This window comes from Pseudomonas siliginis, from assembly GCF_019145195.1.
Lineage (GTDB): Bacteria > Pseudomonadota > Gammaproteobacteria > Pseudomonadales > Pseudomonadaceae > Aquipseudomonas > Aquipseudomonas siliginis.
Window position 1 is genome coordinate 115,344 of record NZ_JAHSTW010000010.1, and the last position, 57,086, is coordinate 172,429.

The window sequence follows — 57,086 nt, forward strand, 5'->3', positions numbered from 1 at the left end:
TCTGTTGGCCGACGTGAGTCAGCTCGCGCAAATTGCCGCCGGCGTCATAACGATAATTCTGGCTGTAGTTGGCAACAGCGGTCGGCCCGCCGCCGCCAACGCCGGCCTCCCAGCCAGTGGCATGGGACAACTGATAAAGGCTGTCATAGCGGTAACGACTGACCGGTTCGATGCGCTGGTTGGCGAACCAGCGCACGGGCAATGCCTGGTCTTCGATACTCGTTACATTGCCCATCGGGTCGTAGGCGTAGATCAGATGCTGCAGCACATTGCCCAGATTGTCCCGAGCATGGCGAGTGAGCAGACGGCCGTCTTCGGGACGGTAGCTCAGCGTAGTCAGCACGCCGTTGCCTGCCAGTTCATGAGTGACTTGTCCGTAAGCGTCGTAGCGAATATCACTGACGACCGAATGGTTCTGCGTCTGAAGTTTGAGCCGTATTTCAACTGCACGTAACTGGCCGTGGAGAGTCAGTGCGAAGGCCTGCCGATTGCCACCGGCATCGAACTGTTCGAGCACAGGTCCCAGCGGGGCGTAGCGCCATTGTGTGGTTGCCCCTTGGGGTTCGAGCAACTTCTGTCGATCGGCGATCGCCTCTGGCCAATCCGCGGCAACCGGCTCAAGCGTGAAGTGACGGATGTTTTCACTGCACTGCCCGGTGATTGCAAACTGCGAGAACAGAACACTGCCACCGGGATCGTCATGACGAATCACTTGACCGAGCTGATTGCGCAGCGGATCGCCCGCGCCGGGGCGGCCATAGGCAAGTCGCTCGGAACAACGGCGAGGTACGCCGGTGCCTTCCTCGAACACCGCGACAGGTCGCAACAAGTCATCGTATGCAATTTCACGGCATGTGCCACGGCTGTCCCAGTTGCACAGCGTCTGGCCGGCCAAACCCGGCAACTGGACCTGGACTCCCGCATCGGTACTGTCCGAGCGCAGCGCGATATCGGTCAAGGCATGGACAGTGGTGAGGCTGGCGGGCGCCTGTGGATCAATCGCCTGCAACGCCCACAATCGCGCATCCCATTGTTTGACTGCACGGCCGGCGTTGTCGCGCAACGTCCGCTCGATCCGGGGCTCGCTTGCCAGCGCCGCATCGGCGCGCCAGTAGTTGACGTTGAGGATGGCCAACCCGCGCGGATCGTTCACGGCAAGCGTTGGCGTATTGCTGTGGATGCCCATAATGCGTCAACGTCCCAGTGTGCCCTTGGCTCATGAGAGCAAGCGCGGAACCGCATTCCTACTGTCAGAAATTACAGTCCCGACCAACGGTGCGATCAAACTCGTCCCGAATACCCATTGCGCCAAGCCTTCGGTAGGATGGGGCTCACTCACCCACGGAGCGCTCACGCATGTTCATCGGCATCCTGCTGGTCATTACCTGGCTGATCCTGCTGCTGCGCTACCCGGCCAAGGCCTTGCCGGTTTCGGTAGCCGCTGCGATTGGCCTGGGTTTCGTGGCCATGTGGGTGGTGTGGCTGGACAACCGCGAGATCAAGCAACTGGCGCGCCTGGAACTGCGCATTGCCTACGCTCCCGAGCAATGCCCGGCCGACCGTCCACTGCAATTGAAAATGAACAATGGCAACAATGTGCCGCTGACCGAGCTGCGCTGGCGCATCGCCGCTTATGCGCCGGGCGATACGGTCAACCTGGCCGACAATCAATACACTGCCCCACGCTATCGCGGCCCCGGCGAATTGCAGGCCGGCGCGACCTGGGAAGACTGCTTGCCACTGCCGCCGCTGCGCCCCGGCTATCGTCCGCAAACACTGGAGTTTCGCGCCGAGCATTTGCAGGGTAGTTTCTCTGACTGATCCCCTCCTCCGACTGTTTGCACAAGGAATGCGCCATGCCCGTTGCGTTGATTACCGGTTGTTCAAGCGGCATCGGCCGCGCCCTCGCCGACGCGTTCAAAGCGGCAGGCTACGAAGTCTGGGCCAGTGCGCGCAAGGCTGAAGATGTCAGCGCGCTGAGCGCTGCCGGTTTCACCGCTGTCGAGCTGGACGTCAACGATGGCGCCGCGCTGGAACAACTCGCCGAGCGTCTGAGCCAGCAACACGGCAGTCTTGATGTACTGATCAACAACGCCGGTTACGGCGCGATGGGGCCGCTGCTCGACGGCGGCGTGCAGGCGATGCAGCGCCAGTTCGAAACCAACGTATTTTCGATTGTCGGCGTCACCCGCGCGTTGTTCCCGCTGCTGCGTCCGGCCAAGGGGTTGGTGGTGAATATCGGCAGTGTGTCGGGTGTGCTGGTCACACCATTTGCCGGCGCCTACTGCGCTTCAAAAGCGGCGGTACATGCGCTTAGCGACGCGTTGCGCATGGAGCTGGCACCGTTTGGCATCCGTGTGATGGAAGTTCAGCCCGGTGCGATCGAATCGAGCTTTGCGAAGAATGCCGGACATGAAGCCGAGCAGTTGATCAACGAGCAATCGCCGTGGTTTCCCCTGCGTGAAGGCATTCGCGCACGGGCCAAGGCGTCGCAGGACAAGCCAACCCCGGCCAGTGAGTTTGCGGCTGAGTTGTTGAAAGCGGTGCGGCAGAGCAAGCCGCCACGGCTGGTTCGCATCGGCAACGGCAGCCGGGCGTTGCCGTTGTTGGCGGCGTTGTTGCCGAAGGGTTTGCTGGAATCGACGTTGATGAAGCGGTTCGGGTTGCGCGCCAAGCTCTGATCCCCAGTCGTTGCGACCAGCGGTAGCCAGACCTGTCAGAGTTGACAGTAGGCGCCCTCTGAACGAAGGCCTATCGTGAGTTCAAGCCAGGTGAACAGTGTCGAGTCCGTGTTAGCGCCCGACGAGTAAACCGACCTCACGACAACCGCGCAGGGACGTATATGGCAATCGCAAAGAAGGCCGCGAACATCAGGGCGACAATCGACGCTACATGGGGAAGCGGCCAAGGCAAACTTCAACTTGACGATATATTCCAGGACGACCCGACGAAGTCTCGGCCCCTCACGGGGTCGACGCTGCTGCGCGATAAATCGTTGCTGGTCACCAGTACCTTCGATAACGGCGTCTTCTTCGTTGCCAAGCTGAACCACTTGGGTGCCTTAGACTTGGCGTTCGGTGTCGAAGGGCGTGTCACGGGTTCGTTCCTGGCCAATGAGCAGGCCTCTGGCGGGCCGATTGCAGAAGGTGCCGACGGGCGGCTGTTCATGGCAGGCAGCACAGCCAATGAGGAATCGAACGAGGTTAGCGCTGCGATTCTCTGCCTTGACAGCAAAGGCAATCGGGTGAGCAGCTTTGGCGAGAATGGCCAAGTCATCATCGATCCCCCAAACACACAACGGCTTACGAAAAAAGGCCCGGCATTCGTCTTCGCGCTACCCGATGGCAGCGTTATTGTCGGCGTTGATTACCACACGCCTGACGTGCTCAGGGCGCACCTTTACAAATTCGATGCGCAAGGCGCACCCGTGAAGGCATTCGGCACAGATGGCCGAGTTGAAATAAATCACGGGATGCCGCATGCATCGACCTCACTCAGCGACGGTTGCGTGCTCGACAATGGACTCTTGTTATTTGCAGGCTACGAAAAATACGAGCCCGACGTGAACACGGACGGTCTCGTCGTGATGTTGAATTCAGACAGTGGCGCGCTCCATGAGAGTTTCGGCCTCCCGGAAAGACCCGGGGTTGTGGTAGTCCGGTACAACTCCATGGGTGCCGAACTCAATACTGTGAGACAGCGAGCCCCTGATAGATTTACGGCATCTGGCTACACCAACATGGGCAACGGTGTCAGTGAGCGATACGGCATGTTGTTCGCCTTCGATGAAAAAGGTAAGCCCGATTTTGACGTTTTCGGCAATCCGAATGTCATGCCACTCCCACCAGATCTCGGCAGCGACAGGCGAGTCAACTGGGCGGACCATGTTCCTTTCGCTGATAACATCGTAGTTTCTGGTGGAGACGAGAAGGGCAATTATATTGCCTGTGTGAAAACCCGTAGCGGTGGCTACAACTCCGATTTTTCAGACGCGGGTGGCGTCATCCATCGCGAGGAGACCACCGACTCTCTCCCCAGGCTTCATTATCAGCAGGACCCAGGCAAATTGATCGTTGCCCTCAACATCAATCCAGAAAACCCTCTGGGTTGTCTGTATCGCTACAACATTTCCCAGTAGCTGGAAGCATCACCGCGTCGCCCTGGTCAGGGGCGACGCGGTCGATCAATTGCCTGCCTGGTCCTGCTTCACCACTACCGTGCAAGTAATCCCCGCCGCCAGTAACACGCCCTCTGGCACCTCATCAATATGAATCCGCACCGGCACGCGCTGCGCCAGCCGCACCCAGTTGAACGTCGGGTTCACGTCGGCAATCAGTTCGCGGCTTTCCGGGTTGTCGCGGTCGTAGATCCCGCGCGAAATGCTTTCGACATGGCCCTTGAGCACTTCGCCGCTCATCAATTGCATGTCGGCTTGGTCACCTACTTTGACGTGGGGCAGTTTGGTTTCCTCGAAAAAGCCGTAAACCCAAAATGAATTCATGTCGACCACGGCCATCTTCGCCTCGCCGATGCGCGCGTAGTCGCCGCGATGCACATTGAGGTTGGTCACGTAACCGTCCACCGCCGCACGCACTTCGGTGCGTTTGAGGTTGAGTTCGGCGGCTTCCAGTTGCGCCTGGGCGTGTTGGTAATCGGCCAGCGCGGCGTCGGCGATGTTGCTGGCGTCGTCGCGGTTTTCCTTGGAGATCACCAGATTGTCGAGGTCGGCGCGGCGATGGGCGTTGACCTTGCGCATTTCCCAGGTCGACTTGCGCGAAGCGACCAGTGACTGCGCCTGCTTGACCGCAATGCGGTAGTGCTCGGGGTCGATGCGCATCAGCAGATCGCCCTTTTTCACCAGTTGGTTGTCACGCACCGGCACTTCGACCACTTCGCCGGTGACGTCGGCGGCAACGTTGATGATGTCGGCGCGAACGCGGCCATCGCGGGTCCACGGCGTGTTCATGTAGTGCTCCCACAGCGTACGGCCGATCCACAGCGCCAGGGCCAGCACCAGCAGGGTCGCGAGCAGGCTGAAAAACTTTTTCATCAAGATGTTCTCAACGGTAGACAGTCAGCGCCATGGCGCCGAACAGACAGGTAAACAGGCTAAGGCGCAGCAACGCCGGGTGCCAGAAAAAGCGGTACAGGTCGAACCCCGAGAGGAAGCGGTCAACTGCCCAGGCCAATCCCGCAGCAATGAAAAACATCAGGGTCATGGTCGGCATGTACACGCCGTGGAAGGCGATTTCACGAGGCATGGGCAAGTCCTTCGGGCCTGGCGGGAGCGAATTCGGCCAGGGGTGATTGCGGGTCGAGCAACGAGGTGCGGATAAAGTGCAGGTAGCTTTTCACCCGGCGCAACGCCGAGGTATCGAAGTGCGGCGCGAACGGCTCATCGGTGGCGGCGACGCGGCTGATCGCGTGATCGACCGCCACCAGTGCGCGTTCGAGATTGCTGGCGTTCGGCTGCAAGAACAGGCGTACCAACGCGCGCCCCATCACGCGGATTGCCTGACGCCACGGCTGCGATTCGGCATACGCCGGGTGCACCGGCAGGATCGCCTGCTCCTTGCGCAACTCGATGATCGCGTGGCCGACTTCCAGCACCACGAACATCCAGCGCAGCAGACCCTTCTGCACCTTCGGTTGCCCTGCCGCGAGGCCATAGGCCTGATGCAGCAGATCGCGGGTGCGGCTCTCGAAACGCGAGGCCAGGCCCTTGAGTTTGCCGCTGATCGCGTAGACCACTTGCCCGCGCAAGTCCTGCTCCAGGCGCTGCCACAGCCAGCGACTGTTCGGCGGCAGAATAATCGCCCCCGCCGCCGCACACACGAGCATGCCCATGACCATGGCGATGTAGTCGTTGATGAAGGTGTAGGGGTTGTAGATCGTGAGATTGTCCGGCACTGAACCGGTGCTGAAAAAAATCAGCAGGCCCAGTCCGACCCCGGCGTATTGCGGCCGCGAGGCGAGGAACGAACCGAGCACGATCACCGGCGCGAGCATCACGCAGAGCAAGGGGAAACCGTCGATCAACGGGAAGATGAAAAACATCTCGACGAAGCCGATCAGTGCGCCGAGAAAAGTCCCGCAGGCCATTTGAAAAGCCATGCGTTTCGGGTTCGGTGTGGCGGCGGAAAGGCCGACGGTGGCGGCAGCGATCAGGGTCATGGTCGCCCCGCTCGGCCACGCGGTGGCGACCCAGTAACTGCCCAGCACAATCAGAATGAACGAGGCGCGAATCCCCGAAGCGGCCGCCGCCCACCAGTTGGTTTGCGGGGTGAACGGCTCGTCCCAGCGTTCGCGTTCGTGGCGGTGATCGGCCAGGGACGCGTGGGTCTGCGCATAGCTGTGCAGGTCATCGACGAAGCGGTAGAGCAATTCATAGGCGGTGTGGAAATCCAGTTGTTCGGCTTCGCTCGGAGCAGTGTCCTGAAAGATTCCGCGCAGGGTTCGGACACGTGCCGGCAGACCTTCCTTGTAGGTGGCCAACGCGGTCGCCAAACGAGCCGCATCGGGGCTGGTCAGGGCGCGACCGCTGAAGCCGTCGAGCACTTCGGCGAGGTCCTGCAAGCCCGGTTTGATCGCTGCCACGACGTGCTCTTCGCCATTGCCGTGCAGGCGTTCGAGCAATTGATGCAAGGCGTTGAAGCGCGTAGTGCCCCCCATGAACTCGCTGTTCAAACGACTCAGACGACCGTTGCGCCGGCGCATGTGCGGGTCTTCGAACACGGTCACGCTGCGCAGCCCTTCCAGGCCCACGGCTTCAGCAATGAAGCGCACGTTGCTGGCTTCGAACGCCTCGGCTTTGCTGCGCCCGCGCAAGCCGTCGGTGACGAAGAGCGCGAACACACCGAAACGCTGATACAAGGCATTGCGCATCGCCGCGCTGGCGGTCTGCGGCAGAATCGCCGCGCTGATCAACGTCGAACAGAGAATCCCCAGTGATATCTCCAAGACCCGCCACACCGCCGCCATAAAGGCGCCGTCCGGGTGCGCCAGCGCCGGCAGACCGACCATCGCTGCGGTGTAACCGGCAAGGACAAAACCATACGCGCGAAAGTTGCGGCAACGCGCGGCACCGGCCGAGCAGATGCCGACCCAGATCGCCAGCGAGCCGAGAAACAGCTCCGTGTTCTGCGCGAACAAAGCGATCAGCGTGACCATCATCGCCGACCCGGCCAGCGTGCCGAGCAAGCGATAGAAACTCTTGGCGAACACCTGACCGCTCTGCGGCTGCATGACGATGAACACCGTGATCATCGCCGTGCGCGGTTGTGGTAGTTCCAGACGCATCGCCAGCCATAGCGTGAGAAACGCGGCGAGCAACACCTTGAAGATATACACCCAGGTCACGCCATCGCTGCGTGCCCAGTCGAAAAAACCGCGACGCCATTCCAGGGAATGGAGCCAGCGCAGGGGGGCGGGCAAGGAGGTCATTGAAAATACTCAGGCATGCAATGCGGACTCGAAACCTGTGGGAGCGAGCCTGCTCGCGAAAGCGGCGTGTCAGGCAACATGTTCATTGACTGATACGCCCTCTTCGCGAGCAGGCTCGCTCCCACAATGGATGCTGTGTTCACCGCAGCAGCGCCGGGGTTTTCGGGGCTTGGGTCTGCGCGGCTGTCGGCACGTCATTACCCGCACCGAGGCCGCCCCCCAAGGCAGTCACCAGCTCGGCATGCGCACTCAACCGCGCGGCCTGCACTTGCTGCTGAACCTGCTGTTGCTTGAACAGCAAGGTCTGCGCATTGAGCACATTGAGGTAATCGGTGAGGCCGCGTTGATAAGCGATCATCGCGATGTCGTAGGTTTTCTGTGCGGCGGCCACGGATTCGGCAGCGAAGTCCTGCTGCTTGTCCATCGACTCGCGGCGGATCAACTGATCGGAAATGTTCTTCAGCGCATTGATCAGAGTCTGGTTGTAGTGCGCCACGGCGATGTCATAACCGGCCGCCGCTTCGCCCAATTCGCCACGCAGTCGGCCGCCGTCGAAGATCGGCAACGAGATCGCCGGGCCGACGTTGTAGTTGAGTTTCTTGCCGGTCAGAAACTCCAGCGCGCCGCCGCCCGTGGCCATGTAGCCGAGGCTGCCGACCAGATCTACATTGGGGTAAAACCCGGCGTGAGCGACATCGATACCGCGCGCCTGCGCCGCCACTTGCCAGCGACTGGCGACCACGTCCGGACGCTGGCCGAGCAGTTCGGCAGGCAATGCCGAGGGCAATTTCAACGGCGCCGCGAGGGACAGCGTCGGCCGTTGCAGTTGCGCAGCAGCGCCCGGCCCCTTGCCGGCCAGCGCAGCAATCTGGTTGCGGCTCAGGGCGATTTCCTCGTCCAGCGCATCGAGTTGGCGATGGGTTTCCGGCAACGGCGTTTCGGCCTGGCTGACTTCGAAATGCGTGCCGATGCCACCGCTCAAACGCTTCTGCGCCAGATCGAGAATCTGCTGTTGCTGCCTGAGCATTGCGGCAACGATGTCGCGCTGGGCGTAATGCAGCGACAGCTCGATGTAGGCGCGGACGATGTTGTTCTGCAGTTCCAGCTGCGCCAGGCGCGCCTCGGCCACGCTCACATGGGCCAGATCCACCGCGCGTTCACTGGCATTGCGCTCGCGGCCCCAGAGGTCGAGGGCGTAGCTGAAGCCGAGCGCGGCGTTGTTGTCCCATGTGGTGGTATTGGCCAGTTCGCCGGGGCCGTAGAACTGATCGGTCGGCCAGTTGTGGCGCTTGAGGGTCGACTCGCCATTGATCTGCAACGCCTCGGCCGCTTCGGCAACACCGGCCATGGCCTTGGCCTGACGCACCCGCGCAGCGGCCATGGCCATGCTCGGGCTGCCTTGCACGGCGAGGTCGATCCAGCGATTAAGTTGCGCATCACCAAACGCCTGCCACCATTGGGCGCTGGGCCAGTGGGCGTCTTTGGCGGCCTCGGCAATGGCCGCGTCGGTGGCCAGTGAATCGGCCGCGAGTGCCTCGCCGTGAGGGGCAATGCCTTGGGTAGAGATGCAGCCGCCGAGAGCCAGGGTTAAAGCCAGAACACTGAGCGGCAAAAGCGCTCTGTTGATGCGACGCGGCACAGCTGCGAATTCCTGAGAGAGGGATAGATCGAGGACCGTGCAGGAGCTGCCGCAGGCTGCGATTTTTGATCTTGATTCCCTTAAAACAAAATCAAAAGATCGCAGCCTTCGGCAGCGCCTGCACAGGATCGGCGCAATTCTATGGAGCTGCCTCTGCGGCGATAAGCTGGGATTTCTGTGAATCTTTGTTACGGTTAACGAGATAATCCCTTGGTCGGGGGTCTCAGCCCCTGAAACTTCGTGTCACAATTTGCCATCTCCCTTGAGAGCACCCCATGGACACTTTGCAAAACATGCGCGCCTTCAGTTGTGTTGCCGAAGCGGGCAGCTTCACCGCCGCCGCCGTGCAACTGGACACCACCACCGCCAACGTCTCGCGCGCGGTCTCCAATCTGGAAGCCCACCTGCAAACCCGCCTGCTCAATCGCACGACCCGGCGCATCGCCCTGACCGAGGCCGGCAAACGCTACCTGCTGCGCTGCGAACAGATCCTCGCCTACGTCGAAGAAGCCGAAGCGGAAGCCAGCGACGCCCACGCGCGCCCCGCCGGCCAGCTGAAAGTGCACACCATGACCGGCATCGGTCAGCACTTCGTCATCGACGCCATCGCCCGCTACCGCAAGACCCACCCCGACGTGACCTTCGACCTGACCCTGGCCAACCGCGTGCCGGACCTGCTCGACGAGGGCTACGACGTGTCCATCGTGCTGGCCAGCGAACTGCCCGACTCCGGCTTCGTTTCGCAACGCCTGGGCATCACCTACAGCATCGTCTGCGCCTCGCCGGCGTACGTGAAAGCCAACGGCGCCGCGCAGAAACCCAGCGACCTGCTCAACCACGCGTGCCTGCGCCTGGTCAGCCCGGTGATCCCTCTGGAAAAATGGGCCTTCGACGGCCCGGACGGCCAGGAAACAGTGACCATCAACAGCTCACCGTTCCTGGTGAACTCCGCCGACGCCATGAAAACCGCCATCACCAGCGGCATGGGCGTCGGCGTGCTGCCGGTCTACGCCGCCATCGAAGGCCTGCGCAACGGCACCCTGGTGCGCGTGATGCCGAACTACCGCTCGCAGGAACTCAACCTCTACGCGATCTACCCGTCGCGGCAGTACCTGGATGCGAAGATCAAAACCTGGGTGGAATATTTGCGTGGATCGTTGCCGGAAATATTGGCGGCGCATCAGGCGGAATTGGTCGCGTATGAGTTGAGCGGGAGTCTGGCTGGCGCGCGCGTCGCCACCTGAGTTTAAACACCGACAGCGGCACACCATACTGGCCATCCAGCAGGTGATCATGCTGGCGGAACTGGCGGTGAACCGGGTGCTGGATAACTACGAAATCCACCAGCCCCCGTCACACAATTGAACCTCTGTGGGAGCGAGCCTGCTCGCGAAGGCTTCGGCACATTCAACATTCGGGTGTCAGATAAACCGCTTTCGCGAGCAGGCTCGCTCCCACAATTCTGGATCGTGTACATCAGCGAGATATTAGTCGGCTGTCAGGCCGCTTTCGCTGGCAAGCCAGCTCCCACAGAGACGGGGTGAATCTGGCAGAGATGGGTTGGCAGTGGAGACGCTTACGCGAGCAGGCTCGCTCCCACAATTCTGGATCGTGTACATCAGCGAGATATGAGTCGGCTGTCAGGCCGCCTTCGCTGGCAAGCCAGCTCCCACAGGGACGGGGTGAATCTGGCAGAGATGGGTTGGCAGTGGAGACGCCTTCGCGAGCAGGCTCGCTCCCACAATTCTGGATCGTGTACATCAGCAAGATATGAGTTGGCTGTCAGTCCGCCTTCGCTGGCAAGCCAGCTCCCACAGGGACGGGGTGAATCTGGCAGAGATGGGTTGGCAGTGGAGACGCCTTCGCGAGCAGGCTCGCTCCCACAAAAGCAAAAACAAAAGCAAAGGCAAAGCAGCGCAGCTGCCCGCGGCAAAGCCGCCCCACTCAACAATGAGCGCAAGCTCGAGTGCTCTTGATCTTGATCTTGATCCACCGGCGACGTCGGAAGGCTGAGTGGAGGGATTGATCCGGGCGTGGGAGCGCAGCGACCGTCTGGCGCAGCCAGACACAGCGGAAGGAGGTGCAGCGAAGCAAACCGGAGCCGCTGCGCCCGGATCGATCCCGCAGCGAAGGGACCCGAGCCTGCGAGGGCCGAACGCAGGAGCAAGCCTTTTGGTTTACCTTTTTGGCGTTTGAAAAAGGTGACCCGCCGTAAGGGCGGAACCGTAATCAGCAACACCCGAAGAAACGGATATTCACCCAAAACCCCAAGAACTTGGTCGGCCCAGAGGCCGCCAAGACAACCCGAGCGAGAAAATGTTAGCGTGCTTGCAATCAAGCCCCGACGAGCCCAAGCCCAATGAAAAAAACAGTCCTGGCCTTCAGCCGCATCACCCCGCCCATGATCGAACGCCTGCAAGAAGAATTCGACGTCATCGTCCCCGACCCCAAGACCGGTGACATCAACGCCCAGTTCAACGAAGCCCTGCCCCACGCCCACGGCCTCATCGGCGTCGGCCGCAAACTCGGCCGCGCACAACTGCAAAGCGCAACAAAACTCGAAGTGGTCTCGAGCGTCTCGGTCGGCTACGACAACTACGACCTCGACTACTTCAACGAACGCGGGATCATGCTCACCAACACCCCCGACGTGCTCACCGAAAGCACCGCCGACCTCGCCTTCGCCCTGATCATGAGCAGCGCCCGCCGCGTCGCCGAACTCGACGCCTGGACCAAGGCCGGGCAATGGCAGGCCAGCGTCGGCGCCCCGCTGTTTGGTAGTGATGTACACGGCAAGACCCTCGGCATCGTCGGCATGGGCAACATCGGCGCCGCTGTCGCCCGGCGCGGGCGCTTCGGCTTCAACATGCCGATCATCTACAGCGGCAACAGCCGCAAGACCGAACTGGAACAGGAACTCGGCGCGCAGTTCCGCAGCTTGGATGAGCTGCTGGCCGAAGCCGATTTCGTCTGCCTGGTAGTGCCGTTGAGCGACAAGACCCGCCACCTGATCAGCCATCGCGAACTCGCGCTGATGAAGCCGAGCGCGATCCTGGTCAACATCTCGCGCGGCCCGGTGGTCGACGAACCGGCACTCATCGAAGCCCTGCAAAACAACCGCATCCGCGGCGCCGGGCTGGACGTCTACGAAAAAGAACCGCTGGCCGAATCGCCGCTGTTCCAGTTGAAAAACGCCGTGACCCTGCCGCACATCGGATCGGCCACCACCGAAACCCGCGAAGCCATGGCCAACCGCGCCCTGGCCAACCTGCGCAGCGCCCTGCTCGGTGAACGGCCGCAGGATCTGGTCAACCCGCAAGTCTGGCGCGGCTGAAAAAAAGGGCCGGCGCAACATGGCGCCGGCCTTCACCTTACATAACTTGCAACCGAACAAAAACGCCAGACCAAGTAACAGCAATATAAGCTCTCGCAACTTATCAACTTATTGATTAATTGCCATGGAGAGCCAACCCCGTGAACACCCTGACCACCGACAAACTCATTCGTTACAGCAAAGTCATCTTGATGGCTTATATAAGTTTCTTTGGCCTGCTGGTGATGATCCATAACTTCACTGACTATGAGTCCAACTACATTTACGTTGCACATATCCTGAGCATGGACACCACCAACGCCAGCGAAAACATCATGTATCGGGCGATCGATTCGCCGATGATCCATCACCGGATCTACTGGTTCATCATCACCATGGAAGTCATCTACACCGTGCTCTGCCTGATCGGCACTTACCAGTTGTATCGCTACATCGATGCATCGCCAGCGGTATTCCATGAAGCCAAGAAGTTTTCGATCATGGGTATATTGGTCGCCATCTTCATTTATTACGTGTGCCTGCAAACTGTAGGTGTCGAATGGTTCGACATGGACACTTCGCAATCCTGGAATGCCAAGGACTGGGCAAGGCATATTGTCGATTTCATCTTCCCGGTGATGATCTACATCACTTTGAAAGTTGAGCGCTGATTATCAGCGCTCGTTTTATCAAGCCAACTTCCCTTGAGCCGCAGACAACAGCACTTTCGGTTTACGAAACACCAGCACGTTGCCCAACATCACCAACACCAGCCCGACGAGCGCCGGTGCGGTCCATTGATAACCTTCGGCAAACGCCGACACGTTCAGGGCCACCACCGGGAACAGCACCGTGCAGTAAGCCGCCCGCTCCGGGCCCATGCGCCCGACCAGCGTCAGGTACGCGGTGAAGCCGATCACCGAGCCGGGAATCACTAGATAGAACAGCGCACCGACATATCGCGGCGACCAGTCCATGGTGAAGGGTATGCCGTTGAACAGACACCACACCGTCAGCATCGCCGCGCCGTAGGCCATGCCCCAGGCGTTGGTGGTCAGCGGTCTGAGGCCGGCCTTCTGTTGCAGGCTCGAAAGCATATTCCCCGCTGAAAAACACAAGGTGCCACACAACGCCAGACCCAGCCCGAGAAGGGTTTGCGGACTGGCCTCATGCCCGGCCAGTTCCGGCCAGAACAACAGCCCCAGACCTGACAGCCCCAACGCACCGCCCAGCAACACATTGCGCGCAATGCGCTGGCCGAAAAACACCCGCGCATTCAGCGCGTTCCACAACGTCGCCGTAGAAAACACCACCGCCACCAGACCGCTGGGTATCCACTGGCTGGCCGTCAGAAAACACATGAAGTTCACGCAGAACAGACATAACCCTTGAGCCACACAAATCAAATGCCCACGGCGGTTCATCGGTTGCAGGCGTCGGCTGAGCAGCAACAACGCAAACAACACCAACGCAGCCAGGCCGAAGCGATAGACAATCGACACCGGAATTTCGACCACGCCCAATTGCCATTTCAAGGCAATCCAGGTGGTACCCCAGATCAGCACGGTCAGCAGGTACAACGACAGGTTCATGGCCAACACTCCTTAAACAGGCCTTGAGTGTCTGCCTCGGGCAGCCTTCGACGCTTGCACAATCTTGCGCTTTTGTCTGGCGGCAGGCTGGCAGGGCGGCGTCTACGGAGTAGGATGCAAGGCGTTGGAGAGAACCGAACATGGCCGCTATCGATACCCTGCAAGTCTTTCAAGCCCTCAACCGCTCGCCGAATGCACGCCTTGTGCACAGCGCCGAGCTCGGTGACGGCATGTCTGCGGCCTTGTGGACCAACCACCACGATGCCCAGGAATACGAAGCGCCAAGTCATCACACGCTTTCGTGCTACGTCGCCGGCGGCACCGGCACATTCCGTCGTGGCCAGCCGGGCCGCAAAGGCGGGCCGGACAAGTTGTGCATCCTGCCGGCCGATCACGAATCGGGCTGGGTGATCAATGGCGACATCCGCTTGGCGCACCTGTATTTCAGCGCCGAACAATTCGCCCTCGGTTGCGTGACTTTGCTCGATCGCGAACCGCGCGAGATGCAATTACGCGAGCAGACCTTTCTCGAAGATCCGCAGCAGGCGCAGCGCTTTCGGCAATTACTGAACCTGAACTGGCAAGAGCCGGCAGAGCGCTTGCTGACCAGCAGCCTAGCCCACGAATTGATCAGCCACACCTTGCTCAGCCAGGTGGGAGCACGACAGGGCTTGCGCTTGAAGGGCGGACTGGCGCCACATCAGCGCCGACAACTGGTGGAGTTCATCGACAACCAGTTGAGCGAAGCCATCAGCCTCGGGCAACTGGCCGGGCTGTGTGCACTGTCGGAATACCACTTTGCGCGGATGTTTCGCCTGAGCTTCGGCCTGCCGCCGCATCAATATGTGCTGGCGCGGCGCTTGAGCCGGGCGCGGGAATTGTTGCGCGGCACGGCGCTGCCGCTGGGCGAGATCGCGCTGGCGTGCGGGTTTGCCAGTGCGAGCCATTTTACTAATCGGTTCAGGCAGGTTTTGGGTGGGACGCCGGGCGAGTATCGGCAGGCTTTTTTGCGTTAGAAACTCGTACCTTTTCGCCAGTGATGGCCCCTTCGCGAGCAGGCTCGCTCCCACCTTGAAATGCAGTCTCCTGTGGGAGCGAGCCTGCTCGCGAAGAGCGTTGATGCGGTTTTGGATCAGAACTCCAGAGTGCTCGACAAGGAAACCTGCCGCGAATCCCCCATCGACACAAAGAAGCGGCTCGCCGACGAGGTGTAATAGGTGCGATCAAACAGGTTCTTCACGTTCAACTGAAACTTGACCTTCTGCCCCTCAACCGTCGTGTCGTAAGTGGCAAACGCATCCGCCACGGTATAGCTCGGCAGGTCAAAATCATTCACCGCGTTGCCGGCACGCTCGCCGACATAGCGCGCGCCCGCCCCGACACGCAGTTGGTCGCCGCCAAACACATTGCCGAAGTCATACACCGCCGACAGCGAGCCGGAATTCTTCGCTACGTTTTGCAGGCGCTTGCCTTTGTATTCCGGGTCTTCGGTGACTTCGGCATCGGTGTAGGCATAGCTGCCGATCAGGTTCCAGTGCTCGCTGAGTTGCCCACTCAGGTCGACTTCCAGCCCGCGTGAACGCACCTCGCCAGCGGCGCTGTAGATCGTCGTCGGACCTTCGGAGTTGGCTACCAGCACGTTGCGTTTCTTGATGTCGAACAACGCAATATTGCCGGTGATGCTGCCGGGCATATCCAGCCGCGCACCCAGCTCCCACGACTTGGCTTCCTCAGGCGCGATGCTGCCGTCGAGCACGGTACTGCTGCCGCTCAGCGGGGCGATGGTCGAGTTGGGTTTGAACGATTCGGTGTAGCTGCCGTAGAACGACAGCGCGTCGGAGTAGCGATACACGACACCGGCGCGCGGTACCCACTTCTGGCCATTGCTGTCGGTATTGGCCTTGAACGGCACGCCTTTGCCGGCGTACTGGTCGTACTCCTGAAAACGGCCGCCGGCGACCAGAATCCACTGCTCGTTGAGGTGAATCGAATCCTGCAGGAACAGCGAATCGCTGCGCAGTTTGTCGGTCTGCGCACTGTCGGGCGCACTCACCGTAGTGCCCATCACTTCGCGACCATACACCGGGTTGAGATAGCTGAACGTGGTCAGGCTTTTCTGCCGGATCAGATCCTCGCGGTAGATCTTGCGATATTCGTCGTCGACGCCGAACACCAGATCATGCTGCATGCCCAGCACATTCACTTTGCCTTCGAGGCTGGCGGTGGTGAAACGATCGGTGCTGATCGCGTTTTGCGTGCCGTCCATGCTCCGCGTCAGTGTGCCTTTGTTGGTGTCGATCGCCGTCACGCGGACTTGGCTGGCGTCGTAGGTTTCGCGGTTCCAGCTGTAGCCGAAGTGGGCTTTCCAGTCGTCGTTGAGTTCATGGTCGGCCTCGAAATGGTAGAGGTCCGAGCGCCCTTCCATGTCGTTGAACGGCTCGTCGAGACGCTGCTTGCGCGAGATATCCAGCGGATGGTTGGTGCGCGGATCGATCAGCGTGCCACGGTCGAACGGGGTGAGAAACTCGCGGTGCTCGTAGGCGAACAACAGCTTGGTGCGCTCGCCGTACCAGGCCAGCGACGGTGCGATCAGCGTCTCGCGATGGGTGCCGAAGTTGCGCCAGTAATCTTCGTCTTCATGATCGACGACCATGCGATAGGCGAAGCCGGAATCGCCCAGCGCCCCGGTGCTGTCGAAGGCGCCGCCGCTGCCGTTCTTGCCGTCACCGTAGCTCGAACCGCGTACGGTCACGGCGTTGTACTGGGTCAGTTCCGGCTTCTTGCTGACCAGGTTGACCACACCACCCGGATCCTGAATTCCGTAGAGCAACGAGGCCGGGCCCTTGAGCACTTCGACGCGATCCACGGTCGCGTTCATGCCACGGCCCTGCACCAGCGGCATGCCGTCGCGCATGATCGAGCCATTGCGGTTGTCACCGAAACCGCGAGTCATCACCGAGTCCTGGGTACTGCCCAAGGTGTTGCCCTGAGTGATGCCGCTGACATTGGCCAGCGCGTCATCGAGATTGCGCGGCGCCTGATCGCGAATGACCTGCGCCGGGATGACATTGACCGTCTGTGGAATTTCTTGCAGCGACGCCGATGAGCGCATCACCGAACTGGTTTCCGGCGGCTGATAACTCATCGATTCGTCGCGCGTGGACGTGATGGTCGTGGCGCCGAGATTGAGCGCGCCTGCGGTCGGCATCGGCTCCAGCGCCAGGGTATGACTGTCGGTGCGGCGAAAGCTCAGGCCGGAATTGCCGAGCAGGCGTTGTAGGGCCTGTTCGGCGCTCATCTGGCCGTTGACTGCCGGAGCATTGAGGCCGTACGGCGCTTCATCGGTGTAGACCACGCTTTGCCCGGTCACGCGGCTGAAGTCGCTCAGGGCCTGCGGCAACGGTTTCGCGGCGAGGGCAAAATTGAATTGCTGTTGCGCCTGACTGCTCACCGCTTCTGCCGCCAGCGCGATACTCATCGGCAGCAATGCCAATGATGAAAAACTCAACGCCGACACGCTTAACCACTGTTTGACCGAACCGGATTTTGCCCTGGACTTCATTGCTCAATGACCTGTGTAGAACCGCAACGGATGCGAATGGCTCGCAGTTTCAGTCACTACACGGATGGGGCTCGGGGTTACCTCACCTTTAATTTGAAAATATTTTGCGGGGGATTTGTTGCCTGGGCTGACGCCTTCGCGAACAGGCTCGCTCCCACCTTTGGAATGCGTTCCCTGTGGCAGCGAGCCTGCTCGCGAAGAGGCCGGCACCCTCAGCGCAGAATAATCAGCTGCCCCAACACCCGATGCTGCTCAAACCCCAACACGCCCTGCAACGAATTGAGCACCGCCTGCGGGTCCTTGCTCGGAAAGCTGCCGCTGACCTTGCGCGCCGCCAGCTCATCGTTGAGCAGCACAATCCGCCCCGGGTAATAGCGGCGCAGATCCTCGACAACTTCGGCCAGCGTGGTCTTGTAGTAAGTCAGCCAACCCTGACGCCAGGCCAGTTGCGCTTCACTGTCCACGCCATGCAGTTTTTCCGCCGTGCCGTCGGCATAAGCGACCTGCTGCCCGGCAGTGAGAATCTGTTGTTGGCCATGCTCATCCGCCGTCACCGCGACACGCCCGGACAATACCGTCACTTGCGCGCCATGAGGTTGCCGGCGCACTTCGAACTGGGTGCCGAGCACCCGCGCTTCGCCCTGCTCCGCCGCCACCACAAACGGGTCGCCGGTGTGGCTGACGCTGAAGAAAGCAGCACCTCTGATCAATTTCACGCGGCGCTGACCGTGACTGAAATCCACGGCAATCGCGCTATCGGCATCCAGCGTCACTTGCGATTGATCGGCCAAGGTCACCGTACGAATTTCGCCAGGCGTGGAGACATGATCGGCGCGCAGATCGTCGAGCCAGCGCTGCGCCTGCCACCCCGTGCCGAGGCTGACCATCAGCAGCAGACACGCGGCCAGCGCCAGCGCGCCCGACCAACGCAACATCGGCGAACGACGCGGGGCGTCCATCGCCTGCAGATAACCTTGCAGCGCGAACGCATCTTCATCGGCCAGCGTGCGCGCGGGGCTTTCGCTGAGTTCCCAGATCACCTGCGCCTGCGCATACGCTTGGGCATGGGCCGGATCGGCGCGCAGCCATTGGCTGAAGGTGAGTTGATCGCCAGTGCTCGGGCGGTCGTGCAACAGGCTCAGCCAGGCCAGCGCGGCCTGCTCCTGGGCCGGCGTCGGTGTGATCGGGTTGGATGGCTTCACGGTGCTTTCCCTGGCAGACGTGGCGCGGGGTCGCGCAGGCTGGCCTTGCAGGCCTCGAGGGCGCGCATCATATGTTTTTCCACGGCACTTTGGGACAGGCCCATGGCCTTGGCGATGTCGGCGTACTTGCGCCCATGAATGCGATTGAGCAGAAAAATCTGCCGGGTACGCTCGGGCAAGGCGCGCAACGCGGCTTCGACATGGCGCAGATCGTTGCCCGCTTCCAGCGCGGCTTGAGGCTCACTGCCGTAGCTGTCGGGTTCGTCCGGCTGCCAGCCTTCGTTGACCCGCGTGCGCGTGCCTTCACTGCGCAAATGATCGATGGCGATGTTGCCGGCGCAGCGCAGCAGATAAGTGCTGAGCTCTTCGACCTGGACCAGCGGCCGCCGCCAGAAGCGCAAAAACAGATCCTGGACCAGATCCGCCGCGGTCGCCCGACAACCGACGCGCCGATTCACCAGCGCCTCCATTTGCGCACGCTGGGACAGAAACACCTGAAGAAAATGCGCACGCGCGCCACGCGCTTCATCGTCACGCGATTCCGGTGGCAGACCGATCAGCACTTCAGCACTGCGCCCAGGCGGCGACCGGGCTCGCCAGCAGGCTCAACCCGGCCAGTGCCATGGCCAGACGCGGGCGATACGGCAGCAACAGCACCAATGCCAAAGCGCTGAGCATCAGCACCGCGAACCAGTCGACCAGACCGAAACTCCAGCCATTGACCGCGACCGCCGCCCACAGCGAAAGCGCCAGCAACAGCCATCCCGCCAACGCCAGACCCTGACGGCGGCGCGTCGACGGTTTGGCGCCGAGCAATTCGGCGTGATGACGTGGCATCGACAGGCACAACGCGGTGAAGCCGGCATAGCTGAGCAACAGGACCAGCAGCATCAGTTGGCCCCCTGTTCGACTGTGATCGAGCGAGGCGAAGGACTTGCTTTGCGAACGCTGACGGAGTCGCCCGGACGCTGCATCTTGCGCGCAACCCAGCCGAGAAAAAGCCCCGTCGCCAGACAAGTCAGATCAAATCCGGCCAGTGCCCAGTCGCGCTGCATCAGGGTCGCGCCAAGATTCCACGGTGTGGTCAGCGCATTGATCAGCGGCACCGCGATAAACAGCGCAGCGCCGAGCGTCAGCTGTTCGATCCACGCCTTGCGTCCCGGACGCAATACCGCGTGCACCACGCTCAACCCCCAAGCGATAAAGAACACATTTACTTCCCAATCGGCCCGCCCCGCCAGACTCACCGGCAGCAGTCGATTGGCCAGAAAGAACACCGCCACCGCCGATACCAGGCCGGCCATGCTGGCGATATTCAGCACCTCGACCAGGCGCAATTCGAACGGCAGCGCCGCGCTTTTCACGTGCTTGAGCTGCCGCTTGCCGAGCCAGATCACCAGCCCGGTGCTAATCATCGCCGTGCCGGCCAGTCCGCAAATGAAATACAGCCAGCGCAACAGCGGCCCGGCGAAATGGCCCATGTGCAAACCGTAGAACGCGCCACCCACCGCCATCGCCATGGGTTGATCGGGGGTGCTGCTCAGAAGCTGCCCGGTGAAGCCATTGAACGTCACCGCCCGGCCGAAATCATGCACCACCCGATCGCCCGCGCGGGACAGCACCACCGTGGCGCTGGCATCGCCCGGGTTGCTCACCGACAGGCGCGCGGTGTGGCCGCCCGACCACTGCTCGCTGGCCTTGGCCAGTAGCGGCGCCATGGCGGTCAGCGGTGCGGCGACATCGGCGCGCTCGGGCGTCTTCGACGCGGGAAAGACTTCGTCGTAGAACTTGCGCACGTCGCTGCCGTAAGAGGCAACGATGCTGGCGGGCATGACCATCGACATGAAAATCACCAGGCTGCTGTAAGTGATCATCAAGTGAAACGGCAGCACCAGCACGCCCACGGCGTTATGCCCGTCGAGCCAGGAACGCTGGCCCTTGCGCGGGCGGAAGGTGAAGAAGTCCTTGAAGATTTTCTTGTGGGTGATGATGCCGCTGATCAGTGCAACGAACATCACCATCGCGGCGAGGGTCGCCAGCCAGCGCCCCCACGGATAAGGCATCTGCAACTGGAAGTGGAAACGGTAAAAGAACTCGCCGCCCATGCTTTCGCGACCCTGTACTTCGACTCCGGTTTGAGCATCGAGGGTTCGGGATTCGAAGCGGCCGCGCTCGCCGGGTTTGCCCGGCGCCTGCTGCCAGCGCACCGTCAGGCCGGGGTCGCGGGCATCGGGCAAATCGATCAGCCAGCGCGAGGCGCCGGCGGCGTGTTGCTGCAGATAATCTTGCGCCAGCGCCAGGCTCGCTTCGCTATCAAGCGAATGTGCAGCGATTTCCGGCTGCATCCAGTGGCTGATTTCATCTTTGAAGTAAGCGAGCGTGCCGGTGAAAAAAATCGCGAACAGCAACCAGCCGAACACCAGCCCGGCCCAGGTGTGCAGCCAGGCCATCGCCTGCCGGAACCCTTCCTTCATGCCAGCCCCAGACCGCGCGCGACACCGGAAACGGTGGCGAGAATCACGCTCGGCACCAGCAGGCCGACCCAGGCCGACCACGCGCTGCGGCAGGCAAAGCACCAGAGCACGGCAACCAGATAGACCAGAAAGGACACGGTCATGCCAGTGACCACCGCTTCGGCGCGGTTCAGCGGCAGCCACAACGTCAGGGTGACACTGGCCAGCGCCGCGACCAGATAGCCGCCGAAAATCGCCGCCAGCACTCGCGAAGTGACGGCCAGACGATAGGACATGGGAAGGGTTGCGAGTTTGCCTTTCATGTTTCGACCCTGAAACGAAAAACGTTCGGCCGACAAGCCGAATCTACAGGCGAGCAATATTAATGATAAATATTCTCATACGCAAAAGCATCTGATTGCCGGACACTGTCGCCAGCCTCTACAATGCGAACCGTTCTTGTTCTCTAATGCACGTTCTCTACGCAAATTTTGCGTCCGGAGTCATTTCGTTGCCGCCCGCCCATCCCGTCGAATCGCTCTACCATGCTCATCACAGCTGGCTCACTGGCTGGTTGCGGCGCAAGCTCGGCTGCCCCGACAGCGCGGCGGATCTGGCTCAGGACACGTTCATCAAGGTGCTGACCGCTCGCGAGCCACCGGTGATCATCGAACCGCGCGCCTTTCTCACCACCCTGGCCAAGCGCGTGCTGTTCAATCATTACCGGCGCCAGGATGTGGAACGCGCCTACCTCGAGACGCTGGCGCAAATGCCGGAAATGGTCGCGCCGTCGGAAGAGCACAAAGCGATCATCCTGCAGACGTTGATCGAGCTCGATGAGCTGCTCGACGGCTTGCCGCGCCAGGTCAAACGCGCCTTTCTGCTCGCGCAGGTCGATGGTCTGACTTATCCACAGATCGCCGCAGAACTGGGTATTTCGGTGGCCACGGTCAAACGCCATTTGAACAAAGCGGCCATGCGCTGCTATTTCGCCCTGTGAATCGGGTGCCGGATTTCTCCGCGCAAGTCGCCGAACAGGCGGTGCACTGGTTGCTTGAAATGCAGCAGGACACCCTCACCCCGCGCCAGCAGCAGGCCTGGCAACAATGGCTGGATGCACACAGCGAACACCGCCGAGCGTGGGAACACATGCAGCGGGTCAACCAGCGCTTGCGCGGCGTTTCGTCGCCGTTGGCCCACGCGGCGTTGAACGGACCGAAGTCCGGCAGCCGCCGTCAGGCGTTGAAAATGTTGCTGATTCTCGGTGCAGGCTCAGCGGCGACCTGGGGCATGCGCGAGCACACGCCGTTGCCGTCGCTGCTCGCCGATTACCGCACGCCGGTCGGCCAGCGGCGCAAGATCGGCCTGGGCGGTGCCGATTCGTTACAGCTCAATACCGCCAGCTCGGTTGATGTTGATGGTGCGCAGCGTACGATTCGTCTGCTCGAAGGCGAAATGCTGTTGAGCGCCGCACACTCGTTTGAGGTCCGCACGGCACACGGCGTGCTGAAAAGCCAAGGTGCGCGCCTCAATGTGCGGCAGTTTGCCGAGCGCACACAGATCGCGCTGTTTGAAGGACGAGTCGAACTCATCGCCAGCCAGCGCGCGCCCCTGCTGCTGCCGGTCGCGCGGCAGTTGAGTTTTACTGCCAGCTCGGTCAGCGAGGCTAAACCGCTGGACGCCAATAGCGGCGCCTGGACTGACGGCATGCTGGTCGCCGCCCATATGCGCCTCGGCGATTTCCTCGAAGAGCTTGGCCGCTACCGGCGCGGGCAGCTGCGGTGCGACAGCCAGGTTGCCGATCTGCTGATTTCCGGGACGTATCCGCTGGATGACAGCGAGCGGATTCTCGACCTGTTGCAGATCAGTCTGCCGGTCAGAGTGAAGCGCTTTACCCGTTATTGGGTGAGCATCGAAGCGCTGGTGTAAAAAAACGCCAAAACCATGAGCCGTTTTTCAGATCTGGCGTGACAGAGAAGGAAAGCCCCCTTGATTCCACCTTCTCAGGATCATCCACATGCAGCCCACCCGCCTTACGCCACTGGCCCGCAGCCTGCGCAATCTTCTGCTCGGCGCCAGCCTGAGTTTCACCGCCCTGCCCGCTGCGCTGGGCGCCGAGACCAAGGTTTATCACATCGCCCCGGCGTCGCTGGAAACCGCGCTGAACCAGTTTGGCCGTGAAGCCGGCGTGCTGATTTCCTTTGGCTCGCAAGTCACCAGCGGTGTGCAGAGCCGGGGTCTGGAGGGCAATTACACGACGCAACAAGGCCTCGATGCGTTGCTCGAAGGCACCGGTCTGCAAGCCCGCGCCGAAGGCGACAATGCCTTCAGCCTGCAACCGCTGGCTGATGCGGCGCTGGAGCTGGGCACCTCGACCGTAGTCGGCGACTGGCTCGGCGATGCGGCGCAGATCAATGTCTTCGAACACCCCGGCGCGCGTGATGTGATCCGCCGCGAAGAATTCGAACGCCAGGGCGCGACCCAGGCCCGCGATGTGCTCAACCGCATCCCCGGTGTGAACGCGCCGGAGAACAACGGCACGGGCAGCCACGACATGGCGCTGAACTTCGGTATTCGTGGTTTGAATCCACGCCTGGCCGCGCGCTCGACAGTATTGATGGACGGCATCCCGGTACCTTTCGCGCCGTATGGTCAGCCGCAGCTTTCGTTCGCGCCGATCAGCATGGGCAACATGGATGCGGTGGACGTGGTGCGCGGCGGCGGTGCGGTGCGTTATGGCCCGCAGAACGTCGGCGGCGTGGTCAACTTCGTGACCCGGGCGATTCCTGACGAGCCAACGGTCAAGGGTGGGTTCCAGACTGAAACCAGCCCATCGTCGAGCCACGACGGTTTCAAAACCAGCGCCAATCTGCTGGCCGGCGGCACCAACGCCAACGGCCTCGGTGGTGCGCTGTTGTACTCCGGCACCCGTGGCGGTGACTGGCGTGAACACAGCGATACCGAGATCGACGACCTGATCCTCAAGGGCAAATATCAGCTCGACGACGCCAACAGCTTCAACGCCATGGCCCAGTATTACGAAGGCAAGGCCGACATGCCCGGCGGTCTCAACGTCGCCGATTACGATGCCGATCCGTATCAATCGACGCGGCCGAAAGACCAGTTCTGGGGGCGCCGCACGATGTTCAACGTCGGCTACCGCTATCAGGAAGATCGCCGCGAATTCACCGCCAACACCTTCTTCACCAAAACCCTGCGCAGCGGTTATCTCGATCAGGGCACATTCCTTTCGTTGTCGCCCCGCGAGTATTGGGTACGTGGCCTGGAAACCCGTTTCGCCCAAGGCTTCGATCTGGGTCCGAGCAGCCATGAAGTCGGCGTCGGCTACCGCTACATCAACGAGGCCGGCCACGAACTGCGTTATCGCACGCCGATCAGCGCCAACGAATACCCGACCACCAGCAGCCGCAACGACCGCGACACTCGTGGTGGTACCGAGGCAAACGCGTTCTTCGTCGATGACCGCATCGACATCGGCAAATGGACCATCACCCCGGGCGTGCGCTACGAGATGATCGAGTCGCAGCAGACCAACAACCTGACCAACGTCAAATACAAGGGCGACTACAACACCGCGCTGCCGGCGCTGAACGTGCTCTATCACCTCACCGACAGCTGGAATCTGTACGCCAACACCGAAGGCTCGTTCGGCAGCGTGCAGTACAGCCAGATGCCCAACCGCGTGAGCAGCGGCGAAGTGAAGCCGGAAAAGGCCCGCACCTGGGAACTCGGCACTCGCTATGACAACGGTGCCCTGCGCGCTGAAATCGGTGCGTTCCTGATCAACTTCGACAACCAGTACGAAAGCAACCAGACCAACGATTCGGTGATCGCGCGCGGCGAAACCCGCCATCAGGGCATCGAGACCAGCGTCAATTACGCGCTCGACGACTTGAGCCCGGCGCTGGCCGGTTTCGATGTCTACGCCAGTTATGCCTATGTCGACGCAACCATCCGCGAGGACGGGCCGAACAAAGGCAACCGCGTGCCGTTTTCCTCCAAACACAAAGGCACGATTGGCGTCGGTTATACCGAAGGGCCATGGAAGCTGAATCTGGACAGCAGCTTCCAGAGCGACCAGTTTGCCGACAACGCCAACACTTCGAAGGAAAGCGCCGATGGCAGCACCGGCAAGATCCCTGGTTACATGCTGTTCAGCAGCCGCGCCGGGTATGACTTCGGACCGCAACTGTCGGATTTGAATGTGGCGGTGGGGGTGAAGAACATCTTCAACACGCAGTACTTCACACGCTCGTTCGATGACAACAACAAGGGCAAGTACGTGGGTGAGCCGCGGACGGTTTATGTGCAGACTTCGGTGGCGTTCTGAACAGACTCTGAAGCCTTCTCCCCATGCGAAAAAAAACGGGCCTGCATCAGCAGGCCCGTTCTCCTTGTGTGACTTGTGCAATCAGCGCATCAACTGTTGATCGCTGCCTGTTCGTTCTCGTCGAATTCTTCCGCCAACAGCTTGTCGTTGGCTTTGCCGCTAAACGGCACTACAGCGGCGCGTGGCTTACCTCGCAGTTTGCCGAACAGGTGCTCCAGGGCGTGCTCAAGTTTCTCGGCAGCGCCGTCAATTGCCAGCTCCAGCGAATCGGCTTTGTGAGTCACGGAAATCGGTTGGTGGCCTTTTGGCCGCGCTTCCAGTTGGCAGCGCAAGTCATGGGGACCTGGTTTGTCACCGTTCTCGTCGCTCAGGTGGACTTCGACACGGGTCAGGTCTTCTTCATAACGCTCGAGCGTGCTCTCAATAGTTGTACGTACCCACTCCTCCAGTCGCTGACTACTTTGAATATGGTTATCGCTGTTGACTTGGATTTGCATAGTTCATCCCTTATTTCAGCTAGCTCGCTGGAGGCCTTGAGTTGAATTTCCTGACCTCCTGGTTACAACAATCGGCCCGAGCGACGAACATTTCAACCCCTGAAAAAAGAAAAATATTCATTCGCAAAAAAAGCCGGACAACCGAGCGAGGCGCTGTTAATGTCGGGAGTTGGGTCGACCCGCACCGCAGAAAAATCTGCTCACATCTGTTGCTCATTCAGCGGGTGCAGGCTGCGAAAAATCCCCGCCTCCTCCACCAGCCAGTCATGCACAGCGCGCACGCCTGGATGGCTCAACGCCCCCGGCGCATATAGCAGCACGTAGCGTTTATGGTTGGGTACCGACAAGCCGAACGGCACAATCAAAGTGCCGCGCTCCAGCTCATCATTGAGCAACGTGCGCCGGGCAATCGCCACGCCCATGCCGGCAATCGCCGCTTCGATGGTCAGGTGATTGCGATTGAAGGTGTGGCCGCGTCGCACATCGGCGCCTTCGAAGCCGATCGCATTCAAATAGAACTCCCATTCCGCGTACTCGTAACTGCCACGCCAGGCGGTGATGTCGTGCAGCAACGGGAAATGCACCAGATCGGCCGGCCCGTGCAACGGCGGGCGCCCACGCAACAGGCTCGGCGCGCACACCGGAAATATCTGCTCGTCGAGCAAGGCTGTGGATAACAATCCGGGATAACTGCCATCGTTGAGGTCGATGGCCAGATCGAAATCGCCCTCATGCAAGGGCACGCTGCTGTCCTCGGCTACCAGGCGCAACTGGATATCCGGAAAGCGTTGCTGCAAGCGCGGCAGGCGCGGGGTCAGCCACTTGCCGAGAAACGACGGGATCGAGCGCAACCGCAGAGTCCCGCTGATCATCCCGGCGTCCAGCCGGCGCAACTCCGCATCGATGCTGCCATAGGCTTCGTTGACGGTAATCGCCAGCCGCTGCCCCTGTGCACTCAACTCAACGCCCCGCGCGCGCCGATGAAACAGGCGAAACCCCAAGCGCTCTTCCAATTGGCGAATCTGCTGGCTGACCGCGCCCGGGGTGATGTGCAGCTCTTCGGCACAACGGGTGAACGACAGGTGCCGCGCGGCACAGGCAAACACCTGCAGCCAGACATAGGTCTGGGCATGCAATTGACGACTCATTGTTTAGTCCTGCTAAAGGCTGTCTTAGGAGGTTTCGTTGGTCACCTCGAACCGAGGCAGGCAGTATCGCCGACATTGCGCTTGTCCGACAAAAAATGGCAGCGATTCCTACTCCATTGCTTGTAAGGGTTTAGCATGGCTATCAGTGTTTTCGATCTATTCAAAGTGGGCATCGGCCCGTCCAGCTCCCATACCGTCGGTCCGATGCGTGCAGCGGCGACCTTTGCCCAGGCTCTGATCGATCAGCATCTGCTCAATGATGTGCGACGTGTGCAGATCCGCCTGTACGGTTCGCTCTCGGCCACCGGCGTTGGCCACGCCACTGACCGCGCAACGGTCATGGGCCTGATGGGCGAGTGGCCGGACAGCATCGATCCTTCGACCATCGATCCACGCATCCAGCAACTGCGCGAAACCGGGCAACTGTCCCTCGCCGGTCAACGCTCGATTGCGTTTGACTGGCAGAGCGATCTGCTGCTGCTCGACGAGAGCCTGCCCTACCACCCCAACGCCATGTCGCTGAGCGCCTTTGGCGAAAGCGCCGAGCTGTTCGCGCAAACCTATTACTCGGTGGGCGGCGGCTTCATCGTCGAAGCGGCTGAAGCCGAGTCTGGCGTGGCGCCAACCAGCGACGTGGTGTTGCCGTACGATTTTTCCAGCGCCGCCGAACTGCTCGCTTTGTGCAAAAAGCACAATCTGCGCGTGTCCGAACTGATGATGGCCAACGAGCGCGCCTGGCGCAGCGATGCCGAGATTCGCCAAGGCCTGCTGCACATCTGGTCAGTGATGCGCGAGTGCGTCGAACAAGGTTTGCGCCACGAAGGCATCCTGCCCGGCGGCCTGAAAGTACCGCGCCGCGCGGCGAAACTGCATCGCAGCCTGTTGGAAATCGGCAAACCGAATGTGATCAGCTCGACCCTGTCGGCGATGGAATGGGTCAACCTGTTCGCCCTCGCCGTCAACGAAGAAAACGCGGCCGGTGGGCGCATGGTCACCGCGCCGACCAATGGTGCCGCCGGGATCATTCCGGCGGTTCTGCACTACTACATGAAATTCAATCCGGATGCGTCTGACGATGACGTCGTTGCGTTCTTTCTGGGCGCCGCCGCCGTCGGCATTTTGTGCAAGAAAAACGCCTCCATCTCCGGTGCCGAGGTCGGCTGTCAGGGCGAAGTCGGTTCGGCATGCGCGATGGCCGCCGCCGGCCTCGCCGACGTGCTAGGGGCGACGCCGGAGCAACTGGAGAACGCTGCCGAAATCGGCCTGGAACACAACCTGGGCCTGACCTGCGATCCGGTCGGTGGCCTGGTGCAAGTGCCGTGCATCGAGCGCAATGCCATCGCGGCGGTGAAGGCGATCAACGCCACGCAAATGGCCCTGCGCGGCGACGGCAATCACTTTATTTCCCTCGACCGGGTGATCCGCACCATGCGCGACACCGGCGCCGACATGCACGACAAGTACAAGGAAACCTCGCGGGGCGGGCTTGCGGTGAACTGGGTGGAGTGCTGATCGGCCTGACTGCACTGTCAGCGATCATCCGCTGATTCCTGCCCTGAAAACGCGCCACAAAAAACGGCGAGCCCCGAGGCTCGCCGTTTTTTTCGCCGTGTTTATTGTTCGACAATTTTTCCGGCATGCGCCTTGCTACAACACCCTTGAGGCAAACGGACATTGCAAACCTCAGCGAACGAGATGCCAGTGGTCTGGTGTTGCGAACCAAATCGGATCATGGCCGGTCAACAACTGCACGTTCAATCAGGCGGTGACGCATCATGGACAACCCATTTCAGATCATTACCGATGCTTTCGCGCCGGACTACCAGATCAATCTGAGCATTCAGGGCCTGGACGGCAGCATCATGCTGACGCTATCCAACGCCGGCCGCATCGTGGCCAAGCGCATGATCAGTGCCGAACAGCGCAACGATCCCGAGCGTTTGAAACGGCTGGTACAAAGCATCCAGTTCGGCATCGCCATCGAACAGGGCCACAGCGCCATGTCGATTCTCGAAGCCATGACCAGCGGCGCCGGGCTGACCCCGCCACCGCCAAGGGTCAAAGGCCAGCCCGGCCAGGCGGCGGGCCTTTAGAGCTCGCCCTTCTCCACTTCCGGATGCTCGCTGGAGCCCGTGCCGATCTTGCGCTGCGGGTTCTCGATCTTCACTGAGGGGAATTGCGACGAAGCGTAACGCACCACCAGGATCGCAAACGCCAGCAGCAGAATGCCGCCGCACAGGTAGATGATGCCCATGTCCGGCGGGTTGTGGTGCGAGACGTTGGAGATCAGCAGGCGCGTCAGTGCAGTGATCGCCACGTAGATCAGGAAGCGCACCGGCATGTGGTTGGTCTTGAAATAAATCCCGACCATCGCGCCCAGTTCCAGATAGATGAACAGCAACAGGATGTCATCGATCTTGATGTGCCCGACTTCGAGCATGCCGAGAAACTCCATCACCGCAGCCCACGCCGTCACCGCACCGATGGCGAACAGCGCCAGATAGTGGAAGGTTTCGACGAACAGGTTGCCCAGGGACTCGGCCAGTTGATGCACGTTACGCCGCAGTTTCTCGGCCCAGTTTATTTTCACGATGAGTTTCCTTAGCCCGTTTCGGGCGGATGATGCGTATCGCACGTGACGGTTTTGCGCGCGCGCCTTGTTGCAACGGTTTTCATGCAGGTTCAGGGCCACGCATCATGGCGATCCGCCGCAAATCCCGCGCCGTGGCGTTTGGTCGCAGGCTAGCGGCTTTGCACAATCCCCGTGGGAGCGAGCCTGCTCGCGAATAGCAGCCACCCCGTCCCCCTGACAAACGCCAAATCCGGTCTACATTGAAAAGCCACTACCCATGGCGCAGGGATTCGCTTATCCTTTTCGCTGTATATGGATACAGTAGTCGTCAAGACAACTTAACGTGAAGGCATGTGAGGTGGTGAATGGCCGTCGAAGTGGTATACCGCAGCAGCCGAGATCTGGAGCGCTTGTTCATGGATAAAGCCGAAGCTGATCGTCATGACAAAATGCTCGAACTGGCCGAATATCTGGCCGATGTGCTGCAAAAAGCCGTTCCGTCCCTGACCGAACAGCAAGTGGAAGAAGCCGGGATCTACATGGCGAAGAATCGCGATGTGTTCGCCCGGGCATTCAAGAGCCAGCCCGATGCGCTGTCGGAGCTGATCAATGCGCCGGCCGAGCCTGTCGAAAAAGCTGAAGCGGCAGAACCTGACGAGGCGCCGGCGAAGCCAGCCAAAGCAGCGAAAGCGCCGAAGTAATCAGAAAGATCGCAGCCTTTGGCAGCTCCTGCATTCCAAGGAGCTGCCGAAGGCTGCGATCTTTTGCTTTCAGCGATACAAAACCTTTTCCGCCAACTCATCCGCCACCCGCGCCGGCGAACGTTTTTCCGCCTGCGCGTGAGCGAAGACTTCTGTGAGCCGCGAACTGATTTTCGACAGATGCGCCGTAATCGTCGGCAACTCCTCGCCACGATGTTTCAGCGAAACGTAAATCAGCCCGCCAGCGTTGATCACATAATCCGGCGCGTAAAGAATCCCGCGCCGTTCCAGTTGGTCCGCCACATCCAGATGGGAAAGTTGATTGTTCGCCGAACCGGCCACCGCCGAGCAGCGCAGTTGCGACACCGTGTGACTGTTGAGCACACCGCCCAACCCACAAGGCGCGAGAATGTCGCACGGCGTGCTGAGCAATGCGTCGTTGGCGATCGGGTGAGCATTGAGCTGCTCCATCGCCAGTTGCACCTTGCCGTGGTCGATGTCACTGACCAGCAACTCGGCGCCGGCAGCGTGCAGTTGCTCCGCGAGTGCAAAACCGACATTGCCAAGTCCCTGGATGGCGACGCGCAGACCTTCGAGGTTGTCGCTGCCCAGGCGCGCCATCGCCGTGGCGCGAATGCCAGTGAACACGCCCATGGCCGCATGCGGTGCCGGGTCGCCTGCCGAGGTGGTGCTGGTGACATGCCGCGTCTGTTGAGCAATGCAGTCCATGTCCGCCACTGAAGTACCGCTGTCGATGGCGGTGATGTAGCGGCCGTCGAGCTGCTCGATGCAACGGCCGAAAGCCTCGAACAACGCGGCGCGATTCTCGACATGGGCCGGGCGCACGATCACCGCCACCCCGCCGCCCTGCGCGAGGCCGGCGAGCGCCGCTTTGTAGCTCATGTTTTGCGCCAGGCGAATGGCGTCCTCGACCGCAGATTCGTCGTTGGGATAGGCAAGGTAACGGCAGCCGCCCAGGGCTGGCCCCAGGCGACTGTCATGAATGGCAATGACCGCCTTCAACCCGGTGACCGGGTCCACGCTCAGGTGCAGCGATTCCAGGCGAGTGCTTTGCATGAGAGCGAACATCGACAGGCTCCCGAATCACTTCTTGTAGAACGCCAGTATAGGCTTGCCCCTGAAAATTGCTGGCGCGCACCGGCATGAGCCGCCGAGCGGACAATGCTGCGCCGCTATAACTCGCGCTCAACGCGCCCGGCACTGGACGAACCACCCGGACGGGGCTAAAACGAGGCATTGGAGGGAGATTCAGATGAGTGCGCGCCAACGCTTTTTCGAATGCCTGCATCGTTCACCGCCGGCCCTGCTGGAAGCTGCGCTGTGGATAAGTGCCGAGCACGACAAAACCCTCGAACCCGAGGCATGGCTGAACACCTTCAAGGATCTGCAACTACGCGTCAGCTATGGCCTGCCGATGCTGCCGGTCAGCGAACTGGCGCAACCGTTGTTGCGGCGCATGGTCGATCTCGGTTTCGCACAGGATGATTTCCTGCCGCTGCGCCCACAGGCGGCGCTGCTGCATCGCGTGTTGCACACCCAACGTGGTCAGCCGTTGGCATTGGCGTTGATCGCACTGGAATTGGCGCGTGGGCTGGAGATTCCTTTGGTCGGGGTCAACTTCCCCGGACATTTTCTGCTGCGGGTACCCGGCGCCGACCACTTGCTCGACCCTTGCGGCGGGCGGCGACTGTATCCCAACGACTGCCGAGAACTGTTGCAACGCCAATACGGGCCGAACATGCAGCTCAGCGCCGAACATTTGCTGAGCGCAACGCCGGTGCAGATGCTGCAACGTCTGTCACGCAACCTGCGCCAATTGCACCTGACCCACGACGATCACATCGCCGCGCTGATCGACGCAGAACGAGTGCTCGAACTGGGCGATGCGAAGGCCTCCGATTACATGGCCCGGGCCAGTCTTTATCAACGGCTGGATTGCCCGAACGCTGAACGCTTCGATCTGGAGCATGCGTTATTGCTCAGCGAAGACCCGATCCAGCGCCTGCGCCTGACCGAACGCCTCGGCCATCTGCCGCCCAACTCCGTCGTGCATTAACTGCCTTCCGCAGGCTGCCCCCATCCTTGAGGCCCACACAAACCTGTGTGGGAGCGAGCCTGCTCGCGAAAGCGGTGTGTCAGCTGAATGAAAGGCCACTGACACTCCGTCTTCGCTAGCAGGCTCGCTCCCACAGGAATTACGGGGTGTCTGGTTGATTGGCAGGATGCGCCTTGATAAACGCCGGATGTTCAGCCGCCAACGCAGCCACACGGCAAATCTTCGGATACGCCTCCAGGCTGACGTTGAACCGCTCTGCCGCATACAACTGCGGAATCAGATACACATCTGCCACGCACGGCCATTCGCCAAAACAGAAACCGCTGTCGCCGATCAACTGCTCCACTGTCGCCAGCCCTTGGCTGATCCAGTGACTGATCCACTCCACCACCTGCGTTTCATCCTGCCCGGACTGGCGCAGGCGATTGAGTACGCTGACGTTGTGCAGTGGATGTACATCGCAGCCGATTACCGCCGCAACGCCGCGCACCTGCGCGCGCGCCACCAGATCATCCGGCAGCAACGGCACCTGCGGGTAACGCTCTTCCAGATACTCGATGATCGCCGGCGATTGAATCAGCAGCGCGCCGTCATCGGTGCGCAAGGCCGGCACCCGGCCCTGCGGATTGAGCGCCAGATACGCCGCTTGCCGATGTTCACCACCCGACGGTGCGATCAGGTTGACCGGCAGCGCCTGGTAATCGAGGCCCTTCAACGCCAGCGCAATCCGCACCCGGTACGACGAAGTGGAACGGTAATAGCCATAGAGATCCATAAGCCGCTCCTGTCAGCGCGCAGCGATCACGGTGCCGCGACATTCGCCGAAGCCAATCGCGGCAAAACCTTCGCGGGCGCAGCGGGCACGCAGGATGATTTCGTCACCGTCCTCAAGGAACTTGCGCACTTCGCCGGAGGCCAGTTCGATCGGCTTCTTACCGCCCTCAGTGATCTCCAGCAGGCTGCCGAACTGGCCGTTTTCCGGGCCGGACAAAGTGCCCGAACCAAACAGGTCACCGGCCTGCAACTGGCAACCGTTAACGCTGTGGTGCGCGACCATTTGCGCGACGGTCCAGTACATGTAGCGGGTGTTGCTCAGGGTCAGGCGATGGGCCGGCAGGTTCTGCTCGCGCATGGTTTCGGTACGCAACAGCACTTCCAGCTCAATGTCGAAGGCGCCGCCATCCTGGTCACGCTTGTCGAGCAGATATGGCAACGGCTGCGGATCACCTTCAGGGCGGGCCGGTTGTGCCGTGCGGAACGGCTCAAGCGCTTCGGCCGTCACCACCCAGGGCGAAACACTGGTTATGAAACTCTTCGACAGAAACGGCCCGAGTGGCTGGTATTCCCAGGCCTGGATATCCCGTGCCGACCAGTCGTTGAGCAGGCAGAAACCGGCGATGTGCTCGGCAGCGTCACCGATGGCAATCGGCTCGCCCATCTCATTGCCCTGGCCGATCCAGATGCCCAGCTCCAGTTCGTAATCCAGACGCGCGCATGGACCGAATACCGGTTCAGTCTGCCCGGCCGGCAACGTCTGGCCTTTCGGCCGGCGCACGTCGGTGCCGGACGCTCGCACTGTGGAAGCGCGACCGTGGTAACCGATCGGCACGTGCTTGTAGTTCGGCAACAGCGGGTTATCCGGGCGGAACAGTTTGCCGACGTTCTGCGCGTGCTCGATGCCGACGTAGAAGTCGGTGTAATCGCTGATCCGTGCCGGCAGGTGCATCTGGCAATCGGCAGCCAACGGCAAGACTTTCGCACCTTGCGCTTCGATGTTGCCGCGCAGCGTGCTGCCTTCACTGAACAGTTCGATCAGGCGTTCGCGCAGGGCCACCCGCGCCTCACGACCGAGTTCAAAGAACGCATTCAACTGCCCGCCGTGCATGGCTTCCACTGCACTGCGTGCGACACCGTCGAACAGACCGGCCTCGAGCGCCACCTGCAAATCGAAAATGTGCTCGCCGATCGCTACGCCCGCGCGAGGCGCCGAACCGTCCAGGCTGAACACGCCCAGCGGCAGATTCTGCAAGGGGAAATCGCTGTGACCGTTGGCCGAAGCGACCCAACTGCGGGGGATGGAATTCTGTGTCATGGGTTATCTCCGGGTCGGGTCGAACGTGGCGGGCAGCGTCGCCCAGCAAGCGTCGTAACTGGGTTGCAACTGTGGGCATTCGAGGGCGAAACGACTTGGGCGCAGCACCTGGCTGGTCTCGAACATGAAGGCCATGGTGTTATCGATTTTTGCAGGTGCAAGCTCGGCGTTGATCGCCCTGGTGCAGGTTTCGCCGTCCGGGCCGTGGGCGCTCATGCAGCTGTGCAGCGACGCGCCGCCGGGCACGAAGCCTTCAGCCTTGGCGTCGTATTCGCCCTGGATCAAGCCCATGAATTCGTTCATCAGGTTGCGATGGAACCACGGCGGCCGGAAGGTGTTTTCGGCGACCATCCACCGCGGCGGGAAGATCACGAAATCGAGGTTGGCCAGACCGTGCACGCTGGTCGGCGAGGTCAATACGGTGAAGATCGAAGGATCGGGATGATCGAAACTCACCGTGCCGATGGTGTTGAAACGGCGCAGGTCGTATTTGTACGGCACGTTGTTGCCATGCCAGGCGACCACATTGAGCGGTGAGTGATTGAGTTCAGTGGCCCACAACTGGCCAAGGAATTTCTGCACCAGAGTGGTCGGTTGCTGCAGGTTTTCGTAGGCGGCGACCGGGGTGAGGAAATCCCGTGGATTGGCCAGACCGTTGCTGCCGATCGGCCCCAGATCCGGCAGGCGCAGCGGCGCGCCGTGGTTCTCGGCGAGGTAGCCGCGTGCCTGTGGATCGAGCAGTTCGACGCGAAATTTCAGGCCACGCGGCAGCACGACGATTTCCAGCGGCGCCACTTCGAGTACGCCCAGTTCGGTGGCGATACGCAGGCGACCGAGTTGCGGCACCAGCAGCATTTCCCCATCGGCGTTGAAGAACACCCGCTCCATCGAACGGTTGGCGGCGTAGTTATAAATGCTGATGCCGGACGGTTTCTCGGCGCCGGCGTTGGCCGCCATGCTGACCAGGCCATCGATGAAATCCGTTGGCTCGGTCGGCAGCTCCAGTGGATTCCAGCGCAGACGATTGGGGGTTACTTCACCCAACGGTCCGCCGGCCAGTTGCCGTTCCAGTTTGACGAACGCCGGGTGGTTGGCCGACGGCTGGATCCGGTACATCCAGGTACGCCGCGCTTCGCTGCGCGGCATGGTGAACGCGGTGCCGGAGAACAGCTCGGTATACAGGCCGTACGGGGCTTTCTGCGGAGAGTTCTGGCCAACGGGCAGCGCGCCGGGCAACGCTTCAGTGCTGAATTCGTTGCCGAAGCCGGACTGGTAAACCAGGTCCTGCGCGGTTGAATCGGGGTTCATGGAGCCTCCTGAACAGGGAGTCGGCAGTGGCCCATCGCTCTGGATCAGAGGTCTCGGCACGCCGGGGTTGTTATTATCGTAATCTGATTACGCATAACGTAATTTGCTCGCTATCCAGCGTCAAGCTATAAAGACGCCCATTCGAACCGGAACCGCCAGCCCCATGGAAAAAACCAGCGACAGCAACGGCAAACAGAAAGTCCGCTCCGCCGAGGTCGGCACCGACATCCTCAAGGCCTTGGCCGAATTGTCGCCGTCGACTTCGCTGTCGCGTCTGGCCGAACACGTGCAGATGCCGGCGAGCAAGGTCCATCGCTATCTGCAGGCGTTGATTGCCTCCGGATTTGCCGAACAGAACACCGCCACCAACCATTACGGCCTCGGTCGCGAAGCACTGCGCGTGGGCCTGGCCGCGCTCAACAGCATGGACGTGCTGAAAGTTGCCGCCCTGCCGCTGTCCGAGCTGCGCGATGAACTCAACGAAACCTGCTTTCTCGCGGTGTGGGGCAATCAGGGCGCAACCGTGGTGCATATCGAACCGGCGGTGCGCGCGGTGACGGTGGTGACGCAATTGGGTTCGGTGCTGCCGCTGCTCAGCTCGTCCACCGGGCTGGTGTTCAGCGCTTACCTGCCGCATCGGGAAACCGATGAATTGCGCGAGCAGGAGATCGCTGTCGCGGAGCATCCGCTCAAGGATGAAACAGCCTATGCAGCGCTGTGTGAACAGATCCGCGAACGCGGTCTGCATCACGTGCATGGTTTGTTGATGCCGGGTGTGGATGCGCTTTCTGCGCCAGTGTTCAACGCGGTCGGGCAGATCGCTGCGGTGCTGACCATCGTCGGCCCGACCTCACTGTTCCACGCCGACGAAAACGGCCCGGCGGCGCAGCGTTTGTTGGCTGCGACCCGGGCCGTGAGTTGGCGCATGGGTTACGAAAGATAAATCAGACTATGAGCGCTCGAAACGGCTCAGCGAACCGTGGTCTTGCTTAATGCAGACTCAGCCTCTTGCATCAGTGCCTTGAAGAACCCGATCAGTTCATCGGCGGGGTCTTCATGGCCGGTGTAATACGTAACCAGCTCCGCGACCGTGCGGGCGTCTTCAAACAAACTCAGAAACGAGCGTTGCGCACGGGTAAGTTCTTTAGCCGGCGCCCCCGCCGCTGCTGCCTGACCCAATGTCAGCAGTCCGCTCAATACATCCTGCACATGCCCCAGCGCGGCGGAATAATCACCACGTCGGTGCGACTGCGACGCGTCGTAGATGCTTTTCATCACCTGCACAGCCACCACCACAGTGCCTACGGGTGGCACCAGCAGGCTGACAATGTTTGCGGCCTTCAACAGATTTTCATAAACCACACCGGCAATTATTTCGTTGAGACTGGTGGTCCGTTCGTCGATGTCACTCAATACACGGCGCACTCGCTCGTCATGGAAAGTGAACAGATCGGGCAGTAACGAACGCTGCTGTGTGCGAATGACCGGTCGGGTATCAACCGTTGCGACCAGATTATCGAAGTAGTCATTGGTCACTTTCTGGTCAACCAGCAGTATCCGCTCGCTGTAATAGTTCCTGAACGGGCCTTTTCGAAAACGAATCGAAGGAATGAACTCAGCGATCGGCCGGAAGTTGACTTGATCCGGCGCGTCAGGCGTATAGAGCAAGTCGAAGAAACCTGACGACAACTTCAGTCGAAAAATATAAACGCCGCCAACCGCGCGGTCCCCAGGAGTCGTCAGACCCAGCGCGCCAATATTGAATTTATACAGCCCGATATCACCTTCGGCGGTGCTGGTCCCTACCGACTGATAACCGCCACTCTCTTTCAGGTTATCGATAACCTCTTGGACAGCAGAGAAAGACTCTGTCGATAATCTGCCGTTGGTGAAATCGGCAAACGCATTGCGATACATCTCACAGCGGATTTTCCGAGCATGTACCGCGCGCTTGAAAGCGTGATCAGGATGCGCCTTGTTCAGATATTGCTCTTCCAGCATCGCGCTGTATCGGTCACCAGGGCGGAAGGTTTTCGATAGCGAAGACAAATCCCGGATATCCAGTTTTTCAACGAGGGGATGTCCATTCACCAAGTAATATTTGGGGCTGTACTTGGTTTCATAGGCCGGATGCACCGCTTCGAAAGCGAGTCCGTCAAGCAGGACGTCGGTAACGCTCTTACGAAACTCTTCGGTCTGAATAATGATCTGATCGGGATTGACCGAAACGTTGCTGCCACGCGAACGCAATAGGTCTTCTATCTGGGCTTTCACCGCGTCATAGGTGAACTGCTCGAAGGTCGGAAAACCATTGTCTCGTACATCAACCGTGGACAACGCCTTGAGTTCGGTTGTCAGACGCGAATAGCGCTTGCGCCCCTCAATGCCAAGCGCCCGATAAGCTGCCGGTGCAATGGCCTTGTGCAGCGCAACTTCGGCTCGGTAGGCGACATTTACGTAGTCCGCCAAAGGTGCCTTGGCGTTCAGATAAAGATCGACCGGCCGGCTATCAAGCGTGTAGCGGTAGCTCAGCTGAGTACCAGCGCTGCCAAGCAACTCACCCGCCTCGTGCAGGTAGTCGGGATGGATCATCAATGCGGCGTATTCACGATCCGCCGACAACGCCGACTCCAGCCAGCGGTTCGCCGCGTAGATATCGGAAAATTTCTGCAGTTCGAATTGCCCGTCAGCTGTTTTGACCAACATCAGCGACGGTGCGTATTCTTTGGCCGAAATCATCAGAACATCTTTCAATGCTGGGACTTGCAGCCTGATTTTCAGGCCCTGAATAGTCACCGCAGGGTCGTTGGCCATGGCTCGCGCGATGATGTTCGCATCGGTGGAATCCAGCTTCCCGGACTGGCGAGCTACAAAAACTGCAAACTCCATCTGGCTGAAGAGATAGTTGCGATAGGCCTCCTGCCAAGCAACCGACGGCGAGTATGCAAGACTGCCGGTAAACTCTAGGCGCAGGTTACGATTTTCCAGCCACTGCTCGAGCGCTACTGCCGTCAGCCGACTTCCGTCGGGAGCGCCGATGATGGTCAGAGTCGCTTTGTAACCATTGTCGTGCAGACCGAAAACAAGAAACTCCGTCAGCGTCCGGGTTTCTTCCTGTTCGATGGTCCGTCCGGCAACTTGCAAAGTGTACGAGCTATGGACACTGATCGCTTCAGGATCCAGGCGTTCGTCAAAGGCCCTCTGCGCCCATGCGGCGAACGTGCGCACCACATAGTCCTTGAAAGAAAAACACGTATCGAACGCGCTCGAATATGCAGCCTCATACTGGTCTTTGGATTCTTCAAGCTCGCTATAACGTTGTTGAACATCGCTACCAGCGGCATGCAGCCAAAGCGGCCAGTCGGTGCGCTTCAGTGCTGCCCAAAGCAGATAAAAGCGGGTGTCGATGCCGTAACGCAGCACATGCAGGCGTTGATTCTCCTGAAGCATGGAGGTCAGCGGTTTTTCCAGTTGTGCCTGGCCACTGATCAAGGTTGCCACGCTTTCAAGCTGACCTTTGAGGTGAGCCTCTGCACAAAACGCATGAGGATTTTGCGTGGCTTTCGGATAACTGATCTGCTCGCTACGCAGGGAAAGTCGCTGCTGAAGTTTGCTGTGCAAATCGGTATTTTTTTCAAAGAACTCAAAGCCGTTTTCCGGCGTGTGCAGCAGATAGGAAGTCGACTCGTTGACCAGTTGCATCTCTGCGACCGCACGCTCGGCGTTGTCCAGAACGAAACAGGGCTGGCGCACCAGAAGATAATCCTGTGCCGGTTGCAGGTTGACTTCAAACGCTGCGCGACCGGCATCTGCTTCCAGCAGATGAGCGAATCGCTCGCCCAATCGGGCATCGAAATTGTTGGCCATGACCGACAGCGACAGCTCTGCACCGGTGACCACGGCATAGGCCTTGATGAAAGCCTGTTTGTTCGACAGCGGTGCATTGTCGGCATGGACGGGTTTCGCTGGCGCAGCCCAGAACTTTGCGATCTCGGCTCGCAATGTTTTTTCCAGTCCGGCAGTTACAGCAGCGATCAGATCTTCAACAACAATGGTATTGAGCACGTTGACTTTGAATTGCTCACTGAACGTATCTGGCAGAACGAAAACCCCATCGCCCCCCATAATATAGGCAGGACTTATATGGTTATTCAGACAATGAACCGTCACCTCCCAAAGAGTGCCTGATGGCCGATTTTCATCGGCAGGGAAAGCAGGATCCGTATTGATATAGACCTTGTCGATATCAACTGTTTTGCCCAGACGCTTCAATTCACCTTCAAGCATGTTGCGCAGAATATCCAGCACGCTCGGCATGGCGTCGATGATCTTGAGCAGATCGGTTTTAGCCTGTGTTGCCTTTTCCCACTCTTCCGGCCAGGTAACCTGCTCACCGAAAGAACCACGCATCAAACTTTTATATAACTTGGCCACAAACTTTCCTTACTTGATTATCCAGAGCTGCAAGTGCAGCCACCGCCGATAATTGCAAGGTAGTTTCTTTTTCAGCCGACATGAAGCTCGAACAAATTACAAAACATGCCACCCACCAACGTAAACCATGTTGTGCTACTGAAATTTACAAAGCTAAACCAGTATCCCCATCAACTTGGCTTTCGCCACAGCCTGGGTTCTGCGTTCTACACCCAACTTACCGTTAATCCTTCTCGCATGGGTTTTTACTGTATGTAATGAAATAAACAGTTGTTCGGCAACTTGCTGATTAGAAGCCCCTTGAGCAATCAACATCAGCACTTCGCGTTCGCGCCGACTGAGGCCAGGCGCCTGTTCATCGTTATCCCGCGGCCAGGCAGAAACCTCCTTGCCAGACCCAGTGCCGAGGCTACCTCGGCGTAATTCCCACTCGCGCACGGCTTGCTGCAATCGGCAACGCTCCGCCAGCGTTGCGGCTCGCTGGAACGCTTGCTGCGCCGCTACCGTGTCACCGTGCGCTTCGGCCAACTGCGCGAAGGCCAGCAACAATTCCGTTTCCGCCGCCAGCATGCCTTTGGCCTGAGCGCGCTTCAACAATCGCTCAATGGTGGGCAGAGCGGTTTCGTCCGGGTCCGATTGCGCATTCGCGCAGGCCAGCAGGTATTCGATGCGAATAATCAGTTCGAACGTCGCGGGTGGCGCCTGCAACGCCGAAGGTCCCCGGTAATGCCGTAACAGTCGGCTCAACGCTTCTTGCGCAAGATGCGGTCGGCCCTGTTGCAACCAGAACTGGCTGCTCACCTGCAACACAACACCGCGATAGACCGTATCGGGAATCTGCCGCTGCTGCATGACCCTTTCAGCCTCGCGCAGGCGCTCGAAAGCGCAGGCATAATCGCCGCGATTGCCGGCCAGTTGCGCCTGCCCCAGATAACCATACAAGGCCCGCTTGTCGTGGCTGCGCAAGCAATCTTCAAGGCCTTCGCTGAACAACTGCGCAGCCTGCGCTTCAAGTCCCATGCACAGCGCCAGTCGTCCGCGCCGCAGGGCAATCCGGCCGAGCAGTGGCACGGGCACTGTGGCGCGCAGGCGCAGCAAGTGCTCGATCTCCACCAGCAGGCTTTCGGCACGCAAAGGCGCGCCTCGCTGCTCGAGCCATTGCGCATGGTCAAGCTCAAGCAAGCCTTCGAACAGCAACGAGCCGTGAGCCCGCGCCAGGCACAGCGCCTCGCGGTTGAGGGCATGGGCCTGATCAAGCTCACCGCACAGCAACGCCTGCTGGGTCAGTCCTGACAGGCACATCAGACGCGCCTGCCAGGCCTCGTCAGCCAGCGCAGACAAAGCCTCCTGAAAGCAGGTGCGTGCCGGCACCATTTGCCCTTGCAGGTGAAAAAGCCACCCCTGTTGCGCCTGCCAGCGGGCCAGCAGTTGCTGCTCCAGCTGCGCTCTCGGTTGCGGCATGAAGCGGCCGAGATGAGCCAGACATTGCCCGGCCTGTTCGAACCGACCGGCAAACAGCAAGGCTCCGGTAACCAGCCCGATCAGCTGCGGTGTCATCAGGGTCAGCTCCTGACTTTGTTGCTCGTGCAAACGCAACAGCAGGACGACGGTCTGGTCTTCGAACAGATCCTCGAAGCTGAAATGCTGCAACAGGCTGACGGCAGTTTCGTATTCCTCGGCCAACAACGCTTGCTCGAACGCCGCTCGCCAATCCTGCGTCGCGCTGAACCACTGACAGGCGCGCCGGTGCCAGGAACGCGCACACGGCCAGTGCGACTCCTGGATGATTCGCGACAGCGGGCGGAACACCTGGAGCCAGTCAGCGGATTGCTGCCATGGCTCGATAAAGCAGCCCAACACCTGCAGATCGTGCAGCAGCCGCGCGCCTTCGCCGGCGCCGAACAAATGCTCGCATAACGGCGCGTTGAACCGTGGCAGGTGAGCCAGCACACGCCATGCCTCGTCCTGTTCCGGCGTCAGGTTGCTAAACAGTTCGTGCTGCAGATAATCGAGCAGAGTGTCGACACGCTGCTGCGGTTGCAGGTTTTGCGACCAGTCGCACTTTTGCAGGAGCGCCATGCGCGCCCCCGCGCACCAACCGCCAGTACGCTGGATGATACGGGTGGCGACACGGTCCGCCTGGTCAGGCGGCAAATGGTGCAACACCGATACAACTTCATCGTGAGTCAGCGCCAGGCTGGCGCTCTCGAATTCGTAGAGTTCGTCATCGAGCAACAGCCGCGGCCAGTTGCACTGCGGCCGGCGGCGAGTGCTGATCCACCAGGTGAGCGCCGGGCTGCTGACTGCCAGCAAGCGATCCAGCAGAGCATCCACAGCCGGATCCGGCAGCCGACTGTAATCGTCGATGAACAGCGACGTCGGCCTCGACCAATGGGCCAGCTCCGCCATCAGCTGCCTATCATCAAGGACTTCGACCAGCCCGAGCGCCCGCGTCAGACGCCGGCAAAATTCATCGGCGCTGAGCGCTGCTCCCGCCAGCGGCAGCCAGATTGCCTCGCACTCCGCGCGCACCTGAAGAAGACATTCGGTGAGCAGTGCGGTTTTGCCACTGCCTGCCGGCGCGCACAACAGCCTGACCCGTGCGTTCGATGTCAGCAAAGGCGCAGTCAAGCGACTGCGAGGCTGATGATGTGAAGAAAGCCTGGGCAAAAATCCGGGTCGATCCAGGCACGGGGTCATGGCGGTCATCGGGTGAGCCTTCTTATCGTTGTGCGCTCACCCTAGCCCTCTCCCGCGCCCTTGTTGACGAGTATTCAGCACGCTGATTGATGGCCATAAAAAAGGCGACCGTGCGGTCGCCTTTTGTCCAGCTGTACAGCAGAGCCGTTAGCGCACGCCCTCGGCGCGCAGGGCCGAAGGTGTGTAATCGGCAGCCTTGGCTTCAAAACCGAATTCGAAGCTGTGCTTCTCTTCGTTCTTCATGCCCAACGCAATGTAGCGGCCGGCAATGATGTCGTAGAGCGCTTCCAGCGTGTAAGCCTGAGCCTGATGATCGTAGTAGTACTGCGCGTGACCTTCAGCAACGCGCCACAGTTGCCCGCGACCGTCGTAGTGATCGGCCAGCGCCACTTGCCAGCTGTCCTCGTCGATGTACATGTGGCGCTTGGCGTAGATGTGCCGCTCGTTCGGTTTCACCGTGCCGATCACTTCCCAGACGCGGTGCAGTTCGTAACGGGTCAGGTCCTGATTGATGTGCCCGGCCTTGACGATGTCGTCGTACTTGAGCTTCGGCGAGTCGAGCTTGTAGCTGTTGTAGGGAATGTACATTTCCTTCTTGCCGACCAGTTTCCAGTCATAGCGATCCGGCGCGCCGGAGAACATGTCGAAGTTGTCGGAAGTCCTCAGGCCATCGGCTGCTGTACCCGGACCGTCATAGGCCACTTGCGGTGCGCGCCGGACCCGGCGTTGACCGGCGTTATAGATCCACGCCAGACGCGGCTCCTTCACTTGATCGAGGGTTTCGTGCACCAGCAGCACGTTACCGGCCAGCCGCGCCGGAGCAGTCACCGATTGCTTGAAGAAGGTCAGCACGTTGGCAGCTTTTTCCGGATCGATGTCCTTCATCAGTTGCGGCACGGCGATCTCTTCTTCGAAACGGATCGGCGTGTAGCTGCCGTTGGTCTGCGGCGTGACCTGGGTAATGATCCGCCGCAGATTGCCACCGTGATAACGGGTGATGTGGTTCCACAGCACCTCGACGCCGTTCTTCGGAATCGGGAAGGCGTAGTAGCGGTTGCCGGTGAAATTGGCCAGGCCGTTGCCGTCGTTGATCGCGTTGACGTTCAGCGCGCTGCGCTTGGCCGACTCGTAGATTTCCGCTGGCGCCCCCACGGTGCGGTGGGTCGGGTAGACCGGGATCTTGTAGGTTTCCGGGTAGCGCTTGAACATCGCCACCTGGCCATCGGAGAGTTTGCTTTTGTACTGCTCGACGTTCGCGGCGGTGATGGTGAACAGCGGTTTTTCGTTGGCAAACGGGTCGGCGAGGAAGCCCTTGCTGTCCACCGCACCGGCGTTTTTCGGGATGCCGCCGGTCCAGGCCGGAATCGATCCGTCCGCATTGCCGGCCTTCTCGGCGCCGAGCGGGGTCAGGCTGGTGCCGAGCTTGTTCGCTTCATCCGGCGACACCGCCGCCATCACGTTGGCCGCCAGCAGACTCAAGGCCAGCACGCCACATTGCAGAATCGTTTTGCGCATTGCAGTCATCCTTCTCGGGCAGATCAGAAGTTCACGCCGAAGCTCAGGGCCACGAAGTCACGGTCTTCGAGGACGTTGTAGTCGCCACCGAAAAAGTCGGTGTAACTCAGGCTTGCGGTGTAGGTGTTGCGGTAGTCGGCATCGACGCCGAAGCTGATGGCTTTCGCACCTTCGTTGAACAGTCCGTTGGGGCCGTAACCGGCGACGTCATGGGACCACGACAGGTTGGGCTTGAGGTTGATCCCACCGATGACGTTGGCGTAATCGAGAATCGCCCGGGCGCGATAGCCCCACGAAGTCGAGGTGACGAAACCGTCGGTGTCGCCGCCGAAACCGTACTGGCCGTAGACCGAATCACGGCCATAACGCAGCTCACTGCGTGACTCCAGACCACCGACATGCACCACCGCCGCTTCGCCGACCACGGTCAGGCGTTCGGCGCCGAGCACCTGATCGAAGAAGTGTGTGAGGGTGCTTTGGATCTGCGTGACTTCCTTGCGCCGGTAGCCTTTGTTGTCGGCACCCGGCGAAGTGGCGAGTGGCGATGCGGTGCCGCCGGCAATCGGGTTGACCAACGCCAGGGTGAGATCGTTGGTGTTGACCTGCACCGGCGCGTTCGGCCGGTAGCTGATCTCGCCGGTCCACGCGGTGCCGGTGGGCAGGGTGGTGGAGAAACTCGCGCCGTACAGGCGAATGTCTTCCGGATATTCGAGGTAATACTGACCGCGCCCGAGCATCACGCTTTGCGCCAGCCCCGCACCGCTGCCGGGCGCGAGGCCGTTGGCAATGCCGACCAGGCCAGGCAACGCCGCCAGTGTCGACAGCCCCGCCGTAGTGGTGCCGACCGTCGGCGTACGGCTGTGGTAGTTCATAAAGTAGAGGCCGTACTCGGTGTCGTCGCCGAGCCAGCGCAACGCCGTGCCCCACTGCCCGGAATCGCGCGCATCGCGATCACCGCCACGGGGGATCACCACGCCTTCGCGGGTGACCTGAATGCCTTGGCCGAACGCGGTGGTCAGCGGCACCAGTGGCGCCACCGCTGGGCTGCCGACGGTGTAGCCGTTGTTGCAACCGTCCGCCGCCACGTCGACGCCGAAGAACGTACCGCAGTTGTCGAGAACGGTCTGGTCCCACTCCAGTTGGTAGAAGCCTTCGACCGAAAGTTTGTCGGTCAGGCTCTGCGAACCGAAAAGCATGTTCACCGGAATCAGGCCTTCCTTGATCTCGGCACCGGGACGGCGGAATGCTGAGACGTCAACCGGGTTGATGCTGTTGATCGAGTTGCCGATAAAGGTACTTTCGCCCCAGCTCACCACCTGCTTGCCGGCCCGCACGGTGCCGGGCAAATCGGCGATGGCGTAGTTGTGATAGACGAAAGCATCGAGGATCTGCGCGCCGGAAGACTTGGCGCCTTCCTTGCGGCCGCTGTCGCTGATCTGTTTGAACTCGCGGTCTTCGTCCTTGAGTTCGAAGTCGTACCAGTATTTGCCTCGCACGAACACGCCGGTATCACCGTACTTCAGTTCGAGGTCGTGGATACCCTTGAAGATTTTCGAGAAGGTTTCGCCCTTCTTGAAATTCAGGCGCCCGTCATCACCGGTGGACGATTGTCCGCTGCCGCCATTGACCGTGCCGACCAGCGAGTTGTCGGCATCGCGCAGGCCCCAGCTCGCGCCGACCGAAAGTGACGAGTCGAAGGTGCCTTCGATTTCGCCGATGTTGAAGGCGACCGCGTGCGCCTGGGCGCCGCAACCCAGAGCCACCGCAGCGGCCAGCGCCTGCGGTGTGAAGATGGCGCGCATTGTTGTTTTTGTCATGCGTCTTCCCCGGTGAGTGACAGAAGGCCCCACCCTACTGCCGGGTGAAGCGGTCGATAAGCGCACCAAGGAGGTATTTGCGTTGTCGCTCGAAAGGATGAATGGCCTTGTACGGCGGGGCTTGGGGCGGTTCATGGACTGGCTGGATAGCGCGTCATCAGCGCCATCCATGCGCACGCCACTGTTGCGCGCCCCGTAACAGTGCATGTCTGGAAACGGTATTTTTCCTACAAACTCAAGCCCGTATTCTGAGCGCGCTTTCCCGGCACACGCCGCAAAGCGCGAAGCCCGCTACGCTGAATCGCGAGCGATTGGCTACAGATTCTGGATAAATCGATTTTTCGGTCTATCGCCCCGGTGTTCACTGACGTTGATTTGTAGCTCCTTGATCCAACGTCTTACCTTGGCCGCTGCGTTTGCAGCGGCCTTTTTTATGGGCGGCTTGCGCGCGATGCACTTGGAGGTGGGAATCAGGGCCCAATGGCAGCCCTGTCGCCTGGAGGGAGGGCCTAAATCGAATACTTCTGCAAATTCGCCATCATTTCCTTCAATGCTTCAATATTGTCCTTCGGATGCGCCGCGCCTTCGAAATCACAAATCTGCTGCCAGTGCGCCGCCACATCCTCTGGCGAGAACCCCTCGCGCGGATCGAAGCCGGCACCGAGGCTGCGTTCCCAGCGCACCTTGCCCATCCAGCCGCCGCCGACCTCGAACAGGCCGGACGTTTCCTGGCATTGCTCGCTGGCCAGATACACCACCAGCGGGCTGACCAGTTCCGGCTTCAGTTGCTCGAATACTTGCGGCGGGATCAGGCCCTCGGTCATGCGCGTGCCGCCGGTCGGGGCGATGGCGTTGACCAGAATGTTGTTCTTGCGCCCTTCGATCGCCAGCGTTCGGGTCAACCCGTACAGCCCGAGTTTGGCCATGCCGTAGTTGGACTGACCGAAATTGCCATAGATGCCTGAAGTCGATGCAGTGAAAATCACGCGACCGTAGTTTTGCTCGCGCAGATGCGGCCAGGCGGCACGGGTAACCTTGTAGGCGCCTTCGACGTGGACGCGATAGACCAGATCCCAGTCGGCGTCGTCCATCTTGTGAAATGACTTGTCGCGCAGGATCCCGGCATTGTTGACCACCACGTCGACGCGGCCGAAGGCATCGAGGGCGTTCTGTACCAGTTTGTCGCCGTCAGTGACCGAGTCGTGGTTGGCTTCGGCAATACCGCCGGCCTCGCGGATTTGCGCCACTACGCGGTCGGCAGCCGAAGCGTTGGCGCCCTCGCCCTGTGTCGAGCCACCGAGATCGTTGACCAGCACTTTGGCGCCCTGTCTGGCGAACAGCAGCGCATGCGCACGCCCGAGGCCGCCACCGGCGCCGGTGACAATCACGACTTTATCTTCGAAACGCACAGGTTCATTCATCGCGGCAACTCCAGCAGGCCAAGTGGTAATGAACCCGAGTGTCAGGCACGACGCTTTGGGTCACAACGAACACGGCTGCGGCTGAATGGTGCGCGATAAGGCTGAGGGATGATCGAGTGTCAGGTCGCCGAGAGCCCGTGCTCTCGGCGAGAATCAGGAGCACGCCACTTTGCGCGGAGGCAATACCAGACGATCGCGGAACGCCAGATAGTGCTTGAGTACCAGCACCGGCGCCTCGGTTTGCGGATAGTGGCCGATGCCTGGCAACAGCACGGTGTCTGCATCAGGGATCAGTTCGCGATATCGCTCGACCATGTGCACGCCGGAGATCGGGTCAAATGCGCCATCGATCACCCGCAAGGGAATGTCACCCTGCTGCATGGCCGTCACCCAGCGCTCGCGCTGCACCCGGCGCTCGGGGATGTAAGTGATCAATTTATGCAGGATGCGCGGGCCATGGTTGCTTTCGACCAGACTCCAGTAGTCATCCAGCTCGCTTTCAGTGGGCTGGGTCTGCGCGCCGAAGATCTGCCGGAAACCTTTGACCAACGCCTCACGACTGAATGCGCGACCAAGCAGCCAGCCAATCGGACTGAGCAGCAGTTTCTGCATCAGCAGCGGACGATGGGTTTCCGGAAACAGACCGCCATTAAGGAATACGCAACTGGCCACTTCAATGCGCTTTTCGTAGTGCCGAGCGAGCAGCTCCTGAGCAACGCTGTCGCCGTAGTCGTGGGCGAGGATGTGCACGGCTTGTTCAACCTGCAGATGGGCGAGCAGTGCCTGTTGCAGATCGGCCTGTTCCAGCAGGCTGTAGGTGTGATTGCGCGGTTTTGCCGAATCGCCGAAACCGAGCATATCGCAGGCAATCACCTGATAACGCTGGGCCAGTGGTTGCCACAGGTAATGCCAATCCCAACTGGCAGTGGGGAAACCGTGAATCAACAGCAACGGTTCACCCTGCCCGACTGTCCAGTAGCGGATCGACTGGCCACGAAAGACAAAAGTCCGGCTGCGCTTGCGCCAGACACACAAAGGAATCTCGGCAAGTGGCATTAGAATTTATACCCCGGATCCTGCAGGTCGAGTTTGCGCAACAGCGCCGGCCACGCCAGCGCGCCGCCCATGCCCTGCGCGCTCTTGGTGACGCCGGCAATCATCGCTTTGGCGCCGGCGAGAATCTGCGGTTCGATGGCGATCAGTTCGGTCGCTCCAGTCTGCGCCATGACCTGAATGTCGCAGGCCCGCTGGAAAGTGAACATCATCAGAAAAGTGTCGGCGATAGTCCCGCCGCAGGTGAGCAGACCGTGGTTGTGCAGCATGAGGAAACTGTTGTCGCCAAGATCGGCTTGCAGGCGCGCCTTTTCTTCATGATTCAGGGCCACGCCCTCGTAGGCGTGATAGGCCAGGCTCGACAACACAAACAGTGACTGTTGACTGATCGGCAACACCCCCTGCCTTTGTGCCGACACCGCAACGCCTGACGCAGTGTGCGTATGCAGCACGCAAACCACATCGTGGCGAACTTCGTGGACGGCGCTGTGAATGGTGTAGCCGGCGGGGTTGATTTCGTACGGGCTGTCCATGAGTTTGTTGCCGGCCTGATCGACTTTCACCAGGCTTGAGGCGGTGATCTCATGAAACATCAGGCCAAACGGATTGATCAGGAAATCTTCGGTGCCGGGCACCTTGGCCGAGATATGCGTGAAGATCAGATCGTCCCAGCCGTGCAGCGCCACCAGACGGTAACAGGCGGCAAGATCGACGCGGGTCTGCCACTCGGCAGCGCTGACCTGATCTTTGACATTCGGCGACGATTGGACGGGGCCTACGTTCACTGTATGCACCTCTGCGTTCTTCTTGTTCTGCTCGTGTCAGCAGTCTAGTCAGGCGCAGGGCATCGCGTAGTTGCATTGGCAGCCAGCTTGATGACTGAACGAGTCAGCCGGGCAAACAGACTGGATCCGTTGCAATGCAACAACGCTTAGAAAGTGCAGCGATTATTGCCCGCAATCAGCCCTTGAGCGCTTCGATCAACTGCGCGAGCCACGGCTCGGCATCGGTTTCCGGCGTGACGCTTTCGCTGGCGTCGATGCGCAGCATTTCCTGAACCTCGTTTACGCCCAGTTCGGTAAACAGTTCGCGCATCTGCTCGCCACCGCCGCAGAAGGTGTCGCCGTAGCTGGCGTCACCGAGGGCAATCACCGCGCCGGGCAGGCCCCGCAACGAAGCAGGCAACTGATCGCGCAGGGTCGAATACAACGGTTGAAGGTTGTCTGGCAGCTCGCCCATGCCAGTGGTCGAAGTGACGGCCAAAAGAGCCTCAGGAGCGAACGCCTGAATATCGGCCAGCGCGGCCCGCGAGTTGTAGAAGGTTTCAAAGCCGGCGGCTTTCAGCAGGTTCTGGGCGTGGCGGGCGACTTCTTCGGCGGTGCCGTAGACTGAACCTGAGAGGATGGCGACTTTCATCAATCTGATCCTGGAACTGAAAAAAAAGAGCCGCGATAGTAACAGCCCATGCCGCGAAGTTGCGATTGGCTCTCAATGCAAGCGGATGGCCTATAGACAGTCCGCGGCTTTCTTCTAGAATGCCTGCCACTGACATAACGGAAGGGATTCTCGGATGATCAACGCCAGCCTGCTGCAAATGGTGATCAATGCGTCGAATGACGGAATCGTGGTCGCTGAAAAGGAAGGCGAGCAGGACAACATCCTTATTTACGTCAACCCTGCCTTCGAGCGCATGACCGGTTATAGCAGTGAGGAAATCCTCTACCAGGACTGTCGTTTTTTGCAGGCTGGAGACCGTGATCAACCAAGTCTGCAACTGATTCGCGAGACATTGCGTGAAGGCGGTTCCTGCCGGGAAATCCTGCGCAACTATCGCAAGGATGGCACGCCGTTCTGGAACGAATTGTCATTGTCGACGATAAAAAATGCCGATGACGGGCAGACCTATTTCATCGGTGTGCAGAAAGATGTGACGGTTCAGGTCAAGGCGCAGCAGCGGGTTGCGCAGCTCGAAGCTCAAGTGGCGGCGCTGCAAAGCGAGCTGGCGGCACTCAAAGCGACGAACGGCGCAAACAAAACCGCGAACTGACGGTCATTAACTACAATCACCAATGACTTTGTAACTATTCACTTCGAGTTAGCCATGCAGCGCGACGCCCTCCTCACCCAGGACGAGCTGGATTTCATCCAGACAATGCAGCACAACCCGCAACTGAACGTGCGGGATGCGACGTCGAGTCTGCTGGTTAATGGTGGTTCGCAGATCCGTGACCTGCTGACACGTCTGGCTGCTCACGAGCAAGTGACGATCCAGGCCAACTTCGAAAATCAGCAGATGACCTTCCCACTGCATCTGGTGGAAGACGAATTCCACGCACTGCATCTGCGTCTCGGGGTGCCGAGCATCTACGAAGACGGGCCGATGGTGCGCCCATGGCGTCTGGTACTCGAGGAGCCGGTGGCGCTGGAAAATGCCAAGGGCCAGCCCGGCACGCTGTGGGTGCACGAGGTGTCGCACAAAGGTGTGTTGCTGGAAGTGCGCAACAAGACCAAACCACCGAAACATTTCGCCCTGTGGTTCAGCCCTTCCGGTTATGAGCGCATCTCGTTGCGCGGCCATTTCGAGCGTGAAACCGAGCAAGGTTTCTTCGCTTACGAACTGAGCCAGACCGATGCCGACGAAACCGAGCGCCTGCGCCAGTTCATCCTGCAACAGCATCGCCTGACCCACCCCGCCCTGCACGCCTGAGTTTCAGGTATCCAGTTTGCCCGCCATGAATTGCTTCATGCGTTGACGCATTGTTGCGCCCTCATTCCCCAGGCATGCCACCGATGAACCGGCCAGGCTGTCTTCGGCCAGTTCCGAGGCATCGCCGGCCAACATCAATTGGCAATCGAGGCTCAGTGCCAGACGATTCAGGCGCCGGGGCAACTCTGGACCGGGGGCATGATTGGAAAACAACACAAGTGCGTCAGGCTTGACCTTTTCGCAGACCAGCGTCAATTCATCGAACGGCTGGCCCGTGGTCAGCACCCGCACGCCAGAGTCGTTGCCGCTGAGAAACAACGCCGCGACCAGCAACTCAAGCTCTCTGCACTGCCCCGCGAGCGCGCTGACAATCACCCGGCGCGGTTGCGCACCACGCAACATGACAATGCGCTGCAGTACACGCACCCTGAGAAACCCGTCGAGAAACAACCATTCGCTGGTTTGCCCGAAAGCGTCCTGGCGCTGCAGCAGTTGACGCCACAACGGCATCAGAATGGCTTCGAACACCACCGGCAGCGCGTACGACGAGAAAATCTGCCCGTAGACGCGATCCAGCTGCTGATCGTCGAACGCACTGACCGCCTGCTGAACCTGCTCCTGCCATTGCTTGTAATCGGCCTGCACATGATCATCGGGGATAAAGTTTGCCAGCACCTTCAACGGCTCTGTTTTCGCCAGGATCTTGCCGACTTTGCTCACGGCCACGCCGCGATCGATCCAGTCGACAATGCTGCGCACGCGCTCGATATCGTTCATGGAATACAAACGATGCCCGCTTTCGGTGCGCGTCGGCTGGATGAGTCCGTAACGGCGCTCCCAGGCTCGCAGAGTCACCGGGTTGACGCCGGTCAGGCGCGCCACTTCGCGGATAGGGAAAAGCTCTTCGCGCTCGAGCGTGCCGAGTACTGTTGAAGCCGGGCGAGTGTCCGTGTTTACAGGCATCTGGCGGTCAACTTCCATGTCGGTTCATTGGATCCCATTTTAAACATGATGGACTGGAAACCTTCAAGTAGTGATCTACGACGAATGTGGCTGGTTTAATCGACAAAATCAGGAATAATCCTTGCTTGCTGCAAAGCGCAGGTCTCTACCCCGGCCTGCGTCAGGCGAAGTTCTTACCCGGAACGACGCACTCGAAATACGGAGATACAAAATGTCTACTTCCCCCGTTACGTTGATGGTAGCGCGTCGCGTCGCTGATGGCCGTTATCACGATCTTATCGCCTGGTTGCGCGAAGGCGAGCAACTGGCCACCGACTTCCCCGGCTACCTCGGCTCCGGCGTCCTCGCGCCACCGCCCGGTGACAACGAATTCCAGATTATCTTTCGCTTTGTCGATGAGCAGACCCTGCATGCGTGGGAATACTCGGCGTCGCGTACCGCCTGGCTGAACCGCGGCAGCGATCTTTTCGAACATCCCAAAGAGCATCGGGTCAGCGGCATTGAAGGCTGGTTTGGTGCTGCCGGCCAACGCCCGCCGCGCTGGAAACAGGCCGTGGCGATCTGGCTGGCGTTTTTTCCGGTGTCGCTGATATTCAATTTTGCCCTCGGCCCGCTGCTCGCTGAGCTGAGCCTGTTGCCGCGCATCTTGATCGGCACGGCGTGCCTGACGCCGCTGATGGTGTACTTTTTCATCCCGTTGTCGACGCGTCTGCTGGCGAACTGGTTGAATGGCACGCCGACGCGGCCATTGGCTGGCGCTCCGTCGGCGCACAATCGCTGATCTGCAGCGGGCGGCGAGCCTGTTATAGTTTTCGCTTCAACCGCGATGCGAGCCGCCCATGCCAGATTCCGCAGCCCCGATCCTCATCACCGGCGCCGGCCAGCGTGTCGGTTTGCACTGCGCGCATCGCTTGATCGAGGATGGCCACCCGCTGATTTTCACTTACCGCACCGAGCGACCGGGCGTACAGGCCCTTCGCGATCTTGGCGCGACAGCGCTGTTCGCGGACTTTTCCAGTGAGGCAGGAATACTGGCCTTCATTGATTCACTGAAAGCGCACACCGACAGTTTGCGCGCGATCGTGCACAACGCCTCCGAATGGCTGGCGGAAACCCAGGGCAGCGAAGCACAAGCCTTCAATCGCATGTTCAACATTCAAATGCTCGCGCCTTACCTGATCAACCTGCACTGCGCCGGTTTGCTGCAACGCTCTACCCCAGCCGACATCATCCACATCAGCGACGACGTCACCCGCAAGGGCAGCAGCAAGCACATCGGTTATTGCGCCAGCAAGGCCGGGCTCGACAGTCTGACCCTGTCGTTTGCCGCGCGCTTTGCGCCCGCCATCAAGGTCAACGGCATCGCCCCGGCGCTGTTATTGTTCAACCCCGACGATGACGCGGCGTACCGCGCCGAGGCACTGGCCAAGTCCGCCTTGGGTATTGAGCCGGGCAGCGAGGTGATCTACCAGAGCCTGCGCTATCTGCTCGACAATCCCTATGTCACTGGCACGACCCTGACCGTCAACGGCGGCCGGCACGTCAAATAGGCCGTCCCGCTTCGGCCGCGAGTCGAGTAAGATCCACCAGAACGCCTGCAATAGACTGGACGGAGCAAATCAATGCCACAACTTCAACCGGGAATGGCGCGCATCCGGGTCAAGGATCTGCGCCTGCGCACCTTTATCGGCATCAACGAGGACGAAATCCTCAACAAGCAGGATGTGCTGATCAACCTGACCATTCTGTACGCGGCTCAGGAAGCGGTGCGTGACAACGACATCGACCACGCACTGAATTACCGCACCATCACCAAAGCGATCATCGCCCACGTCGAAGGCAACCGCTTCGCCCTGCTCGAACGCCTGACGCAAGAATTGCTCGATCTGGTGATGACCAATGCATCGGTGCTGTATGCCGAAGTCGAAGTCGACAAACCGCACGCGCTGCGTTTCGCCGAGTCGGTATCAATTACGCTCGCAGCGAGCCGCTAGCTTCAAGCCTCAAGCCGCAAGCTGTAAACTTTGCTCACAGACACCCATCTTGCAGCTTGAAGCTTGCCGCTTGAAGCTGTCTCGAAGAGACCCCCCATGACTGATCAACAACGCCTGGAACTCGAAGCCGCCGCCTTTCGCCGACTGGTCGCCCACCTCGACAGCCGCAAGGACGTGCAGAACATCGACCTGATGAACCTTGCCGGGTTCTGCCGCAACTGCCTGTCGAAATGGTACAAGGCCGAAGCCGACCAACGTCAGATCGAGGTCAGCCTCGATGACGCCCGCGAAGTGGTGTACGGCATGCCCTACGCCGAGTGGAAAGCCCAATACCAGCAAGAAGCCAGCGCCGAGCAGCAAGCAGCGTTTGCCAAAGGAAAACCCCAATGACTGATTTGAACACCCTGCGCGCCAGCTTCAAGAGTGGCGAGCATGCTTTCGCCGACACCCTGGCGTTCATCGCCGCCGGTTACGACTACCAGCCGCAAGCATTCAACAACGGCGGCGTGGAAAACGCTGCCGGGCAGAACGAAGGCTCGTGCAAGACCCTGGGCCTGGCATTGCTTGAGGGTCTGAGTGATGAAGAAGCGCTGCTGGCTTTCGGCGAGCATTACCGTTCGGTGCTGGCGACGCCTGAGGGCAGCGATCACGGCAATATCCGCGCGTTGATCAAGCACGGCCTGGCCGGGGTGAAATTCAGCGCCCAACCCCTGAACCGCCGCTGATCCCAACAGCCACACATGCCCCCTGTGGGAGCGAGCCTGCTCGCGAAGACGGACTGACATTCAACGTTGTTGTCGACTGATACACCGCTTTCGCGAGCAGGCTCGCTCCCACACTGGATGCGTGGCGACTGCGAATCTCGGGCACAAAAAAACCGGCCAATCTGGCCGGTTTTTTTTATGCCCTGCGGTCTTAGAACGTGGCGTTCTGCAAGCCGTCCAGGTAGCGCTCGGTGTCCAGTGCCGCCATGCAACCGGCGCCAGCCGAGGTGATGGCCTGACGGTAAACGTGGTCAGCCACGTCACCGGCAGCGAAGATGCCTTCGACGCTGGTGGCCGTCGCATTGCCTTCACGGCCGCCCTGCACAACCAGGTAGCCGTCTTTCAGGGTCAACTGGCCTTCGAACAGCGAAGTGTTCGGGGTGTGGCCGATGGCGATGAACACGCCATCGACTTTGATTTCGTCGAAGCTGCCATCGTTATTGCGCAGACGCGCACCGGTGACGCCCATGTTGTCGCCGAGGACTTCGTCCAGGTTGGCGTTCAACTTGAGGATGATCTTGCCTTCAGCCACACGGGCGTTGAGCTTGTCGATCAGGATCTTCTCGGCGCGGAAGGTTTCGCGACGGTGGATCAGAGTCACGGTGCTGGCGATGTTGGCCAGGTACAGCGCTTCTTCGACAGCGGTGTTGCCACCGCCAACCACGGCGACCGGCTTGTTGCGATAGAAGAAACCGTCGCAGGTCGCGCAGGCCGAGACGCCTTTGCCCATGAACGCTTCTTCCGACGGCAGACCCAGGTAGCGGGCGCTGGCACCGGTGGCGATGATCAGAGCATCACAGGTGTAAACCGCGCTGTCGCCGGTCAGAGTGTACGGCTTGGCAGCGAAGTCCACGGCGTTGATGTGATCGAAAACGATCTCGGTCTCGAAACGCTCGGCGTGCTCGCGCATGCGCTCCATCAGCACCGGGCCGGTCAGACCATGAACATCACCCGGCCAGTTGTCGACTTCGGTGGTGGTGGTCAGTTGACCGCCGGCCTGCATGCCGGTGATCAGCAGTGGCTTGAGGTTGGCGCGGGCCGCGTAGACCGCAGCGCTGTAGCCGGCGGGGCCGGAACCGAGAATGATCACTCGCGAATGACGGACTTCAGACATGAATCTGCTCCTGTTGGCCGGCCATGAAAAATCTGGCGCGGACGCCGGACGGCCGGCGGAATAAAAAAGGACCGTGGACACCTTGGGGAAGGCTTGAACTCGACAGTCCTGTAAAAAGTTGGGTGCAGCGTATCGAGGGGGGCAAGATTAAGGAAATACGGTTTAACAATCCAGCTCATAGGTGGTCTCTATGCCGAGACGCTGACGAGATAGACCTCTTTGTTACAGTGAATGTCGATTGCTCTGCCGCGCTTTCGCCGCTGGGGCAAAGCCGGTAACGTCGGCGCGTTTTCCCTTGCTTCGGAGCACCTTATGCCCGCCCCTGTTCTGTCCGGCCCGCAATACCTGCGCGAAGGCCTCAAACTGGTACTGAGCCCTGGCCTGCGCCTGTTCGTCCTATTGCCGCTGGCGATCAACCTGGTGCTGTTCGTCGGATTGATCTATCTGGCCGGCCACCAGTTCAGCCTGTGGGTCGACACGCTGATGCCGTCGTTGCCTGAATGGCTGAGTTTCCTCAGCTATATCCTCTGGCCATTGTTCGTGGTCCTCGTGGCCTTGATGGTGTTTTTCACCTTCACCATGCTCGCCAACATCATTGCCGCACCGTTCAACGGCTTCCTCGCGGAGAAAGTCGAAGTGGTGGTGCGCGGTACC

Annotated in this window: 51 protein-coding genes and 2 pseudogenes (2 of these 53 cut by a window edge); 24 read left to right on the plus strand and 29 right to left on the minus strand. The window is 60.3% G+C overall.

All coding sequences use genetic code 11. The features are described 5' to 3' along the window. A protein-coding gene (locus tag KVG87_RS20050; protein WP_217852247.1) for an RHS repeat domain-containing protein crosses the window boundary here: on the minus strand, window positions 1–1,186 show its beginning. Its footprint begins 1,559 nt before the window's first position; 1,186 of the gene's 2,745 nt are visible here — the first part of the coding sequence; it begins with the start codon at window positions 1,184–1,186; its stop codon lies off the left edge, out of view. A gap of 170 nt (window positions 1,187–1,356) precedes the next feature. Here KVG87_RS20050 and KVG87_RS20055 point away from each other — a divergent pair, with 170 nt between their 5' ends. The 3 genes from KVG87_RS20055 to KVG87_RS20065 all read left to right on the plus strand — a co-directional run bounded on the left by KVG87_RS20055 (window position 1,357) and on the right by KVG87_RS20065 (window position 4,138). Continuing rightward, window positions 1,357–1,821, plus strand: a complete 465-nt coding sequence (locus tag KVG87_RS20055) for a hypothetical protein (protein ID WP_056783040.1) — start codon at window positions 1,357–1,359, stop codon at window positions 1,819–1,821. Between the two features lie 35 nt (window positions 1,822–1,856). Continuing rightward, the gene (locus tag KVG87_RS20060; protein ID WP_217852249.1) at window positions 1,857–2,681 is read left to right on the plus strand and encodes an SDR family oxidoreductase; all 825 of its coding nucleotides are present in this window, start codon (window positions 1,857–1,859) and stop codon (window positions 2,679–2,681) included. Between the two features lie 161 nt (window positions 2,682–2,842). Further along, a complete protein-coding gene (locus tag KVG87_RS20065) occupies window positions 2,843–4,138 on the plus strand; it encodes a hypothetical protein (RefSeq protein ID WP_217852251.1) in 1,296 nt (431 codons plus the stop codon). Window positions 4,139–4,183: 45 nt separating this feature from the next. On the opposite strand, the gene KVG87_RS20070 is transcribed toward KVG87_RS20065, so the two are convergent. The 4 genes from KVG87_RS20070 to KVG87_RS20085 form a co-directional block, all read right to left on the minus strand. Next, window positions 4,184–5,050, minus strand: coding sequence for an efflux RND transporter periplasmic adaptor subunit (locus tag KVG87_RS20070; protein ID WP_076565950.1), 867 nt, complete (start codon window positions 5,048–5,050; stop codon window positions 4,184–4,186). 10 nt (window positions 5,051–5,060) lie between these two features. Continuing rightward, window positions 5,061–5,261: a DUF1656 domain-containing protein gene (locus KVG87_RS20075; RefSeq protein ID WP_016771611.1), complete on the minus strand. Its 201-nt coding sequence runs from the start codon at window positions 5,259–5,261 to the stop codon at window positions 5,061–5,063. Beyond that, complete coding sequence (locus KVG87_RS20080; RefSeq protein ID WP_217852253.1) at window positions 5,251–7,443, minus strand: FUSC family protein; 2,193 nt, start codon at window positions 7,441–7,443, stop codon at window positions 5,251–5,253. Before KVG87_RS20080 ends, KVG87_RS20075 begins: the two co-directional genes overlap by 11 nt. A gap of 139 nt (window positions 7,444–7,582) precedes the next feature. Then, entirely contained in the window at window positions 7,583–9,082 is a 1,500-nt protein-coding gene (locus KVG87_RS20085; protein ID WP_217852256.1) for an efflux transporter outer membrane subunit, read from the minus strand. 275 nt (window positions 9,083–9,357) lie between these two features. Between KVG87_RS20085 and KVG87_RS20090 the strand changes: the two genes are divergently transcribed. The 4 genes and pseudogenes from KVG87_RS20090 to KVG87_RS20100 all read left to right on the plus strand — a co-directional run bounded on the left by KVG87_RS20090 (window position 9,358) and on the right by KVG87_RS20100 (window position 13,066). Next, entirely contained in the window at window positions 9,358–10,326 is a 969-nt protein-coding gene (locus KVG87_RS20090; RefSeq protein ID WP_024011667.1) for a LysR family transcriptional regulator, read from the plus strand. 13 nt (window positions 10,327–10,339) lie between these two features. Beyond that, window positions 10,340–10,447: pseudogene (locus KVG87_RS26305) on the plus strand (DUF6124 family protein); the annotation flags it as partial. Window positions 10,448–11,441: 994 nt separating this feature from the next. Then, window positions 11,442–12,416 (plus strand): 2-hydroxyacid dehydrogenase, encoded by a 975-nt coding sequence (locus tag KVG87_RS20095; RefSeq protein ID WP_217852258.1) that lies wholly within the window; start codon window positions 11,442–11,444, stop codon window positions 12,414–12,416. A 140-nt stretch (window positions 12,417–12,556) separates the two neighbouring features. Further along, window positions 12,557–13,066 (plus strand): DUF2165 family protein, encoded by a 510-nt coding sequence (locus tag KVG87_RS20100; RefSeq protein WP_217852260.1) that lies wholly within the window; start codon window positions 12,557–12,559, stop codon window positions 13,064–13,066. An 18-nt stretch (window positions 13,067–13,084) separates the two neighbouring features. Here the strand turns inward: KVG87_RS20100 and KVG87_RS20105 are convergent, their stop codons facing one another. Then, window positions 13,085–13,987 carry a DMT family transporter gene (locus KVG87_RS20105; protein ID WP_217852262.1) on the minus strand — a complete coding sequence of 301 codons (903 nt, stop codon included), beginning with the start codon at window positions 13,985–13,987 and terminating at the stop codon, window positions 13,085–13,087. Window positions 13,988–14,127: 140 nt separating this feature from the next. Between KVG87_RS20105 and KVG87_RS20110 the strand changes: the two genes are divergently transcribed. Further along, window positions 14,128–15,003, plus strand: a complete 876-nt coding sequence (locus KVG87_RS20110) for a helix-turn-helix domain-containing protein (RefSeq protein ID WP_076565934.1) — start codon at window positions 14,128–14,130, stop codon at window positions 15,001–15,003. 116 nt (window positions 15,004–15,119) lie between these two features. Here the strand turns inward: KVG87_RS20110 and KVG87_RS20115 are convergent, their stop codons facing one another. From KVG87_RS20115 to KVG87_RS20140, 6 genes are all read right to left on the minus strand, one after another. Continuing rightward, window positions 15,120–17,549 carry a TonB-dependent siderophore receptor gene (locus tag KVG87_RS20115; RefSeq protein WP_217852265.1) on the minus strand — a complete coding sequence of 810 codons (2,430 nt, stop codon included), beginning with the start codon at window positions 17,547–17,549 and terminating at the stop codon, window positions 15,120–15,122. A 212-nt stretch (window positions 17,550–17,761) separates the two neighbouring features. After that, window positions 17,762–18,751 (minus strand): FecR family protein, encoded by a 990-nt coding sequence (locus tag KVG87_RS20120; RefSeq protein ID WP_217852267.1) that lies wholly within the window; start codon window positions 18,749–18,751, stop codon window positions 17,762–17,764. Continuing rightward, on the minus strand, window positions 18,748–19,314 hold the full coding sequence (locus tag KVG87_RS20125) for an RNA polymerase sigma factor (protein ID WP_197890304.1): 567 nt from the start codon (window positions 19,312–19,314) through the stop codon (window positions 18,748–18,750). Before KVG87_RS20125 ends, KVG87_RS20120 begins: the two co-directional genes overlap by 4 nt. Window position 19,315: 1 nt before the next feature. Beyond that, a complete protein-coding gene (locus tag KVG87_RS20130; protein ID WP_217852269.1) occupies window positions 19,316–19,642 on the minus strand; it encodes a DUF3325 domain-containing protein in 327 nt (108 codons plus the stop codon). Beyond that, complete coding sequence (locus KVG87_RS20135) at window positions 19,642–21,225, minus strand: PepSY-associated TM helix domain-containing protein (RefSeq protein ID WP_217852271.1); 1,584 nt, start codon at window positions 21,223–21,225, stop codon at window positions 19,642–19,644. The genes KVG87_RS20130 and KVG87_RS20135 overlap by 1 nt, the downstream gene beginning before the upstream one ends. Next, complete coding sequence (locus KVG87_RS20140) at window positions 21,222–21,527, minus strand: DUF3649 domain-containing protein (RefSeq protein ID WP_076567789.1); 306 nt, start codon at window positions 21,525–21,527, stop codon at window positions 21,222–21,224. The genes KVG87_RS20135 and KVG87_RS20140 overlap by 4 nt, the downstream gene beginning before the upstream one ends. A 146-nt stretch (window positions 21,528–21,673) precedes the next feature. On the opposite strand from KVG87_RS20140, the gene KVG87_RS20145 reads away from it, so the two are divergent. The 3 genes from KVG87_RS20145 (at window position 21,674) to fecA (ending at window position 25,555) form a co-directional block, all read left to right on the plus strand. After that, a complete protein-coding gene (locus tag KVG87_RS20145) occupies window positions 21,674–22,204 on the plus strand; it encodes a sigma-70 family RNA polymerase sigma factor (RefSeq protein ID WP_122601871.1) in 531 nt (176 codons plus the stop codon). Continuing rightward, window positions 22,201–23,133 carry a DUF4880 domain-containing protein gene (locus tag KVG87_RS20150; RefSeq protein ID WP_217852273.1) on the plus strand — a complete coding sequence of 311 codons (933 nt, stop codon included), beginning with the start codon at window positions 22,201–22,203 and terminating at the stop codon, window positions 23,131–23,133. The genes KVG87_RS20145 and KVG87_RS20150 overlap by 4 nt, the downstream gene beginning before the upstream one ends. A gap of 88 nt (window positions 23,134–23,221) precedes the next feature. Beyond that, entirely contained in the window at window positions 23,222–25,555 is a 2,334-nt protein-coding gene (fecA, locus tag KVG87_RS20155; protein WP_217852275.1) for a TonB-dependent Fe(3+) dicitrate receptor FecA, read from the plus strand. A gap of 89 nt (window positions 25,556–25,644) precedes the next feature. Here fecA and KVG87_RS20160 read toward each other — a convergent pair whose 3' ends face one another. Together KVG87_RS20160 and KVG87_RS20165 are read right to left on the minus strand one after the other, a co-directional pair. After that, window positions 25,645–26,052 (minus strand): HPF/RaiA family ribosome-associated protein, encoded by a 408-nt coding sequence (locus KVG87_RS20160; protein ID WP_076565917.1) that lies wholly within the window; start codon window positions 26,050–26,052, stop codon window positions 25,645–25,647. A gap of 200 nt (window positions 26,053–26,252) precedes the next feature. Beyond that, on the minus strand, window positions 26,253–27,200 hold the full coding sequence (locus KVG87_RS20165; protein ID WP_016771630.1) for a LysR substrate-binding domain-containing protein: 948 nt from the start codon (window positions 27,198–27,200) through the stop codon (window positions 26,253–26,255). 135 nt (window positions 27,201–27,335) lie between these two features. Between KVG87_RS20165 and KVG87_RS20170 the strand changes: the two genes are divergently transcribed. Next, window positions 27,336–28,712, plus strand: a complete 1,377-nt coding sequence (locus KVG87_RS20170) for an L-serine ammonia-lyase (protein ID WP_122750889.1) — start codon at window positions 27,336–27,338, stop codon at window positions 28,710–28,712. 263 nt (window positions 28,713–28,975) lie between these two features. Further along, complete coding sequence (locus KVG87_RS20175) at window positions 28,976–29,293, plus strand: DUF3509 domain-containing protein (RefSeq protein WP_016771632.1); 318 nt, start codon at window positions 28,976–28,978, stop codon at window positions 29,291–29,293. Here KVG87_RS20175 and KVG87_RS20180 read toward each other — a convergent pair. Beyond that, the gene (locus KVG87_RS20180) at window positions 29,290–29,790 is read right to left on the minus strand and encodes a phosphate-starvation-inducible protein PsiE (RefSeq protein ID WP_016771633.1); all 501 of its coding nucleotides are present in this window, start codon (window positions 29,788–29,790) and stop codon (window positions 29,290–29,292) included. The two genes, KVG87_RS20175 and KVG87_RS20180, sit on opposite strands and share 4 nt — an antisense overlap. Before the next feature lie 347 nt (window positions 29,791–30,137). Here KVG87_RS20180 and KVG87_RS20185 point away from each other — a divergent pair. Further along, a pseudogene (locus tag KVG87_RS20185) lies at window positions 30,138–30,392 on the plus strand (YebG family protein); the annotation flags it as partial. Between the two features lie 150 nt (window positions 30,393–30,542). On the opposite strand, the gene KVG87_RS20190 reads toward KVG87_RS20185, so the two are convergent. After that, window positions 30,543–31,562, minus strand: coding sequence for a Glu/Leu/Phe/Val dehydrogenase family protein (locus tag KVG87_RS20190; RefSeq protein ID WP_217852277.1), 1,020 nt, complete (start codon window positions 31,560–31,562; stop codon window positions 30,543–30,545). A 184-nt stretch (window positions 31,563–31,746) separates the two neighbouring features. On the opposite strand from KVG87_RS20190, the gene KVG87_RS20195 reads away from it, so the two are divergent. Further along, window positions 31,747–32,550, plus strand: coding sequence for a SirB1 family protein (locus KVG87_RS20195; RefSeq protein WP_217852279.1), 804 nt, complete (start codon window positions 31,747–31,749; stop codon window positions 32,548–32,550). A gap of 139 nt (window positions 32,551–32,689) precedes the next feature. Here KVG87_RS20195 and maiA read toward each other — a convergent pair whose 3' ends face one another. The 3 genes from maiA to hmgA are packed head-to-tail and all read right to left on the minus strand — an operon-like array spanning window position 32,690 to window position 35,950. Beyond that, window positions 32,690–33,325: a maleylacetoacetate isomerase gene (gene maiA / locus KVG87_RS20200; RefSeq protein ID WP_217852281.1), complete on the minus strand. Its 636-nt coding sequence runs from the start codon at window positions 33,323–33,325 to the stop codon at window positions 32,690–32,692. A 12-nt stretch (window positions 33,326–33,337) separates the two neighbouring features. After that, complete coding sequence (gene fahA, locus KVG87_RS20205; RefSeq protein WP_217852283.1) at window positions 33,338–34,642, minus strand: fumarylacetoacetase; 1,305 nt, start codon at window positions 34,640–34,642, stop codon at window positions 33,338–33,340. Between the two features lie 3 nt (window positions 34,643–34,645). Continuing rightward, the gene (gene hmgA / locus KVG87_RS20210; protein WP_150742806.1) at window positions 34,646–35,950 is read right to left on the minus strand and encodes a homogentisate 1,2-dioxygenase; all 1,305 of its coding nucleotides are present in this window, start codon (window positions 35,948–35,950) and stop codon (window positions 34,646–34,648) included. Window positions 35,951–36,113: 163 nt separating this feature from the next. Between hmgA and KVG87_RS20215 the strand changes: the two genes are divergently transcribed. Next, complete coding sequence (locus tag KVG87_RS20215; RefSeq protein WP_150636138.1) at window positions 36,114–36,893, plus strand: IclR family transcriptional regulator; 780 nt, start codon at window positions 36,114–36,116, stop codon at window positions 36,891–36,893. A 26-nt stretch (window positions 36,894–36,919) separates the two neighbouring features. Here the strand turns inward: KVG87_RS20215 and KVG87_RS20220 are convergent, their stop codons facing one another. The 8 genes from KVG87_RS20220 to KVG87_RS20255 all read right to left on the minus strand — a co-directional run bounded on the left by KVG87_RS20220 (window position 36,920) and on the right by KVG87_RS20255 (window position 50,306). Then, window positions 36,920–40,384 (minus strand): dermonecrotic toxin domain-containing protein, encoded by a 3,465-nt coding sequence (locus KVG87_RS20220; RefSeq protein WP_217852285.1) that lies wholly within the window; start codon window positions 40,382–40,384, stop codon window positions 36,920–36,922. A gap of 153 nt (window positions 40,385–40,537) precedes the next feature. After that, on the minus strand, window positions 40,538–43,093 hold the full coding sequence (locus KVG87_RS20225) for a LuxR C-terminal-related transcriptional regulator (RefSeq protein ID WP_217852287.1): 2,556 nt from the start codon (window positions 43,091–43,093) through the stop codon (window positions 40,538–40,540). 138 nt (window positions 43,094–43,231) lie between these two features. Then, complete coding sequence (locus KVG87_RS20230; protein ID WP_039759308.1) at window positions 43,232–44,599, minus strand: DUF1329 domain-containing protein; 1,368 nt, start codon at window positions 44,597–44,599, stop codon at window positions 43,232–43,234. Between the two features lie 23 nt (window positions 44,600–44,622). Continuing rightward, on the minus strand, window positions 44,623–46,416 hold the full coding sequence (locus KVG87_RS20235; protein ID WP_217852288.1) for a DUF1302 domain-containing protein: 1,794 nt from the start codon (window positions 46,414–46,416) through the stop codon (window positions 44,623–44,625). A gap of 509 nt (window positions 46,417–46,925) precedes the next feature. Next, window positions 46,926–47,837 (minus strand): SDR family oxidoreductase, encoded by a 912-nt coding sequence (locus tag KVG87_RS20240; protein WP_041478004.1) that lies wholly within the window; start codon window positions 47,835–47,837, stop codon window positions 46,926–46,928. A gap of 153 nt (window positions 47,838–47,990) precedes the next feature. Further along, the gene (locus tag KVG87_RS20245; protein ID WP_217852291.1) at window positions 47,991–48,893 is read right to left on the minus strand and encodes an alpha/beta fold hydrolase; all 903 of its coding nucleotides are present in this window, start codon (window positions 48,891–48,893) and stop codon (window positions 47,991–47,993) included. Continuing rightward, window positions 48,893–49,675 carry a class II aldolase/adducin family protein gene (locus KVG87_RS20250; RefSeq protein ID WP_217852293.1) on the minus strand — a complete coding sequence of 261 codons (783 nt, stop codon included), beginning with the start codon at window positions 49,673–49,675 and terminating at the stop codon, window positions 48,893–48,895. The genes KVG87_RS20245 and KVG87_RS20250 overlap by 1 nt, the downstream gene beginning before the upstream one ends. 175 nt (window positions 49,676–49,850) lie before the next feature. Beyond that, window positions 49,851–50,306 (minus strand): flavodoxin, encoded by a 456-nt coding sequence (locus tag KVG87_RS20255; protein WP_095180390.1) that lies wholly within the window; start codon window positions 50,304–50,306, stop codon window positions 49,851–49,853. A 154-nt stretch (window positions 50,307–50,460) separates the two neighbouring features. On the opposite strand from KVG87_RS20255, the gene KVG87_RS20260 reads away from it, so the two are divergent. Both KVG87_RS20260 and KVG87_RS20265 read left to right on the plus strand, forming a co-directional pair. Continuing rightward, window positions 50,461–50,937 carry a PAS domain-containing protein gene (locus KVG87_RS20260; protein WP_024011640.1) on the plus strand — a complete coding sequence of 159 codons (477 nt, stop codon included), beginning with the start codon at window positions 50,461–50,463 and terminating at the stop codon, window positions 50,935–50,937. A gap of 54 nt (window positions 50,938–50,991) precedes the next feature. After that, window positions 50,992–51,597 carry a hypothetical protein gene (locus tag KVG87_RS20265; RefSeq protein WP_024011639.1) on the plus strand — a complete coding sequence of 202 codons (606 nt, stop codon included), beginning with the start codon at window positions 50,992–50,994 and terminating at the stop codon, window positions 51,595–51,597. A 3-nt stretch (window positions 51,598–51,600) separates the two neighbouring features. On the opposite strand, the gene KVG87_RS20270 is transcribed toward KVG87_RS20265, so the two are convergent. Beyond that, window positions 51,601–52,560, minus strand: a complete 960-nt coding sequence (locus tag KVG87_RS20270; RefSeq protein ID WP_217852388.1) for a MerR family transcriptional regulator — start codon at window positions 52,558–52,560, stop codon at window positions 51,601–51,603. Window positions 52,561–52,771: 211 nt separating this feature from the next. On the opposite strand from KVG87_RS20270, the gene KVG87_RS20275 reads away from it, so the two are divergent. The 5 genes from KVG87_RS20275 (at window position 52,772) to KVG87_RS20295 (ending at window position 55,279) form a co-directional block, all read left to right on the plus strand. Next, a complete protein-coding gene (locus tag KVG87_RS20275; protein WP_217852295.1) occupies window positions 52,772–53,341 on the plus strand; it encodes a putative antibiotic biosynthesis monooxygenase in 570 nt (189 codons plus the stop codon). 58 nt (window positions 53,342–53,399) lie between these two features. Continuing rightward, entirely contained in the window at window positions 53,400–54,110 is a 711-nt protein-coding gene (folM, locus tag KVG87_RS20280; RefSeq protein WP_217852297.1) for a dihydromonapterin reductase, read from the plus strand. Between the two features lie 72 nt (window positions 54,111–54,182). Beyond that, window positions 54,183–54,554 carry a dihydroneopterin triphosphate 2'-epimerase gene (folX, locus tag KVG87_RS20285; protein ID WP_016771653.1) on the plus strand — a complete coding sequence of 124 codons (372 nt, stop codon included), beginning with the start codon at window positions 54,183–54,185 and terminating at the stop codon, window positions 54,552–54,554. Between the two features lie 96 nt (window positions 54,555–54,650). Then, entirely contained in the window at window positions 54,651–54,944 is a 294-nt protein-coding gene (locus KVG87_RS20290) for a DUF1244 domain-containing protein (protein WP_076565887.1), read from the plus strand. Beyond that, window positions 54,941–55,279 carry a HopJ type III effector protein gene (locus KVG87_RS20295; RefSeq protein ID WP_217852299.1) on the plus strand — a complete coding sequence of 113 codons (339 nt, stop codon included), beginning with the start codon at window positions 54,941–54,943 and terminating at the stop codon, window positions 55,277–55,279. The genes KVG87_RS20290 and KVG87_RS20295 overlap by 4 nt, the downstream gene beginning before the upstream one ends. 190 nt (window positions 55,280–55,469) lie before the next feature. Here KVG87_RS20295 and trxB read toward each other — a convergent pair whose 3' ends face one another. Next, window positions 55,470–56,432 carry a thioredoxin-disulfide reductase gene (gene trxB / locus KVG87_RS20300; RefSeq protein ID WP_016771656.1) on the minus strand — a complete coding sequence of 321 codons (963 nt, stop codon included), beginning with the start codon at window positions 56,430–56,432 and terminating at the stop codon, window positions 55,470–55,472. Between the two features lie 312 nt (window positions 56,433–56,744). Here trxB and cysZ point away from each other — a divergent pair, with 312 nt between their 5' ends. Continuing rightward, window positions 56,745–57,086, plus strand: the 5' portion of a protein-coding gene (gene cysZ, locus KVG87_RS20305; protein WP_038861129.1) for a sulfate transporter CysZ. It continues 411 nt past the right edge of the window; 342 of the gene's 753 nt are visible here — the first part of the coding sequence; it begins with the start codon at window positions 56,745–56,747; the stop codon falls past the right edge of the window.

Excerpts from the sequence above, each read along its gene's own strand:
- KVG87_RS20295 (WP_217852299.1), top strand. The coding sequence starts at position 54,941 with ATGACTGATTTGAACACCCTGCGCGCCAGCTTCAAGAGTGGCGAGCAT.
- KVG87_RS20290 (WP_076565887.1), top strand. The coding sequence starts at position 54,651 with ATGACTGATCAACAACGCCTGGAACTCGAAGCCGCCGCCTTTCGCCGA.
- KVG87_RS20080 (WP_217852253.1), bottom strand. The coding sequence starts at position 7,443 with ATGACCTCCTTGCCCGCCCCCCTGCGCTGGCTCCATTCCCTGGAATGG.
- KVG87_RS20195 (WP_217852279.1), top strand. The coding sequence starts at position 31,747 with ATGAGTGCGCGCCAACGCTTTTTCGAATGCCTGCATCGTTCACCGCCG.
- KVG87_RS20170 (WP_122750889.1), top strand. The coding sequence starts at position 27,336 with ATGGCTATCAGTGTTTTCGATCTATTCAAAGTGGGCATCGGCCCGTCC.
- KVG87_RS20215 (WP_150636138.1), top strand. The coding sequence starts at position 36,114 with ATGGAAAAAACCAGCGACAGCAACGGCAAACAGAAAGTCCGCTCCGCC.
- KVG87_RS20240 (WP_041478004.1), bottom strand. The coding sequence starts at position 47,837 with ATGAATGAACCTGTGCGTTTCGAAGATAAAGTCGTGATTGTCACCGGC.
- KVG87_RS20245 (WP_217852291.1), bottom strand. The coding sequence starts at position 48,893 with ATGCCACTTGCCGAGATTCCTTTGTGTGTCTGGCGCAAGCGCAGCCGG.
- KVG87_RS20255 (WP_095180390.1), bottom strand. The coding sequence starts at position 50,306 with ATGAAAGTCGCCATCCTCTCAGGTTCAGTCTACGGCACCGCCGAAGAA.
- KVG87_RS20175 (WP_016771632.1), top strand. The coding sequence starts at position 28,976 with ATGGACAACCCATTTCAGATCATTACCGATGCTTTCGCGCCGGACTAC.
- fahA (WP_217852283.1), bottom strand. The coding sequence starts at position 34,642 with ATGACACAGAATTCCATCCCCCGCAGTTGGGTCGCTTCGGCCAACGGT.
- KVG87_RS20275 (WP_217852295.1), top strand. The coding sequence starts at position 52,772 with ATGTCTACTTCCCCCGTTACGTTGATGGTAGCGCGTCGCGTCGCTGAT.
- KVG87_RS20190 (WP_217852277.1), bottom strand. The coding sequence starts at position 31,562 with ATGTTCGCTCTCATGCAAAGCACTCGCCTGGAATCGCTGCACCTGAGC.
- KVG87_RS20105 (WP_217852262.1), bottom strand. The coding sequence starts at position 13,987 with ATGAACCTGTCGTTGTACCTGCTGACCGTGCTGATCTGGGGTACCACC.
- KVG87_RS20230 (WP_039759308.1), bottom strand. The coding sequence starts at position 44,599 with ATGCGCAAAACGATTCTGCAATGTGGCGTGCTGGCCTTGAGTCTGCTG.
- KVG87_RS20235 (WP_217852288.1), bottom strand. The coding sequence starts at position 46,416 with ATGACAAAAACAACAATGCGCGCCATCTTCACACCGCAGGCGCTGGCC.
- KVG87_RS20110 (WP_076565934.1), top strand. The coding sequence starts at position 14,128 with ATGGCCGCTATCGATACCCTGCAAGTCTTTCAAGCCCTCAACCGCTCG.
- KVG87_RS20265 (WP_024011639.1), top strand. The coding sequence starts at position 50,992 with ATGCAGCGCGACGCCCTCCTCACCCAGGACGAGCTGGATTTCATCCAG.
- maiA (WP_217852281.1), bottom strand. The coding sequence starts at position 33,325 with ATGGATCTCTATGGCTATTACCGTTCCACTTCGTCGTACCGGGTGCGG.
- KVG87_RS20095 (WP_217852258.1), top strand. The coding sequence starts at position 11,442 with ATGAAAAAAACAGTCCTGGCCTTCAGCCGCATCACCCCGCCCATGATC.
- fecA (WP_217852275.1), top strand. The coding sequence starts at position 23,222 with ATGCAGCCCACCCGCCTTACGCCACTGGCCCGCAGCCTGCGCAATCTT.
- KVG87_RS20115 (WP_217852265.1), bottom strand. The coding sequence starts at position 17,549 with ATGAAGTCCAGGGCAAAATCCGGTTCGGTCAAACAGTGGTTAAGCGTG.
- KVG87_RS20055 (WP_056783040.1), top strand. The coding sequence starts at position 1,357 with ATGTTCATCGGCATCCTGCTGGTCATTACCTGGCTGATCCTGCTGCTG.
- KVG87_RS20070 (WP_076565950.1), bottom strand. The coding sequence starts at position 5,050 with ATGAAAAAGTTTTTCAGCCTGCTCGCGACCCTGCTGGTGCTGGCCCTG.
- folM (WP_217852297.1), top strand. The coding sequence starts at position 53,400 with ATGCCAGATTCCGCAGCCCCGATCCTCATCACCGGCGCCGGCCAGCGT.
- trxB (WP_016771656.1), bottom strand. The coding sequence starts at position 56,432 with ATGTCTGAAGTCCGTCATTCGCGAGTGATCATTCTCGGTTCCGGCCCC.
- KVG87_RS20065 (WP_217852251.1), top strand. The coding sequence starts at position 2,843 with ATGGCAATCGCAAAGAAGGCCGCGAACATCAGGGCGACAATCGACGCT.
- KVG87_RS20225 (WP_217852287.1), bottom strand. The coding sequence starts at position 43,093 with ATGACCGCCATGACCCCGTGCCTGGATCGACCCGGATTTTTGCCCAGG.
- KVG87_RS20060 (WP_217852249.1), top strand. The coding sequence starts at position 1,857 with ATGCCCGTTGCGTTGATTACCGGTTGTTCAAGCGGCATCGGCCGCGCC.
- KVG87_RS20130 (WP_217852269.1), bottom strand. The coding sequence starts at position 19,642 with ATGCTGCTGGTCCTGTTGCTCAGCTATGCCGGCTTCACCGCGTTGTGC.
- KVG87_RS20135 (WP_217852271.1), bottom strand. The coding sequence starts at position 21,225 with ATGAAGGAAGGGTTCCGGCAGGCGATGGCCTGGCTGCACACCTGGGCC.
- KVG87_RS20145 (WP_122601871.1), top strand. The coding sequence starts at position 21,674 with ATGCACGTTCTCTACGCAAATTTTGCGTCCGGAGTCATTTCGTTGCCG.
- KVG87_RS20270 (WP_217852388.1), bottom strand. The coding sequence starts at position 52,560 with ATGCCTGTAAACACGGACACTCGCCCGGCTTCAACAGTACTCGGCACG.
- KVG87_RS20260 (WP_024011640.1), top strand. The coding sequence starts at position 50,461 with ATGATCAACGCCAGCCTGCTGCAAATGGTGATCAATGCGTCGAATGAC.
- KVG87_RS20165 (WP_016771630.1), bottom strand. The coding sequence starts at position 27,200 with ATGAGTCGTCAATTGCATGCCCAGACCTATGTCTGGCTGCAGGTGTTT.
- KVG87_RS20160 (WP_076565917.1), bottom strand. The coding sequence starts at position 26,052 with ATGCAAATCCAAGTCAACAGCGATAACCATATTCAAAGTAGTCAGCGA.
- KVG87_RS20140 (WP_076567789.1), bottom strand. The coding sequence starts at position 21,527 with ATGAAAGGCAAACTCGCAACCCTTCCCATGTCCTATCGTCTGGCCGTC.
- KVG87_RS20090 (WP_024011667.1), top strand. The coding sequence starts at position 9,358 with ATGGACACTTTGCAAAACATGCGCGCCTTCAGTTGTGTTGCCGAAGCG.
- hmgA (WP_150742806.1), bottom strand. The coding sequence starts at position 35,950 with ATGAACCCCGATTCAACCGCGCAGGACCTGGTTTACCAGTCCGGCTTC.
- folX (WP_016771653.1), top strand. The coding sequence starts at position 54,183 with ATGCCACAACTTCAACCGGGAATGGCGCGCATCCGGGTCAAGGATCTG.
- KVG87_RS20075 (WP_016771611.1), bottom strand. The coding sequence starts at position 5,261 with ATGCCTCGTGAAATCGCCTTCCACGGCGTGTACATGCCGACCATGACC.